Raw genomic sequence first — 42,833 nt, forward strand, 5'->3', positions numbered from 1 at the left:
GAGGAAAACTCCTGCGCCATTCGCTTTGACTGGTCGAAAACCCATCTGGATGCGGCGCACGTCGCGGCGTTCGAGGAGCTGGCCCGGTTGACGGATTTCGTCGGGCGCCGAAAGGCTCTTTTCGCCGGTGACATCGTCAATCCCACCGAAGGCCGCGCTGCCGAGCACACCGCTCAGCGCGGCGTCGGCAAGGATGAGAGCGTAAGGCAGGCGGCCGAATATCATCATCGCATGGCGGCCATAGTCGAGGCCATTCACCGGGGTGCGATGGGAGAGGTGAAGCACCTCATTCACATCGGCATAGGCGGTTCGGCGCTGGGCCCCGCTCTCGCCGTCAGCGCCTTGGCGCGGGATGGCGCCATGGTGCACGTTCATGTCATTTCGAACATCGATGGTTGCGCTTTGGAGCAGGCATTCGCGGCCTGCGACCCGACCAAGACGATGCTGGCGATCGCCTCCAAGACATTCACGACCATAGAGACCATGACGAACGCCGAAAGCGCGATCGCTTGGCTGCGCGAAAATGGCGTGGAGGATGCTTATGGTCGCGTCGTGGCCCTGACGGCGGCGCCCGAAAAGGCGATAGCCTGGGGTGTGGACGAGACGCGCATCCTGCCTTTTTCAGAAAGTGTGGGGGGACGTTACTCGCTTTGGTCATCAATCGGCTTTCCGGTCGCGATGGCGCTGGGTTGGCCGGATTTCGCCGAATTGCTGGAAGGCGCCGCGGCGATGGACCGGCATTTTCGCGACACTGACGGTGTGGCTAACCTGCCGTTGCGCGCGGCCTTTGCCGACCAGTATTACACGCGCCTGCGCGGTTGCCAGACGCGCGCTGTCTTTGCATATGACGAACGCTTGGCATTGCTGCCGGATTATCTTCAGCAACTGGAGATGGAATCGAACGGAAAGCGGGTAAAGGTAGACGGTTCACCGGTTGGTGGGCCGACCGCGCCGATCACCTGGGGCGGGGTGGGCACTGACGCTCAGCACGCGGTGTTTCAACTGCTCCATCAAGGGACCCACCTGGTTCCAGTGGATTTCATCGCCTCTATCGCTCCCGGCCACGATTTGGCACCGGCGCATCATCACATTCTGCTTTCCAACTGTTTCGCGCAAGGGGCTGCGCTGATGGCGGGCAAGGCGAGCGAGGATCCGGCGCGCGCTTATCCCGGCGATCGTCCTTCCACGACGATCCTGCTGGACGAAGTCAGTCCGGCCACGTTCGGCGCGTTGATCGCCTTTCACGAACATCGCACTTTCGCCAATGCAGTGCTTATGGGCATCAACCCTTTTGACCAGTTCGGCGTCGAACTAGGCAAGGAGATCGCCAAGCAGATCGAGAGCGGAGGCGCCTGTTTCGATCCGTCAACGGAGGCGCTTCTCAAGTTGGCGGGAATAAGCTGACCGGCGACCGCGCTGGCCGGCCGGCTTAGTGACTTCGAAGGGATTGTGCGGCAAATATTGCGAGACCATTTGGTTTTGCACATGAGCGTGAGGCTCAGCTTCCGGGGGACGATTGATGGTGCGGGGGCGCAATGCAGCGATTGCCGGTGCGCTGGCGATGATGCTGGCGGGATGCGGCGGCGGAGGTGGAAGCATCAATTCGACGCCCGCTCCCGCACCTGCTCCGACCCCCACCCCCACGCCAACCTCAACCCCGCCGCCCGGTTACGTTATCACACCGGAAAATCAACAGCCGGTCCGTTCCAGTCAGGACGATACCGAATATCGCCAAAATTACGTCTCGTTCGAATACGTTAACGAGCTGTATGCGCTGGATCATGGCTGGACGGGGCAAGGTGTCAACGTCGCGGTCCTTGACGACGGGGTCAAGGAAGTCTCCGAACTTCACGGCAAGATTTCCAGTCTGAGCCGGGACTTCGGAACAGTCACTCAGAACGGGGTGACCACCCAGCGCAATGTCATTGGCGATAATTATTCGGACCATGGAACGATGGTTGCGGGTGTCATCGCTGCCGCTAATAACGGAGTCGGCGTTCAAGGCATGGCGCCGGGGGCGCAGATCGTCGCCTTGCGGATCAGCGCCACGAACCTTGACGCCACTAATCCGAGTGACCAGGAGACGCTGGGTGTCGGCTTTACCCAGGCGGTTGACTATGCGGGCAGCCTTGGCATCAAGGTCATCAACGCCTCCGTCGCCAAGCTCGATGCGCAAACGCCCAGCCCCGGATGGTCGCAGGCCGTTGCCAATTACCAGAAAACCGGTGGTCTGTTCGTGAACGCCGCGGGCAATGAGAGCGCCGCCAATGCGGTTGGCTACCTCGATCTCAATTCCGGCAATGCGCAAAGCTGGCTCTTCGTCGTTGCCCTGGAAGGCACGCAGACGAGCTATCAATTGGCCAGTTATTCCAACCAGTGCGGCAGCGCCGCGATGAACAACTGCGTGGCGGCCATGGGCACCAACGCGACCCAGGCCGTCGACGGTTCCTACGTCTGGTTCAGCGGCACCAGTTCCGCCACGCCGCAGGTCAGCGGGCTTGCGGCGCTGATCCTAAGCAAATGGCCGCAGCTCACCGGGATCCAAGCGGGGCAAATCATTGTCAACACCGCTCGCGATATCGGAGCGCCTGGGGTCGATCCGGTTTTCGGGCATGGCCTGATCGACGTGCAGGCGGCGCTGTCGCCGGTAAATCCCACGCTCTCGAACGGGGTTGCGCAGACTTCGGCCGGATCCTCCGTCATGGTCGTGCCGGGGCCGATAGGCGTTGCCGGAATCAGGAATACGGCGTTGAAGCAGATCACGGTGTTGGATGCCTATGGCCGCGATTTCCGTGGTGATCTGTCAGGGCGGGTGGTTCAGCCCGGCAGTGATCGGGTCTGGCTCGATCGGCGCATGCAAGTGCAGGCAAACGCCGGCAGCGCCTCGATCGACACACCGACGCTGCAGGCCCAGGCCGGCTACACACGGCTGCGCGCGGGTCCTGGCGCGGATGAGGTGGGCACGGTGCTTACCAACGCCAGCGTGGCGGCTCGCAGCGGCAAGGCATGGTTCATCGCATCGCTCAACTCCAGCGATTCGGTCGCTGATGAGTTCGTGGGCCTTGCGCCCAGCTCGGACGCGGTCTTCGCCTATTCGGCAGTCGCCAACCTCGCCATTGGGGCACGCTATCCTCTTGCCGGCGGCCTGCTGGGCCTTGAGGCTGTGGGCGGCAGGGCAAGTTACGGATCGGCCAACGGCGCGGTGGCGTCCTGGCGGGGCAAGGGCACCGTGCTCAAGGCGGGGGTATTGGACGAACAAGGCACGGTCTTCGGCACGCCCACTGGCAGCGGTGCGTTGCGCTTCGGCGACGGCGCGCGAACGTTGTTTCTCGAAGCCGCGCAGGATGTGGTTCTCGGCCGATGGAGATTGGGCAGCTATGCGAGCATCGGTGCAACGCGGCTCAAAATAGCGGAGGACATGCTGTTGACGCATGCCGACGTGATGCTGACCAATCGGTTCGGGATGACCGCAAGCCGTGCTGGGATGGGCGGCCGGATAAGCCTCGGCCTTGTGCAACCGCTGACTGTTATCGCCGGCAAGGGCACTTATACGGTTGGGTCGAGCTATGACCTTGCCAGCCGTTCATTGCTATTCGATAATCGGCGGGTCAATTTCTCCGGACATGTCAACCCGCTCCTGACCTTCGGTTACGAACGCGGCGGGCCTCGTTCGCAGTTGCGCCTGGGACTGGCCGGCACCCTGGGCGCCGGCAACGTCCGCGCGCTGGGAAGTTGGCGGCTTTTCCTGCCTTGATTGCTGTTTAGGCGCACAGTTTGGTTCAGGGACGACCTTCAAGGCCATCCGGCGTTTCGCTGCGATGACGCATGCCATCTCTTGTCGCAGCCGCAACGGGACGCCCCAGCAGATCCGCGAGCAAGTGCTTCCCGTCATCCCAGCTGCCAAGACCGGAATCGGCGTTGATATGCCCGGCATTGCCGGCGTCCACGAAGCGGCTGCCCCAGCGGCGCGCCAGCAGTTTCGCGGTGTCAAAGCCGATCCAGGGGTCGTTGCGGCTGGCGACAAGGATTGTCGGAAACGGCAGCGGGCCGTCTGGCGTCGGAGAGAAGCCGGTAAGCCGGTCGTCGCGGGGAAAGAAATCCACTTCCGGAGGCGCGACAAGAAGGGCGCCTTTGACTTGCGCAGACAAGCTGGGCTGCTCGAACTTGGCCCACCAGGCGGTGAGCAGACAGCCGAGGCTGTGCGCGACCAGGACTACCGGGCGACCTGCCCGATGAACCGCGAGGTTCAGGCGATTGATCCAGGTATTTCTGTGAGGAGTCGCCCACTGGCCCAGATCGACGAGGCGGCAATCGTCCATCTCCTCGGCCCAGCGTCGTTGCCAATGGCCGGGGCCGCTGCCGTCGAGCCCCGGAACAAGCAGAACGAGAGGATTTTGCGCCTCGGCTAAATGGGGATTCGATCGAGCCATCCTGTTTCTCCGGCCTGCTTCCGCTGTCCGATGGCAGCGACTTGCTCCATCTATTCTCAATTATAAAGATAGACAATGCAAAATGCGATGATGAGACCGCTTCGCGCGGCGATCCGCGTTCGGGATGCTGCTGGAAGCCGGTTGGCAATCCGTTCGTCCATGCCCCATATGCGCGCGGACCGCTGAAGCGCGTAACAGGAGCATTCGCATGGCCGACTACGATTACGATCTCTTCACCATCGGCGCTGGGTCCGGCGGCGTGCGTGCCAGCCGCGTGGCGGCGGCGCATGGCGCCAAAGTTGCGGTGGCGGAAGAGTACCGGGTCGGCGGCACATGCGTGATCCGCGGCTGCGTGCCCAAGAAGATGCTCGTCTATGGCGCCCATTTCGCTGAAGATCTGGAAGATGCGAAACATTTCGGCTGGGATATTCCAGAGTGCCGGTTTGACTGGATCAAGCTGCGCGACAATGTGCTGGGCGATGTGGACCGCCTGAACGGCCTTTACACGCAGACGCTGGAGAATCACGGCGTCGAGATCATTCATGAACGAGCCACGATCACCGGGCCGCACGAAATCACTCTGTCGAGCGGCGAAAAGAAAACGGCGCGTTATATCCTGATCGCCACCGGGGCGCGGCCCCATGTGCCGTCATGCCCCGGACACGAATTGGGAATCACATCAAACGAGGCGTTCCACCTCGATTCCATCCCCAAGCGCATCCTGATTGCCGGCGCGGGTTATATCGCCAACGAGTTCGCCGGGATATTCAACGAGTTCGGAGCGAAAGTGACGCTCATCAATCGATCGGATCAACTGCTGCGCGGCTATGACGAAAGTCTGCGCGATCGGCTGCTGCAAATATCGATCACCAAGGGCATCGATTTCCGATTCAACGCCGAATTTCGCAGGATCGAGAAGAACGCGGACGGCTCGTTGGTGGTTCACATGACCAATCACGAACCGCTCGAAGTCGATTGCGTGATGTTCGCTACGGGGCGCTTGCCTAATATCGACGGGCTGGGCCTGGAAGACGTCGGCGTCGAAACGGATCACAAGGGCGCCATCAAGGTCGACGAGTATTCAAAGACCAGCGTGGATCATATCTATGCTCTGGGCGACGTCACGGATCGGGTGCAACTCACGCCAGTCGCCATTCGAGAGGGTCAGGCTTTTGCCGACACCGTTTTCGGCGATACACCAACGACGATTGATTATTCATGCATTCCATCGGCGGTGTTCAGTCATCCGCCGATCGCGGGCGTCGGCATGACCGAAGCGCAGGCGCGCGATCGTCTTGGGGCCATCAAGGTCTACACCAGCGACTTCAGGCCGATGAAGAATGTCGTCGCGCATCGCAACGAGCGGGCGCTTTACAAGATGGTCTGCGAGGCATCGACTGGCCGTGTCGTCGGGATTCACATGATCGGACCGGACGCGCCGGAGATCATGCAGGCAGCGGCGGTGGCGGTGAAAGCCGGGCTGACCAAAGCCGATTTCGACGCGACCGTTGCTATTCATCCGACCATGGCAGAAGAGCTTGTGCTATTGAAGTAAGTGGCCGCCTTGCTGCTTTTCACAGCCCCAGGGAAAGTACGTTTTCCGCCTTGTGACACGGCGGAGACACCTTGATAGTTTAATCGCGCGCTTAAAATTGTTGACCGAAGGCTCCATCCTGCCTTAGCGGACGCAGCATTCGATGCTGGAACCACTGCGGACGAGGGAAGCCGGATGTCAGCAAACATCGCCGAGATGGAAAAGCGCCGCTCTGCCGCCAAGATGGGTGGCGGCACGAAGCGCATCGATGCGCAGCATGCGAAGGGCAAGCTAACCGCGCGTGAGCGGCTTGAGGTTCTGCTCGACGAGGGCAGCTTTGAGGAGATGGACCTCTACGTCGAGCATGACTGCATCGATTTCGGCATGCAGGAACAGAGGATCCCCGGAGACGGAGTGGTCACCGGATCGGGCACGATCAACGGCCGCCTCGTTTATGTCTTCAGCCAGGACTTCACGGTGTTTGGCGGCTCCCTTTCGGCCCGCCATGCGCAGAAGATCTGCAAGGTTATGGATGCAGCGCTGAAGGTGGGCGCGCCGGTTATCGGCCTGAACGACTCCGGCGGAGCGCGGATTCAGGAAGGCGTCGCCTCGCTCGGAGGATATGCCGATGTGTTCCAGCGCAATGTGCTGGCATCAGGCGTCGTTCCTCAGCTTTCGCTCATCATGGGCCCATGTGCCGGCGGCGCTGTCTATTCGCCGGCGATGACGGACTTCATCTTCATGGTGAAGGACAGCTCCTATATGTTCGTCACTGGCCCCGATGTGGTCAAGACTGTCACGAACGAGATCGTGACTCAAGAGGAACTGGGCGGCGCGGTCACGCATTCAAGCAAGACCTCCGTCTCCGACCTCGCGCTTGAGAACGATATCGAAGCGCTGTTGGCGGCGCGCGATTTCATCGATTTCCTGCCGAGTTCGAACCGTGAGGCGGTGCCTGAACGACCTTGCGCCGACCCGTGGGATCGCATGGAGCAGAGCCTCGACTCGATCGTTCCACCCTCCGCCAACCAGCCTTACGACATGCATGAAGTGATCCGTAAGACTCTGGACGAGGGCGAGTTTTTCGAGGTTCAGCCGATGCACGCCGGCAATATCCTTTGCGGCTTCGGCCGTATCGAGGGGAGGACGGTGGGCGTGGTGGCGAATCAGCCGATGGTGCTGGCTGGCGTGCTGGACATCAATGCCTCGAAAAAAGCCGCGCGCTTCGTGCGTTTCTGCGATGCCTTCAATATTCCCATCCTGACTTTCGTTGACGTGCCCGGCTTCCTTCCCGGCACGGACCAGGAACATAACGGCATCATCAAGCATGGAGCCAAGCTCCTGTTCGCTTATGCCGAGGCGACTGTGCCGAAGATCACCGTCATTACCCGCAAAGCTTATGGCGGCGCTTACGATGTCATGAGTTCCAAGCATTTGCGCGGGGACCTCAATTATGCCTGGCCGACCGCTGAAATCGCCGTGATGGGCGCCAAGGGTGCGGTGGAGATCATCTTCCGCGGCCTGGATGCGGCGGGCATTGCCGCGAAGACCAAGGAATACGAGGACCGCTTCGCCAACCCCTTCGTGGCCGCCAGCCGAGGCTACATCGACGAAGTTATCTATCCGCACTCCACCCGGCGCCGCATCGCCCTGGGGCTTCGCAAGCTGCGCAACAAACAGCTCGAAAACCCCTGGAAGAAGCACGACAACATCCCACTCTGAGCGAGTTGATCCAAGAGGAACGTTATGGAAGACATTTACATTGTCAGCGGTGCGCGCACTGCAATCGGTTCGTTCGGCGGCTCGCTGGCTTCGTTTCGACCGGCTGATTTGGGCGCGATCGTCATGAAAGAGGCGATCGCGCGCGCCGGAATAGCAGCGTCTGACGTGCAGAACGTGGTGGTCGGCAACGTCATCTCGACTCAACCCAAGGACGCGTACATTTCCCGTGTGGCGTCCGTGAATGCGGGTGTGCCCATCGAATCCCAGGCGATGAACGTCAACCGTCTTTGCGGATCGGGTTTGCAGGCCATCATCTCGGCCGCGCAGGCCATTGCTTTGGGTGAGCACGATGTTGCCATCGGCGCCGGCGCCGAATCCATGTCCAACGCGCCGCACATGGCCAGCAGCACACGTAACGGCGTGCGTATGGGCAATGTGGTGTTCGAAGATGCCATGCTGGGTGCTTTGCATGATCCCTTCGAGGGCTTCCACATGGGCGTAACTGCGGAGAACGTGGCGCGGCAATACCAGATCACCCGCGAAGAGCAGGATGCGCTCGCAGTTGAAAGCCACCGGCGAGCGGCTCGCGCCATTGCCAACGGTTATTTCAAGGAACAGATCGTCCCGGTTGAAGTGAAATCCCGCAAGGGCACAGTTGTCGTTGATACCGACGAACATGCACGCGCCGATGTCTCCATGGAGAGCATGGCAAGCCTGAAACCCGTGTTCGAGAAGGACGGCACGGTCACGGCCGGTAATGCTTCGGGTCTTAATGACGGCGCCGGTGCAGTGATACTCGCCAGCGGCAAGGCGGTCGCTGAAAAGGGCCTCAAACCGATGGCAAAGATCCTGGCGTGGGGTCATGCCGGCGTGGAGCCGAGCGTAATGGGCCTTGGGCCGGTCAAGGCGGTGCCCGTGGCGCTTAAGCGCGCAGGGTTGACGCTGGACCAGATCGACGTGATCGAAAGCAACGAGGCTTTCGCCGCTCAGGCTTGCGGCGTTGCCAAAGAACTGGGCTTTGATCCGGTCAAGACCAATCCCAACGGTTCGGGTGTTTCTCTGGGGCATCCGATCGGTGCGACCGGCGTGATCCTTACCGTCAAGACGGCTTATGAGTTGAAGCGCATCGGAGGCAGATATGGCCTGATTACCATGTGCATCGGGGGCGGCCAGGGCATCGCCATGGTCATCGAGAACTGCGGGTGAAGGGCGGCTGCTCCTGAAGGAAGAGATATCCATGAAGCTAGGCCGGATGAACCATATCGGCGTCGCCACACCGGACCTTGATGTCGCGATCGCATTTTATCGCGATGTGATGGGCGCTACCGACATAACCGAGCCTTTCGTGCTCGAAAGCCAGCAGGTACGCGTCTGTTTCGTCAATACGCCGGGAGAGAACGGCACGGTCGGCACCCAGGTGGAACTGCTCCAGCCGACGTCGCCGGACTCGGCGGTCGGTAAGTGGCTGGAAAAGAACCCGCTCGGGGGGCAGCACCACATCTGCTATGAAGTGCCCGATATCCATCTGGCAAAAGAGTGGTTTGAAAGTCTAGGCAAGCGAGTGCTTGGCGAGCCGCGCATCGGTGCTCACGGAACGCTGATTTTCTTTGTCCATCCAAAAGACATGGGTGGCCAGCTTACTGAGATCATGGAAACGCCCAAGGGCGCGCATTGATTCACGCGCCGTTCGTGTCGAGCGAAGTCGAGACACGTCCGGCCTCACAAATCGTCTCTCGACTTCGCTCGAGACGAACGGAGATGGCAAGGTGACTGACAAGCCGACGATCGAAACGTGGAAGGCAGCGGCGGACAAGGAGGTCAAGGGCAAGGACCTGACCTGGCACACGCCTGAGGGTATCGCGGTCAAGCCGCTTTACACCGCGCAAGACGTGAAGACCGATCCGGGCCTGCCGGGCTTCGCCCCCTTCACGCGCGGCGTGCGCGCTTCGATGTATGCGGGCCGCCCCTGGACGATCCGCCAGTACGCCGGCTTTTCCACCGCGGAGGAATCGAACGCCTTTTACCGCCGCAATCTGGCGGCAGGGCAGAAGGGGCTGTCTGTGGCCTTCGACCTCGCCACGCACCGCGGCTATGACTCGGATCATCCTCGCGTCGTCGGCGATGTCGGTAAAGCCGGCGTGGCGATTGACAGCGTGGAGGACATGAAGATCCTGTTCGACGGGATTCCGCTAGATCAGATGTCAGTCTCGATGACGATGAACGGCGCGGTGATTCCGATCCTTGCCTTCTTCATCGTTGCCGGTCAGGAGCAGGGCGTCGCCACCGAACAGCTCGACGGGACCATTCAGAACGACATCCTCAAGGAGTTCATGGTCCGCAACACTTACATTTATCCGCCCGAGCCCTCGATGCGGATCATCTCGGACATCTTCGCATATACTTCGGCCAACATGCCGAAATTCAACAGCATCTCGATCTCCGGCTATCATATGCAGGAAGCCGGGGCGACGCAGGTGCAGGAACTGGCCTTCACCATCGCTGACGGCATGGAATATGTGAAGTACGGCGTCGCCAGCGGGCTTGACATCGACAAATTTGCCGGGCGCCTCTCGTTCTTCTTCGCGATCGGCATGAACTTCTTCATGGAAGTGGCCAAGCTGCGCGCCGCGCGCGTGCTGTGGCACCGGGTGATGACCAAGCTGGGCGCCAAGTCGGAACGCTCCAAGATGCTGCGTACTCACTGCCAGACCTCGGGCGTGTCGCTTCAGGAGCAGGATCCCTACAACAATGTGATCCGCACCACGATCGAGGCTATGGCGGCGATGTTGGGCGGCACTCAATCGCTCCATACCAACGCGCTGGACGAAGCGATCGCGCTCCCGACCGACTTCTCGGCCCGCATCGCGCGCAACACTCAGATCGTCATTCAGGAGGAGACCGGCATGTGCAATGTCGTCGATCCCCTGGGCGGCTCCTACTACATCGAGGCGCTGACGCAGGAACTGGTCGATCGGGCCTGGGAGATCATAGAGCGTGTCGAGACCGAAGGCGGCATGGCGAAGGCCGTGGCGGCGGGCTGGCCCAAGGCGATGATCGAGGAAGCGGCCGCAGCCCGCCAGGCGCGAGTGGACAAGGGCGATGACGTGATCGTCGGCGTCAACAAATACCGGCTCGCCGAGGAAGACCATCTGGAAACACTGGAGGTCGACAATCACGTGGTGCGCGAAGCGCAGATCGCCCGAATCAACAAAGTGCGGGCGAGCCGTGACGAGTCCAAGTGTCGGGCGGCGCTCCGGGCGCTTACCGAAGGCGCGCGTGGCAACGCCAACCTCCTCGAGCTGGCCGTCGAGGCTGCACGCCATCGCGCCACGCTGGGCGAGATTTCGGACGCCATGGAAGCCGTGTTCGGTCGTCATGGTACGCTTCCCACTCCTGTGAAAGGCGTTTACGGCTCCGCTTATGCGGGCGACAGCCGCTATCAACAGGTGCTTGACGGGGTCGAGGCAGTTACTCGGCGTCTCGATCGCAAACCCCGCGTCCTTATCGCCAAAATGGGCCAGGACGGCCATGATCGCGGAGCTAATGTCATCGCCTCCGCCTTTTCGGACATGGGTTTCGACGTGACCAGCGGCCCCTTGTTCCAGACACCCGAGGAAGCTTGCCAATTGGCGGTGGAAAAGGGCGTGGACGCTGTGGGCGCCAGTTCGCTCGCAGCGGGCCATAAGACGCTGATTCCCGAGCTGATAGGCCATTTGCGCGATGCGGGGCGGCCGGATGTCAAAGTCGTCGCCGGCGGCGTGATCCCGCCGCAGGACTATGAGTTCCTGCGCGCGGCCGGCGTGCAAGGTATTTATGGCCCCGGTTCGAACGTGGTGGAATGTGCGGCTGACATGCTGCGCCTGCTTGGCCACAACATGCCGCCGGTCGACGGGTTGGCCGCGGCGGAGTAGGGGAGCGGGCAGGATGCTGGATCGACGGCGCGGTTCGGCCTATGGCCGAGCGTTGGCCGCGAAGTGCGTTCCGGCTGCCTGAGGAATGATTATGACCTACACGCCCGCCACAACTCCCCGCAATGACTGGACTCGCGAGGAGATTGCCGCGCTCTTCGACCTGCCGTTCACCGAACTGGTGTTCCGGGCAGCGGAGGTCCACCGGGCTCATCATCCGCACAACGAAGTGCAGCTTTCCACGCTGCTTTCGATCAAGACGGGTGGTTGCCAGGAGGACTGCGGCTATTGTTCGCAGTCGGTCTCAGCAAACAGCGGGGTCAAGGCGACCAAGCTGATGGAAGTGCAGCAGGTCCTCCAGCGCGCGGCGCAGGCACGGGACAACGGTTCGACGCGCTTTTGCATGGGCGCCGCCTGGCGCAACCCCAAGGATCGCGACATGCCCGCCATTATCGAGATGGTGAAGGGCGTGCGCTCCATGGGGCTTGAAACCTGCATGACGCTGGGCATGCTCACACCAGAGCAGGCGGACATGCTCTCCGAGGCGGGCCTCGACTACTACAACCACAACATCGACACTTCGCCTGAGCGCTATGGCGAAGTCATCACCACGCGCACGATGGACGACCGCCTCGACACGTTGTCGAACGTGCGCATGGCGGGGATCAATGTCTGCTCGGGGGGCATCGTTGGCATGGGTGAGACGCGGGGGGATCGCGTGGGCTTCATTCACACGCTGGCGACATTGCCCGATCACCCGCAGTCCGTGCCCGTCAACGCTCTGGTCCCGGTCAAGGGCACGGTGCTGGGCGACATGCTGGCCGACACGCCGATGGCCAAGATCGACGATGTGGAATTTGTGCGCACGGTGGCCGTTGCACGCATCACCATGCCGCTTTCGATGGTGCGGCTGTCTGCGGGCCGAGAGTCGATGTCCGAGATGACGCAGGCAATGTGCTTCCTGGCCGGCGCGAACTCGATCTTCACCGGCGACAAACTGCTGACTGCGCCCAACGCGGGTGATGACAGCGACGCGGCGATGTTCGCGCGGCTGGGGTTGAAGGCGATGGCCATCGAGCAGACGCAAGCCGAGGTGGACGCTCAGCGGATGCCGAAGGGGTGCGCAAGGCTGGAGGCGGCCGGGTGAAGATGGCTCTCAAAATCCTCCCCGCTATGGAAACGGGAACCGTCCCCTTAGCGGGTGGTCGAGGGGCCGGACGGTCCGGTCACGCCGTTCGCATCGGAGATACCCCGAGCGCTCTGTCAACGCAGCGTGACAGCCTTTGAGCAAGTGCAGTATGACGATGGAGGGAACGGCGGCCGACACCTGTGAGCGACCGCGATCGTCGCTACCTGGCTTTGCTGTTTTTGATGTTTAACGCCGGCATTTTCATACACGGCGATTGAGGCGGGAGGTACTACGAGGTGTTCAAAAAGATCCTCATCGCAAACAGGGGCGAGATCGCTTGCCGCGTCATCAAGACTGCGCATCGCATGGGTATCCAGACTGTGGCCGTCTATTCCGACGCTGATGCGCGCGCGCCATTTGTGCGGATGGCTGATGAAGCGGTGCATATCGGTCCGGCCCCCGCTGCCCAGTCGTACCTCATCGCTGACAAGATCATCGCCGCTTGCAAGCAGACCGGGGCTGAAGCTGTCCACCCCGGATACGGCTTCCTGTCCGAACGCACTTCCTTTGCCGAGGCGCTGGCGGCGGAAGGCATCGCGTTCATCGGGCCCCCGGTGGGCGCGATCGCGGCGATGGGGGACAAGATCGAGTCCAAGAAACTCGCCAAGCAGGCCGGCGTCAACGTCGTGCCCGGTTATGTCGGCGAGATCGAGGATACGGAGCACGCCGTGCGCATCTCGAACGAGATCGGTTACCCGGTAATGATGAAGGCTTCGGCCGGCGGTGGCGGCAAGGGCATGCGCTTGGCTTATACCGAGCAGGATGTGCGCGAGGGCTTCGAGAGCGTGAAGCGCGAGGGCCTGAACTCCTTCGGCGATGATCGCGTCTTCATCGAGAAGTTCATCCTCAATCCACGCCACATCGAGATCCAGATCCTTGGCGACAAGCACGGCAACATTCTTTACCTGAACGAGCGTGAATGCTCGATCCAGCGTCGCCACCAGAAGGTGGTCGAGGAAGCGCCGTCGCCGTTCGTCACTGAGAAGATGCGCAAGGCCATGGGCGAGCAATGCGTCGCGCTGGCTCGCGCGGTGGGCTACTATTCGGCCGGCACTGTCGAACTGATCGTTTCAGGCGCGGACCCGACAGGTGAGAGCTTCTACTTCCTTGAAATGAACACGCGCCTGCAGGTGGAACACCCCGTCACTGAGTGCATCACCTGCATCGACCTTGTCGAGCAAATGATCCGCGTCGCCGCCGGCGAGAAGCTGGCGATGACGCAGGCGGACGTGAAGATCGACGGCTGGGCGATCGAGAACCGCGTCTATGCCGAAGACCCTTATCGCGGCTTCCTGCCCTCCACCGGGCGCTTGGTGCGATATCGGCCTCCCGTCGATGGCTGGACTGATGACGGCGCGGCGAATGGCCGCAGGGGCGTGGATGGGGTGCGCGTGGACGATGGCGTCTACGAAGGCGGCGAAGTTTCGATGTTCTATGATCCGATGATCGCCAAGCTCATTACCTGGGCTCAGACCCGCGGCGAGGCGGCGGATCGGCAGATTGCCGCGCTCGATGCCTTCGAGATCGAGGGATTGGGTCATAATATAGATTTCGTCTCCGCCATCATGCAGCATCCCCGCTTCCGCTCCGGGGACCTGACCACCGGCTTTATCGCCGAAGAGTATCCCGAAGGTTTCCAGGGCGCGCCCGCTTCGGAGGAACTCAAGGTGAAGCTCGCCGCTGTGGCAGCTTTTGTGGCTACCGCCCGCGCGGACCGCGCGCGGCGGGTCGATGGCCAGCTTGCTCACCCTCTCGATCCGCCTTCGCATTGGACGGTAACCATCGAGAAAACGCCTTACGAGGTTCAGATTGATGAGGATGCGGTCACCGTCAATGGTGTCGAGGTGGAACTGACGCTGGAATATACTCCAGGTGACCGCTTCATCGCTGCCGAGATCGGTGGGGAGGACATCGGCATCAAGCTTGACGTTACGCGCACCGGTTTCAGGATCAGCACCCGCGGCGCGGTGCACAAGGTGGATTGCCTCCCCACACGCATCGCCGACCTTTCCAGGCATATGATCGAAAAGATCCCGCCGGACCTTTCGCGCTACCTGATCTGTCCGATGCCGGGGCTGCTCGTCGCGCTGCATGTGAACGAGGGTGATAGGGTTGAGGTGGGCCAGCCGCTTGCAGTGGTGGAGGCGATGAAGATGGAGAACATCCTGCGTGCAGAAAAGGCGGGGGTGGTCAAATCCGTCAACGCCCAGCCTGGAGAGAGCTTGGCCGTGGACGCGATCATTCTCGAAATGGAATGATTTGCGTTCGCTCGCGAGCGACGCCCTCTTCCCCTCTTCCGGCGGAGAGGGTGAAATCAGGTTGGCAGCGGATCGGCCTCGCTCATCAGCCGATTCGCCAGGAATAGCTTGAAGGCGCTGAACGCGATCAGCCCGACCGCCGCGCTGGCGGCGTGGAGCAGCCAGAACTGCGGCGTTGACATGGTCGAATACCAGCCCCCGATTACGCCCACCGTGTAGTTCGCGATAAAGAACGCGAGATAATAAATTCCCACGATCGAAGCATTCAGCGCACGCGGGGCGAGGCGGGTGAAGAGCGCCAGACTGACCGGCAGGACATGGGCGAAGCCGATCGAGTTGACTAGGTGGAACATCACTGGCCAGAACAGCCCTATCTTGCCGGCGCCTTGCGTCGCCGCTGCGAACCATAAGCAAAGGCCGCCGCCGATGGTGAAGAAGCTGCCGATAATCATTTTCCCCAGTTCATCCGGTTCGCGTCCGGTCTTGCGGCCGATCCAGTTCCAGAACGCCGCGACCGCGACGAGCATGGAAAAGCTGAGGGTGGCGTCGATGGTAATCATCCAGCTAGTCGGCAGTGTCTTGCCGAAAAAGGTCAGCTGGAAATGCTGATCGGCCCAGACGAGATAGGCATTGAAGATCTCCTGGTTGGTCAGCAGGGCAATCGCCATGACCGGCACCAGCAACAGCACCGCGATCAGGCGAGGGCCATCGCCACGCGCGAACTTTGCGCGCGGTTGTTCAGTCCGGCTGTTCCCCTGCGTTTCGGCGGGAAGGTAAGGGCGGGCGGCTAGATAGAGAAGCAGGCCAAGCACCATCACGACGCCGGCACAGCCAAAGCCCCAATGCCAACCCACATCCTCTCCCAACGAACCGGAGATCAGCGGCGCCGCGATTACGGACACGTTGATGAAGATGTAGAAGATCTGGAAGGCCATGGCGCGGCGGCTGTCGTTGGGCCCGTAAAGTTCGCCCACTTGGCTGGCGATGTTGCCCTTGAACAGGCCGACGCCGATTACCAGCGTAACCAGGGCGAAAAGGAACGCGCTTTCGAAAGCCATCAGGAAATGGCCAAGCGACATGACTATACCGCCCGCGATCAGCGCTGCCCGCCTCCCCAGAAAAAGATCGGCAAGGATACCCCCCAGGATCGGCGTGAGGTAGACGGCGGCCGTATAAGCGCCGAAAATGCGGGAGGCGAGGGGCTGGCCTTCCAGGCCGGACCAGATATGCGCCTTGACCCAGTCAAGCCCGAGCACCGCTTCCTGATGATCGGGGTGCAGCAGGTAATTGACCATGTACAGTGTCAGCAGTGTCTGCATGGAGTAATAGGAGAACCGCTCGCATCCCTCCACCAGGCCAAGATAGCCAAGCCCTTTGGGATGGCCGAGAAAAGCCCGGTCATCATATCCGGTCGGATCAGCTAGATCGAGTTCCGGAGTCGCTTCGGCTACGGTCATGGCAATCGCTTTCCGTAATTATCTTATCCGCCCGCGTAACAGGGGTGCGTGTTGACGCAATGTCACGTCGCCGGGAGAAGGTCAAATGCGAGGTGAAGGACCAAAGAAAAAGGCGGCAGGCCCGATCCGCCTGCCGCCTCCGCTGTGCCCGGCTTAACCGTCGGCACACCGGCCCCCCGCTTCCGCAATGGACGACGAGGAACGCAAACGGGAAACATCCGCCGGAAAGTTTTGTTCCAGCCTCTGCAGCGGCCCGGCGTGGCCAGGAAACGGGATATCGAGGTTGGTGTCTGATTGGTGCGAGACAGACCGGTTATGTTTACCCGCCGCGCGCCAGTTCCGCGTCAAGAAAGGTCCCTACGTCGTCCAGCGATACGTCCTTGGCCAGGTAAGTCTGGCCGATGCCCTTCATCAGCAGGAACGGCAGGGTGCCGGCGTCCATCTTCTTGTCGTGCAACATGTGACGAACAAGATCAGCGCCGCTGCAATCCAGATCGAGCGCGGCCAGGGCCGCAGGCAAGCCGATTTGGCCGATATGTTGCGCCACATGTTCGGCACTGGCTCGCGGCATCAGGCCCAGATGGGCGGAATATCGCGCGGCCAGCACCATGCCCAGAGCTACCGCTTCTCCGTGAAGCAGCCGTGCGGAGAAGCCGGTCTCCGCTTCCAGCGCATGGCCGAAAGTATGGCCCAGGTTCAGCAGCGCACGTTGGCCGGTGGTCTCGAACTCATCTTCGGCCACGATCCGCGCCTTCGCGGCGACCGCATGGGCCACCGCATATTCGCGCAGCGCGCTGTCGCCCGCGATCATCGCGGCGCCGTTGGCATCGCACCAGGCGAAGAAGTCGGCATCATCGATGAGGCCATATTTTACTACTTCAGCATACCCTGCCAGCATCTCGCGCTGTGGGAGTGTTTCCAGCGCTGAAAGGTCGGCGAGAACGAGCGATGGTTGGTGAAAAGCGCCGACGAGGTTTTTGCCGGCCGGCGTGTTGATCGCTGTCTTGCCGCCAACGCTTGAATCGACTTGCGCCAGCAGCGTGGTGGGCAACTGGATGAACTTGCAGCCGCGCTTGAGGATAGCCGCGCAGAAGCCGGTCAGATCGCCGATCACGCCGCCGCCGAGCGCGACGATGTGATCGCCCCGCTCAACCTCAAGTTCCAGCAGCCAGTTTACGGTGGCGGAGAGTTCATCCCACGATTTTGTCTGCTCGCCCGGCGCAAGGATGCGCCAGTGCGGCTCATGGCCGTGGTCGCGCAGGCTGGCTTCCACTATTCCGCCCCAGGCCGCGTAGACATCGGCGTCTGTGATGATGGGCACCCCGCGCTTGCGCAGCCGCCCGCGGCAGTAAGGCACGAGTTCCGCCAGAAGTCCGGCGCCCACGCGGACTTCGTAGGGCCGGCCGGCGATATTCACTGGGATCACAGCCATTGCGAAATTTCCTCAAGCACCTTGTTGATGGTCTGCACATGCGGACCGTTGCCGCTGAGCACGTGAATCGGCGCTTGCGAATAATACGGTTCACGCTCCGCGCGCAGACGCGTGAGAATTTCGCGCGGATCCCCTTGTTTCAGCAGCGGGCGATTGTCTTTCCGGGCGGTGCGATCGATCAGCGTATCGACATCGCTGTCAAGCCAGACGGCTATGGCCTTGTCGAGGATCAGCGCGCGAGTCTCTGCATTGCAGAACGCGCCGCCGCCTGTGGCGATGACAGTGCGGCAACCCGGCTGCTCCGCGCTTTCCTGCATCAGCCGCGCGATCACCCGTCGCTCACCGTCGCGAAAATAAGCCTCTCCAAATGTTTCGAAGATTTCCGGGATAGTCATGTGGGCAGAACGCTCGATTTCCTCGTCGGCGTCAACGAACGGGCAATCCAGCAAGACAGCCAGCTTTTTGCCCAGGCTGGACTTGCCGACCCCCATCATGCCCACTAGCACGATCGGGCGGTCTATGCGCCGCGCCAGGGCCGCGATCTCCTGTGCGGAAAAGCGGGTTTGTTGAACGTCCATTGCCCCACCGCCTATAGTTGCGCTAGGTCGCAGCGCAAGCATCGGTGAAGGAAGGCGAGTGACGATCGAAATGCGCGGGCGATGGCTGCAAAGAGTGATCGTCCTGGCCGTTCCGCTTGGCATCATTGCGCTTTGCGCGTTTGCTTGGGTTGACGCAGGCCGCCGGCCGGTCCGGGATGTAGTGGTGGCGGTGCCGGTGCCGGAGCTGCCGCGGTGAGGGCGGTGTATCTGGCCGCTGTTGCCGCCCTGGCGCTCACTTCGGCGTGGGCGGTCGCCCAAGACGCGCCCGAATCCCTGTTGCCGAAAATGTTCGAGGATTCCACGCCCGCGGCCCCCAAGCCTTCCACTGCCAAACCGGCGGTGCCGCCTGGTTCGGCGAATCGGGAAGGGACTCGATCCGTCTCCACCCCGGTCGTTCAACCTCTGTCCGGGCCGGGAAATATTGCTTCCGGCAATGTAAACGCGCAGGAGGGGAGCGACAATGTTCTCAGCCGCGTTCCCAGCCTTGAAGAGCTGGCGAAAATGACGCCGGACGATTTCGAAGCCCTTTTGGGAACCGACGTTGTTTTCGACACGCCGCCGCAAGCCCGCCGCTCCATGGATACGGCAGGGCTTCTTGATGAAAGCGAAGGCGGTTTGCGACCGGATTCGCTCTCCGTACAGAACGGCAGGCTGATCGAACTTCTGCTTTCCGCGAATAAGGGCTCTCTCGTCTCGCGCTGGGGGCACATCCTGGTGCGGCGTGCATTGGTGTCTCGGTTGCGGGCGCCTCAGGGTATGAGCCCGCAGGACTTTCTGGCGCTTCGCGTCGGTTTGCTCCTACGCATGGGTGAAACCGATGCGGCGCGGGCCTTGCTGCAAGATATCGACATCGCCGATTATACGCCCGCCGTGGGCAACGTGGCGCTTGACGTCTACCAAGGGACGGCGGATTTCACTGGTTTGTGTCCGATCATCGCCACTCAGGGGGACTTGCGGGACGATCCGACATGGAATGTCGCCAAGACGATGTGTCAGGCGTTTCGCGGCAACAGCGCCGCCGCGATCGCGGAACTGGACCGTGACATGTCGCGCGGAACGATGCCGAAGATCGACATGCTGCTGGCGCAGAAATATACGGGCGCAGCAGGCAAGTCGCGCAAGGCGGTGACGATCGAATGGGACCAGGTGAAGGATATGACGCCGTGGCGCTATGGCCTTGCCCTTGGCGTGGGCCTTGAGCCACCGGCAAAGCTGATGGCGGCGGCCGGGCCGCAATACAATTATGTCGCCGCTCTGGCCCCGATGGTCGGATTGGAGCGGCGCGCCGCTGCCGCCGATTGGGCGGGCGCTTCCGGCGTGCTGTCCAACGCCGCGATGGTGGATCTTTATTCGCAGATCTATGTTGATTCCAGCGTGACGGGTGATTGGCAGGACCGCGCCGAAAGTCTGCGCGATGCTTATACGCAACAGGACGCGGCGGCGCGGTTGTCGGCGATGCAGGCCCTCTGGAATGGCGCTGCGGACAGTTCGGCCCGCTACGCGCGTCAAGTGCTGACCGCCGCGGCTGCGGCGCGTATGCCGGCAAGCCAGGAGATGGCCGATCAGGCCGCGCTGTTGATCGCTTCCATGCTCTCCGCCGGTTACGACGCCAACGCCGTGCGCTGGGCCTCTGTCGTCCCCGCCGGCAGCGAAAGCTGGGCCTTGCTCGCGCTGGCCGCGCCAGGGCGCACCACCCCGGTCGATACGGGTACGCTGGACAAGTTCATCAAAGGTGACGGCAGCGCCGGCAAGCGCAAGGCTGCGTTTCTGATCGCGGGCCTTGCGGCGCTGGACAGGCTCGGGTCGAGCCAGGCCGGGCGCTATTCGAATGACATGGCACTACGTCTCAACATCGCCACGCGCTGGACCGAAGCGATTGACAGCGCGGCTCGGCGTGGAGATCAAGCAAGCGTGATCCTGCTGGCGGGGTTCGGCATGCAGGGTGCAGACTGGCACCGGATGACGCCGCGCTATCTGTTTCACATCATTTCGGCTCTGCGCCAGGTCGGGCTGGAGGCGGACGCACGCATGATCGCGGCGGAAGCGGTGGCCAGGGTCTGATAGGGAGATGGCGGGAGAAGACCTCGCCGAACGTTTTCTTGCAACACTTGCGGTGGAACGCGGCGCGGCTGCGAACACGCTTGCGGCCTATCGACGCGATCTTGAAGCGGCCCGCGAAGTCCTGGGCGATCTGGCTGCAGTTGATGCGCGCGCGCTTGCTTCGCTGAGTGAAGCGTGGAGCGGGCTTGCGGCGTCCAGTCTCGCCCGCAGATGCTCGGCGCTGAGACAATTCTATGGTTTTCTCGCGGATGAAGGTCTGCGGGACGACGATCCTTCCGGAGCGCTACCCAGGCCGCGCACGCGGCGGCCATTGCCGCGATTGCTCGGCCGTACGGAAGTCGAGGAGTTCCTCCTGCTTGCCGAGGAAGAGGCTGGCGGAGAGCGGCCTGATGCCGTTCGCCTGCTGACCTTGCTGGAGCTGCTCTATGGCTCCGGGCTGCGTGCGAGTGAGTTGGTCTCGTTGCCTGTTGCGGCGGTTCCCCGTGATGCTCCGTTTCTTCATGTCACCGGCAAGGGCGGGCAACAGCGCATGATTCCGGTAAGTACCCGCGCGCGCGCTGTCCTGTCGCGTTGGATGGCTTTACGAACCGGCAGCTCGAAATTCCTGTTCCCCTCGCGCGGCGCGGATGGCCATCTTACGCGCGTTCGGCTGTTTCAGCTCTTGCGCGAGCTTGCGGTTCGGGCCGGACTGGACCCGGCGCGGGTATCGCCGCACGTGCTGCGCCATGCGTTTGCCACGCATTTGCTGGAGGGTGGGGCTGATCTACGCGTGCTGCAGATGTTGCTGGGCCACGCCGATATATCCACGACCCAGATCTATACGCACGTTGACGGCGCGCGGCTGGTGGCCCTCGTCAATGCTCGCCATCCGCTAGCCCGAAAGCAAAAGGTGGAAGAGCCGAAGTTGTGAAAGGGCTGTCCGCCGCAAGTGTAAAGCGGATCGACTCCTGAACAGCCAGGCATTGATGCAAGAGAACCTCCAAAACGAAAAGGGCGGCGGGTTTCCCCGCCGCCCCAATCGGTTGAAATCGACCAGGCAGCTGTTACGAGCTGGGGACGACCATGGCCGAAGAAGTCGTGTTGAAAGTCGTCTTGAGCTGCGAGCCCAGACCCTGCATGGCGGCAATCGCCGCGACGGCGATGAGAGCGGCGATCAAGCCGTATTCGATGGCGGTCGCGCCTTCCTCATTGCGGCGCAGCTTGGCGAGAAACTTCATCATCTGTCTCCTGAAAAAGCAGTCTTCTGTACCCGGTCCTCTCGCAACAGCCGTTCCGCGATGCTTTGGACTTCCCGTGGACTAAAGGATATTCCTTGAGAAAGGTTTAAATGCAGAGGTATTCACGAGCCGCTGATCGCGTTGGCAGAGGTTGTGGAAATGTTTTGCCAATAAGAAATTGTTTGGTTAGCGACCCCTTGCATCGCGATGAGCATCACCAGGACAATCATCGCCAGGATCAGGCCATACTCCACGGAAGATGCGCCCTTCTGGTCACGAAGGACTTTCCTGACGGTAATGAGCTTTGTCATGGCGGCCTTGCAGTTCGCTCGAGTTGATGTCTGGAATCTCATCCCGGTGTTAATTTGTCTTTAAGATGGCGGCTGAAACTGGAAAAAATCCTGACACCTGTCGTTGTTGTCGCCGTGGCCCTGATCGACGCCGACGGATTTATCCTTATGCAACAACGGCATTTATCCGCCGCGCATGGCGGATTATGGGAATTTCCCGGAGGTAAGATCGAACCGGGCGAAACGCCTGAGTTTGCGGCTGCGCGCGAGCTGGACGAGGAACTCGGCATCGGTCTGAAGGCAGGGGTTCTGAAGCCGATCGGGATCGCCGAGGGACTTACCGCCGCAGCCGATGAAGGCGGGATGGAGCCGCAAAGACCACTTGTCATTCATCTTTACGCCGCCCGCGAATGGAGCGGTGTTCCTCATGTCCGTGATGCAGAGGCCATCGCGTGGTGCAGGCCCGATGCGATCCGGCATTTGTCGATGCCCCCGCTCGATTATCCGCTGGCGGACGCTTTATGCCGTTATCTGGGCGTACATTCTTCCTGAGGGACCATATAGGCGTTGACCCAGGCCGAATCCCTTTCTATTGGCGCACCTCCAACGCGCCCGTAGCTCAGCTGGATAGAGCATCAGACTACGAATCTGAGGGTCGGACGTTCGAATCGTTCCGGGCGCGCCAATTTCTCTCGGCTTGCTGCAAGCTTGAGAGGAGTGAGGATGGCCTCCTGCGCCCGTAGCTCAGCTGGATAGAGCATCAGACTACGAATCTGAGGGTCGGACGTTCGAATCGTTCCGGGCGCGCCATCGCCGTTCCAAGCCACGCGTTTCGAGACATGGAGCCGGAACAGCGTGACCGCTCCGGCTCCACTTCGTTTGCCGCGATCGTCAGTCGCTTACTGGCCGGGTTCCTGAGCTTGGCCGGCGCCTTGCGTGGCGGCCGTCTGGCCCGAAGCCGGAGCGGCCGCGTCATTGCCGGCTTGCGCCGTGGCGCTTGCCTGAGCCTGTTTGCTGAAAGCATCGGCGGTCATGCCAAGCGTTAAGGCATTGTTGACGAGACCCAGATACGACTTCTTGAGCACGACTGACGAACCGTTGCTCAGCTGCACCGTCACGTCATCGCCTTCGATCTTGGAAATCGTGCCAAGCACGACGCCATCGCTGCTTTTTACTTGAGCGTTGACGGCCAGGGCCGCATCCTTCGCCGCGCTGGTCTGCGCAGCGGCGCCGGTGACGGCGGCTTCGATCTGAGCCTTGTTCATGCCGATGGTGAGGCCCTTTTCACGCGAAGCGAAGGCACTGGTCGGAAGGCCCGCGCGCGCGGTGCCGGTGTTGACGGTGACGACGCCGTCTTGCACGGACTCCACTGTGCCGACCTCGCCTCCTTGCGGGTCATAGACCTTCGCTCCCACCGTCGGGGCGGGCGCCGCGGAAGCTGCGCCGGCCTGTGCCAGTGCGGCCACAGGGGCAAGGCTCGCTGCAGCGATCGCGGCGGCGATGAGGGTTCTTTTCATGTTGCACTCCTTTGCTGTGGGGCCGAAGGATGCCCCGGAAAGCCTCCGATCCGACAAGGCCGGAAAGAGGTCCGGCACGACGCCGGATAGTCGTCCTGACCCAATAGATCAGAACAAGCTCACCGATATCAAATGCACTAAGGCAAGCGGAACGAGCGTCGCCATCATAAACCGAATGGCCGCTGAACGGCTGCTTGCGCTCCCGGTGAAGCGACGGTTTTTAGCGTTGGATGGGCTGGCGCAGGTCTTTCCGAGGCTGGTCGCAAAAAGCGCAGGCCGGAACAAGCTACGGGTTCAGGGCTTGATCCGAAGAAGCGTCTGATCCAGCAATGCAGATGATGAAAGAAGAGCCCGGCAAGGGAGCCGCGGTTGGCGGGCAAACACCGGCATCCGTTTGGCGGTACGCTCACGCGCGCCGGGCGCACCTGGCGATCGATGCGGCCGATTACTTCGCGGTGATCCGCGAGACGATGGACCGGGCTCGCCAGCGGATTTTCCTGATCGGCTGGGATTTCGATTCGCGCATTCTTCTGCCGTCCGGGCGGCGCTGGTGGCAAGGGCATCGCAAGGCGCGATTTCCCGCCAGGCTGGGTTCTTATATCCTGTGGTTGGTGAAGCGGAATCCCCGGCTGGAAGTCCTGCTGCTCAAGTGGAATTTCGCCATGGTGAAGTACCTCTTCCGAGGCACCATGCTGTTCGACTTGGTACGCTGGGCGCTGCGACGGCAGATCGACTTCAAGTTCGATTCCGCTCATCCGGTGGGCTGCAGCCACCATCAGAAGATCGTCGTGATCGATGACATATTTGCCGCCTGCGGCGGGATCGACATGACTTCCGACCGCTGGGACACACCCGAACACCGACCCCGCGATCCTCGACGCAGGCGTCCGACAGGCCGTCTCTATGGGCCCTGGCACGACGTCACCATGGTGATGGAGGGCGAAGTGGCGGTGGCGCTGGGCGAGTTGGGGCGGGCCCGCTGGCGGGCAGCGGGAGGCAAGGAACTTTTACCCTGTCGGGTCCAGGACGCCAGCCCCTGGCCCAAGAACCTTGAAGCAGAGTTCGAGAACGTAGAAATCGGCATAGCGCGAACGGCGGCCAAATACGGCGATTCGCCCCAGATCAGCGAGATCGAGCATCTGTTCATCGAGCAGATCCGGCGGGCTCGGCGCTTTGTTTATGCAGAGACGCAGTATTTCGCGTCGCGAGCGATCGCCGAAGTCATCTGCCAGCGCCTCCTGGAACCCGATCCGCCGGAATTTCTCGTTATCAGTTCGCTCACTGCCCATGGCTGGCTGGAACAAGTAGCGATGGACACGGCGCGGGTGGAGTTGTTGCAAGCGCTGCAGCAGGCAGACCATGCCGGGCGCTTTCGGATTTATCATCCTGTCGCTTCCGATGGCACGCCGATCTATGTTCACGCCAAGCTGACGATCGTTGATGACGAGATCCTGCGGGTCGGCTCGGCCAATATGAACAACCGCTCTATGGGGCTGGACAGCGAGTGCGATGTCTTCATTGACACGGCACGGCCGGCAAATGCACACGTCGGCCCGACCATCAGGGCGCTGCGCCTGCGGCTGCTTGCCGAACATTGCGGGCTGGCCGAAGAAGCGGTGGCGGGCGGCCTCGAATATTATGGCAACATGGCAGCGATGATCGAGGCGCTGTCTATTTCTGACAAGCATCTTGAACCCTTGCCCTTGAAACATCTCTCGGAAACTGAAAGAGCGCTCGGCGCCAGCGGCATACTTGATCCGGAACGCCCTGGCGAAATGTTCGAGCCGATCGAAAGGCGCGGATTGTTCAGGCGCAAGGGGCAACTCATGCGCATGCGCCTGATGAAACGGTTGAGAAGGAGTATCGAGCGATGAGTAGCTTGGTTGGGCCCGATGAAGACAACCCGCTCGGCAAGCCGCCTGTACCCGATGATGTGCAAGACGCGATACGGACATTGATCCGCTGGGCCGGCGATGATCCTACCCGCGAAGGTTTGCTGGACACACCCCAGCGCGTCGCTCGCGCCTGGCAGGAATACTGTCAGGGCTATCAGGAAGATCCGGCGATCCACCTTTCGCGGATATTTCAGGAAGTGGGCGGCTATGATGAAGTGGTGCTCCTGAAAGAGATCCCGTTTCAGTCGCACTGCGAACATCACATGGCGCCGATCATCGGCAAGGCGGCGATCGCTTATTTGCCGCGTGACCATGTCGTGGGCATTTCCAAGCTTGCACGCGTGCTTCAGGGTTATGCGCGCCGGCTGCAGATACAGGAACGGCTCACCGCGGAGGTTGCCCAGTGCATATGGGACAATTTAAAGCCGCACGGCGTCGCCGTGGTGATAGAGGCCAGCCATGCCTGCATGAATGCGCGCGGCGTGCGTACGCCGGGGGTCGGAATGATAACCAGCCGGATGATGGGTACATTCCTTGAAGATGAGCGCAGTCGCAAGGAAGTGTTGAGCCTGATGGGTTATTGATAGAGCCTAACTGCAATTCCAAGCGCGAGGGGCTTGATCGAACCGATGTCCCCAGCGACAAAGCCCTGGATTGTGCGGTGGTGCAATGGACGGGCAGGAACAGTACAGAACCGGCATAGTGACGGTGCGTAGCAGCTGGCGGCGGCAATATCTGCTTGCGCTGACACCGGCCGTCCTTCTTCTTATCCTGTTGTCCCGGCGAATATGGGACGTCGACATCTTTTGGCAGCTCAAGCTTGGCGAGCTGATTCTGGCGCATCACGGCCCCATACGCGCAGAGCCGTTCTCCGCGCTGCATGTGGGTGAGCCGCTCCCCGGCTTCGCGTGGCTGGGGCAGGCCGCCATGGCGGCCGTGCGTCACATGGGCGGATGGAGCGCGCTGCGGGTATTCGACGCGCTGTGCTGGCTCGGGGGGTTCTGGGCGCCGGCTGCCGCATGTCGCGCGCGCGGGGCGCCGCTGCGCGCGGTCATGCTGGGACTGGGCCTTGCTTTCGTAGCGGCATTGCCCACAGCCAGCATCAGGCCGCAAAGCTTTGCCGCGCTCTGCTTTGGCTTTCTGCTTGCGCTGCTGCGGCTGAGGTTGACGCCGTGGACAACGCTGGCGATCGGTGCGCCGTTGCTGCTGCTGTGGCAGAATCTTCATCCTTCCGTCACGGTCGGCGTCGCCGCCTTGGCGGTATATTCCGCCCCCGGCTGGTATCAGTGGCTGCGCTACCGCGCCGCCGCGCCGCCCCTGGCTGCAACCGCGCTTGCCCTCATCGGCTGCGCGGCGGTGTTCACAACGCCTGACGGTCTCTCCATACTTGCCGAAGCGACGCGCAATGCGCGCTCCAGCATGATGATCGGGGCGAGTGAATGGCTGCCGCTATGGATTCCCGCCAATCATCTCAATGCGGCGCCGATCCTCACGGTGGCGCTGTTTGGCTGCTGGCTCCTATGGCGGCGCGGCGCGCGCGCGGATGCGGCTGAACTGGCGGTGGCGCTTCTCCTGCTGGCATTGACTGTCACCGCATACCGCTTCGTTCTGTTCTGGGCGGTGGCCATGGTTCCGGTCCTCGTTCGCGCAGCGGCGTCTGATGCGTCGGACCGGGGCGAGCGATTGCCGCGGGGCGCGATTGCGGTTCCGGTCTTGCTGGTGGCCGCGCTCGGCCCATTCCTGCTGCCGACCCGGTTTGAACCGAGCATACCGCTCGCCGCGATAGAGCGCCTGAAGCGTGAGCATGTGCGGGGCACGATCTACGGCGATTTTCCCTTCGGTGGGGCCATCATTGACGGCGGCTACCCGGACTGGCGGGTCGCTTACGACGGACGCTATTACCGCTATTCCAGCGATGAGTGGAAATACAACGGGGGCATCGAGAACGGCTTTGTCCCGCTGGTCGATGTCCTGAGCAAATGGCGGCCAGCCGCCTTTGTGCTCAACGCAGAGCATAATGCGCCGTTAGCTGGCCAACTGGCGAGCAGTCGGCAGTGGCGTTGCATTTATGCGCGTGAAGGGATCGTCGTTTACGTGCCGAAGCGGTCCTAGCCTCCGCGCATCACTGGAATCAGCGCGCCGCTTATGGAGCGGGCTTCGCCCGATGCCAAAAAGGCGATCACATCGGCGATTGCGGCGGGTTGGACCCATTGCGAAAAATCGGCGTCAGGCATGTCCGCCCGGTTGGCGGGCGTATCGATGATGCTGGGCAGGATCGCGTTCACTGTCACTGAGGTTCCGGTTAGTTCCTCGGCCAGCGCCTCCGTCAGGCGGTGCACGCCGGATTTCGAGGCGGCATAGGCGCCCATGCCCATGCCGGCCTTGATTGCCGCGCCGGCGCCAATGTTGACGATACGGCCAACTGCGGATTTCTTGAGTTCCGGCAGGGCGAGCTGCGTTATCGTGGCGGCGGTTATCAGATTCATGGATTGCATCCTGCTCCATGATGCGATGGCGCCGCCTTCCAGGGTTTCCCATGTGAAGCCGCCGGCGACGTTGACCAACACGTCAATGCCGCCGGCCCTCGCCAGGACCTTATCCAGCGCCGTCTTAGTCGCGGCAGCGTCGGTCAGGTCCACGCCGCCGATGTCGAACGCGCCGGAAGGCGCCGTTCGGCCCGCAGGCGCAAAGTCGATGCGTGCCACCTGGTCCCCCAAGGCAGCGAACCTTTCCGCCACCGCCTGGCCAAGAATGCCGAAGCCACCCGTGACGATAACCGAACGTGCCATATGAACTCCCTCGTTTCGCACAGAGCTGTCTTAGGCCAAGGAAAGGCGGCAGGCGTGCGGGCCCCAATCATACCGCAGAACGCAGCAGGGCGGCCCCTCCTTTGGAAAGGGCCGCCCCCGTCAGCGAATCGCACTGTCGCGCGTTCAGATCCGATTGAGCAGGTATTCAGCCGAGCTGACCTCGAACGTGCCGGGAGCCTCGACGTTAAGCTGTTCCACCACGCCGTCGTTCACGACCATCGAATAACGCTGGCCGCGGCTGCCCATGCCAAAGCCCGAGCCATCCATCACCAGGCCCACCGCTTTGGCGAAATCGCCATTGCCGTCCGCCAGCATCGTGATCTCCGCAGAGCCGGCTGCCTTGCCCCAAGCGCCCATGACGAAGGCGTCGTTCACGGCTGTGCAGGCGATCTCGTCGATGCCTTTGCTTTTGAGGTCTTCGGCCTTCTCAACGAAGCCGGGCAGATGTTTGGCGGAGCAAGTGGGGGTGAATGCTCCGGGGACCGAGAACAGCGCCACTTTCTTTCCCGCGAAATAATCGGCGCTCTGGACAGGCTCCGGCCCATTCTCACCCGCCTTCATCAGCTTGACGTCCGGCAGCTTCTCTCCAACGGCGATGGTCATGGCATTAGTCCTTTCTGAAAGTGAACCGCAGTCGGCGCAGATATAGGGTGCCGTCGCATCAGGGCAACGATCCAACATGGTGAATTTCCGTTTACAGCGCCCCTTTAAGCTGCCGTAAACTCTCTGGCGGATTCTCGCTCCATCGCGCGTTCTGGCGCGAAGGGGACGGGAAATGCACATCACGAGATATTTTGCACGGGGCGCTCGGCCGTTGCGGAGCGTAAAGGGCGGCGCGCGTCGTCTGGCGGCAGGCTGGATTGCCGGCGCGGTGTTTGCGCTCACACTGGTTCCGGCACAACCGGCGTTGGCAGAGCCGGGCGGCGAGGCAGTCGGCAGCGAGGCGGAAAAGCTGCGCAAGCTTGACATCATGCTGATGGTCACTGGCCTGCGTTGCCGCACCACGGCCGACAATTTCACGGAAGATTACGGCCGATTTACCTCCAATCATCTGAGCGATCTCAATCAGGCCGCCAGGGACTTGCAGGCCCAGCTATCGGCTCGTTATGGCACTGCCGGCGCAGCCAAGGAACTTGACCGTCTGAGCGTGATGATGGCGAACGAATATGGCGGCGGCCATCCGTGGCTGAGTTGCGCGGAACTGCACCAGATCGCCAAGAGCCTGGCCGTGGTTCAGGGAAGGGCGACGTTGGCCGAAGCCGCTGACCAGTTGCTTGACCGGCAACCTCATCCGCTGCTGGCGCTGGCGGTGCATTAAGCGGGCGGAGATACTGGTTCCATCATATCGCGATGGGTGCGATCTACGATATAAAGATAGCTTTATATTTGCTTCCAGACGGCTGAACGGCTAGGGACGGCGCATTGCGGGTGCCGTGCGATCCCGATTGGGCGCGCGGCACCGTTTTTGTCACTGTCCAGGAGTTCCCCCGTGGCCACAGCCCAGATCGCCGCTCACGATTATGCGATTGCCGATATCTCGCTGGCCGAATACGGCCGCGCCGAGATCGCCATTGCCGAAACGGAAATGCCCGGCCTGATGGCCCTGCGTCAGGAGTTCGGGGAGGCAAAGCCGCTGAAAGGCGCGCGCATCACCGGATCGCTGCACATGACGATCCAAACCGCGGTGCTGATCGAAACATTGGTTGCTCTGGGCGCAGAAGTGCGCTGGGCCACCTGCAATATCTTCTCGACTCAGGACCACGCCGCAGCTGCGATCGCCGCCAAGGGTATTCCGGTCTACGCGATCAAGGGTGAAAGCCTCACCGATTACTGGGACTATGTCGGCCGTATCTTTGAATGGGGTGACGGGCAGACCGCCAACATGATCCTGGACGATGGCGGCGACGCTACGATGTTCGCGTTGTGGGGCGCGCGGATCGAAGCCGGCGATGCCCTGTTCGAGCCGACGAATGCCGAAGAGATCGAGTTCTGTCGCGCGCTCAAGGCGTTCGTGAAGGCGCGTCCCGGCTATCTTTCGCGCTCGGTCCTGGCGATCAAGGGTGTTTCGGAAGAGACCACCACTGGCGTTCACCGCCTGTACCAGATCGCTAAGGACGGCAAGCTGCCGTTCCCCGCCATCAATGTGAACGATTCGGTCACCAAGTCGAAGTTCGACAACCTCTACGGCTGCCGGGAATCGTTGGTGGATGCGATCCGCCGCGCGACAGACGTGATGCTGGCCGGCAAGGTTGCCTGCGTGGCCGGCTTCGGCGATGTCGGCAAGGGATCGGCCGCATCTCTGCGCCAGGGCGGCGCGCGCGTGATGGTCACGGAAATCGACCCGATCTGCGCGCTGCAGGCCGCCATGGAAGGCTATGAAGTCGTCACCATGGAAGAAGCGGTGAAGCGCTGCGACATCTTCGTGACTGCGACCGGCAACGTTGACGTCATCACCGGCGAGCACATGGCGGCGATGAAGGACAAGGCGATCGTTTGCAACATCGGCCACTTCGACAGCGAGATTCAGGTTTCCGCGCTCAGCAATTATGACTGGTTCGAAGTGAAGTCGGGAACTGATCTGGTGACTTTCCCCGATGGCAAGCAAATCATCATTCTGGCCAAGGGACGCCTGGTGAACCTGGGTTGCGCGACCGGCCACCCCAGCTTCGTGATGAGTTCCAGCTTCACGAACCAGGTGCTGGCGCAGATAGAGCTGTTCACCAAGTCTGACCAGTATGAGAATCGCGTTTATGTGTTGCCCAAGCATCTCGATGAAAAGGTGGCGGCGCTGCATCTCGAGAAGTTGGGCGTGAAGCTCACCAGGCTTTCGGAAAAGCAGGCGAGCTACATCGGTGTGCCGGAAGCGGGCCCGTTCAAGCCCGAACATTATCGCTATTGACGACAGTTTGGGGGATTGCACCGTTGACGGTGCCTTCCCCCCATTGTCATGGCACGCAGTCGGCACCATAGCCGGTTGTCATGATTGTTGCGCGTTTCCTGCCGCTGTTGATCGGCTTGCTGCTGGCTGCCTGGACGGTCGCGGCGGCGTGGGCCGTACTGTCGGCGCGCGCGCGGGAAAGGCGCACGGAAAACCAGCTTCGCTCCGCCCGACGCCTCGGCCGCATGGTGGAGGAATCGCCGGCGCTGCCCTTGCTGGTGCGCTCTGACGGACGAATCGAGGCAAGCCTCCGGCTGGCGCAATGGCTTGGCCTGGACGCGGTCCCCCAATACCTTTCCGAACTGGATGGCAAGGGTCGCGGTCTGCCGAAGGAAAAGCTGGAGGAACTGACCGAAGCGGTGCGTCGTTGCCAGAAGACGGCGGCGCCGTTCCGCATGGTGGCCACGCCTCACGGATCGACGCGCAGCCTGGCTCTGCGCGGACATCTTGCCGACCCGCAGGTTTCGCCCGGTGGCGCGGCCTTGGTATGGGTTTTCGATTTCAGCGACAGCGAAAGCGAACTCAACCGCCTGCGTGAGGAAGCGGCGCGGGCGAGGGGGGATTTCCATGCCCTGGTCTCACTGATCGAAGCCGCGCCGATGCCGATGTGGTTCCGCCGCGCCGACGGCGAACTGCAACTGGTCAACTCCGCTTATGTGACCGCTGTGGGCGCAGCCAGCGCCGAAGCGGTGGTGGCTGGCCGGGTGGAACTGATCGAAACGGTCGAGGGGCTTACCCCCGCGCAAGTCGCCCGGCAGGCATCAGCCAAGAACGCGCCGATCGAACGCGTCGTCCACACGACGATTGGTGGCCAGCGCCGCGCGCTGCGTGTCAGCGATCTGCCGCTCGGCGAAGACGGGATCGCCGGTTACGCGGTCGATATCGAGGATATGGAGGAGATGTCCCGCTCCTTCCGCGCGTTCCGCGATGCTCAGCGGGCGTTGCTGGATCAACTTTCCGCAGGGGTGGCGCAGTTCGATGCGAAGCGGCGACTGACTTTCGCCAACCAGCCGTTCCAGCGCTTGTTCCGCCTTTCCGCGCGCAACATGCAGGATCAGCCGGCGCTGGAGCGTTTGCTTGACGCAGCGCGGGACGCCGGCCGCGTGCCTGAAGTACGCGACTTTCCGGTGTGGCGAAGGGAGAAGGCGGCGTGGTTCTCTTCGGAAGATACGCAGGAAGAGGCATGGTCGCTGCCGAACGGCACACATTTGCGTATCGTTGCGCAGCCCGTCCCGGACGGGGGTTTGTTGCTTATCGTCGAAGACCGGACCGAGCAGCTTCGCCTGTCGGCCATTCGCGATACCTTGCTGCGCACGCGCACGGCGACTTTCGACAGCCTGTTCGAATCGATTGCGGTCTTTGCGCCGGATGGCAGAATGCAGCTCTGGAACCGGCGGTTCGCCGCTGACTGGGGGCTGGAGAGCGAGTTCCTCGACACGCATCCCCACATCGAAAATCTGCTCGGCAAGATCGCTCCCCGTCTCAAAAAGCCGGACGAGGCGGAACTGGTGGGCAATGTGGTGAAAGCGGCAACGCTGGATCGTACGGAGCGCGGCGGGCGCATTGCTCTTGCCGATGGACGGATGCTGGAATTTGCAGGCGTGCCTTTGCCGGACGGCAATGGTCTTCTGGCGGTGCTGGATATAACCGATTCTCAGAAGGTTGAGGACGCGCTACGCGAGAGCAATGCCGCGTTGATCGAAGCCGACGCCATCAAGACCCGTTTTCTGGCCAACATGAGTTACGAGCTTCGCAATCCGCTCAATTCGATCGGCGGCTTCGCGGAAATGCTGCAGGCGGGCCTTGGCGGCGACTTTAATGACGCGGGCAGGGACTATATCAGCTCGATCCTCGAAGCCTCCGGAGAACTGGGCGAGCACATCGACAGCCTGTTGGATCTTTCGCAGAGCGAGGCCGGTCTGCTTCCGCTCAAGAAGGAAGAGATCGATGTCATGCCGTTTGTGCGCGGCGTGGTGGAGGAACGCGCCGCGCGGCTTGAAAAGGCCGGCTTGACGCTGGACCTGCGGGCCGACGGACTGCTTCGCCCGCTGCAGGCGGACCGGCGCCGCCTCGCGCGGGCCATCGGGCACCTAGTCGATAACGCCATTGCCGCGAGTCCGCGCGGCGGGCGCATTCTCGTGCGCATGGCCCGGCGCAAAGCCGGAGACGGCGATCTGGTCGAGATTCTCGTCCAGGATAATGGAGCGGGTATGAACAGCCGCAGCCTGGCGCTGGCGCTGGACGGGATGAAGGTCAGCGCGGACGGCAAGAGCGTGGAGCGCCGTCAGGGCCTTGGCCTGCCGCTCGCGCGCCAGTTGATCGAGGCGCACGGCGGCTCGCTCAGGCTCGAATCAGAGCCTGGCAAGGGCACCAGCGCATTCGTTGAGCTGCCGTGAGGATTGCTCTGAGCGACCTTGCCGCGATGGAGCGCTTCGGCGCCTCTATCGCCGGGGCCTTGCGACTGGGGGATGTCGTGGCCTTGTCCGGCGGACTCGGTGCGGGCAAGACCACGCTGGCCCGCGCGATCATTGCGGCCCTGGGATTTTCCGGAGAAGTTCCATCGCCCAGTTTCTCGATCGTCGAACCTTATGCGCCGCCCGCTGTACGACTGCCGCTGGCTCACGCGGATTTCTATCGGCTTGCGCGTCCGGAAGAGGCGGAGGAGATCGGGCTTGACGATTATCGGCAAGGGGCCGTGCTGATCGCCGAATGGCCCGATCACGCGGGCGGTTTCGCGCATGAGCCGGGCTGCCTCTCGATAACGTTGGAAATTGCGGACGACGGCAGGATCGCCATTGTCGAAGGCGGGGCCGATTGGCTAGGGCGGATGCCACGATGACGCCGACTCCGCATGATCTTCCCGCCGATCTGGACGTATTCCTCGCCGCTGCCGGCTGGGCGGGCGCCACGGTCGAGCCGCTGCAGGGCGACGCCTCGTTCCGCCGCTACTTTCGCGTTCGCAAGCCGGGCGACAAAACCGCCATGCTGATGGACGCGCCGCCTCCGAATGAGGACCCCGGCCCGTTCCTGCGCGCCGCGCGCTGGCTGGATGCCAACGGCATGCGCGCGCCGCACATTCTGGCCGACGATGCCGCGCGCGGCCTGGTGCTTCTGGAAGACTTCGGAACGGCGCGCATGCGCGACTACCTTGACCAGTGGCCTGACGATGAAACGGCGATCTACACTGCCGCCGTGGATGCGCTGGTGCGCCTGCACGATCTGCCGCCGGGGCCTTTCCTCAATTATTCGATGAGCGAGTATCAGCGCGAGGCGCGGCTGTTCACCGATTGGTACTGTACCGCACGTGACCTCTATGTGGATGCCGGCGGCTTCAGCGCGGCGTGGGAAGCGGTACTGGGCGACCTGCTGCCCCGTCAGCGTCCGGGCGTGACCGTGCTGCGCGATTATCACGCGGAAAACATCATGCTGCTGGGCGCGCTCGAGAAGCAGGGCCTCCTTGATTTTCAGGACGCGCTGGTGGGGCATCCCGCCTACGACATGGTTTCCTTGCTTCAGGACGCCCGCCGCGACGTTCCGCCGGAACTGGAAGCGAGGATGATCGATCATTACGTGCGCGCCGCCGGAGTGGACAAGGATACTTTCCTTGCTGACTACGCCCGGCTTGGCGCGCAACGTAATGCCAAGATCGTCGGTATTTTCGTGCGCCTCTGGCGTCGCGACGGCAAGCCGCGTTACCTGGAGCTGATCCCGCGCGTCTGGGCGCTTTTAGAACGCGACCTCGCTCATCCGGCGCTGGCGCCCGTGGCGGCCTGGTTCGACGCCAATGTCCCGACCGCCCTGCGCGAGAGCCTGGGGGGACGTTTCGAGGCATGACTGGGAAACCGCTCGCTAGCGATACCGCGATGATCCTGGCCGCGGGCCTGGGCAAGCGGATGCGCCCGCTCACCGCCACGCAGCCAAAGCCGCTTGTGCGTGTCGCGGGCAAATCGCTGATCGACCATGCGCTGGACAAGCTGGAGAGCGCAGGCGTCGATCACGCCGTGGTGAACGTCCACTATCTGGCCGATGCGTTAGAAGGGCATCTGAAAGTGCGCGGCCGGGCGCCACGGATCAGCGTATCGGATGAGCGTGACCAGTTGCTTGAGACGGGTGGCGGCATGCTCAAGGCGGCGGCGCTGCTGCCTGACCCGTTCTTCTGCCTCAACAGCGACAATATTTGGCTGGACGGCCCGAACGACGTTTTCAGCGAACTTTCGCAGGTATGGGATCCGCAGCGGATGGATGCGCTGCTCTTGGTCGTGCCGCATACGCGCGCGCTGAATTACCGGGGCGAGGGCGATTTCCATCTCGATCCGGAAGGACGGGTGACGCGGCGCAGGCGCGGGCATGTGGCCCCGTTCATTTACACCGGCATCCAGCTCGTTTCGCATCGCCTGCTGAGAGACGCGCCACAAGAGCCGTTCTCCACCAATCTCTTGTGGAGCCGGGCGATCGAGGAAGGCCGGCTTTACGGCATCTCGCATATGGGCCTGTGGTTCGAAGTGGGAGAGCCGGCGGCGATCAGGCCGACGGAGGAATGGATGACCCGTGCCTGAAAGGGCCGGTCCGAAAGTTTTCTCGATCGCCGCTCACCGCGGTTTCGCGGATGCCCTGGTGGCGGGCCTGGCGCCGCGTTATGCGCAGGCGGACCTCGGCCTAGCCAGGCTGACCTTGCTGTTGCCGAGCCGCCGCGTCGAGCGGACAGTCATCGAGGCATTCGTCAGGTATTCGGGGGCCAATTCCACGCCGGGCCTCTTGCTGCCGCGCATGGTGGTGGTGGGCGACCTCGATCTGGACGAGACGCTGGGGCCATTGCTCGATCCTCTGGGCGTCGCGGGTATTCCGCCCGCCGCTGACCCGACCCGGCGCTGGCTGCGCCTTGCCCACTACTTGCGCGAAGCGGAAGGAGGCAAGGCCGGCAAGGACGCTGCCCTGTTGCGCCGCGCGTGGGAAATCGGGCGCACCATGGATCGGCTCCTCGTGGAAGGCATCGCCCCGATCGACCTGATCTCGGAAAAGGTGATCGGCATCGTGGGCGAGCTTGCCGGTCACTGGACGGACAATACCCGCACTTTCCTGACAGTGCAGCAACACTGGCTCGCCGAACTTGCGCGTCAAGGGGAAGTGGACGCACCGGAACGGCGCAACCGGCTGTTCGAACATGCCGCTCGCCGCTGGCGCGATGCCCCGCCGCCTCATCCTATCGTCGCGGCCGGCGTGACCAGCGCCTCGCCCGCGCTCGCCGGTTTGCTCCGCGTGGTGAGCGAACTGGAACGCGGAAGCGTGATCCTGCCGGACCTTGACCTCTCGCTTTCGCAAGAGGTCTGGGAGGAGCTTGGCACCGCCGGCGCACCGGCTGATAAGGACGATCCGCCGTTCGGCCGAAACGACGCGGTGACTCATCCGCAATACCATCTCAAGCTTCTGCTTCACCGCATGGGCGTCGCGCGCCAGGAAGTGCAGTCGTGGCATCGTTCAGGCATGTCGGCCGCGCCGCCAGAGCGCAGCAGAGCGATCTCCAATCTGTTCCTGCCGCCGCGCGCCTCGGCCGCGTGGGCGGAGCTGAAGCCTGAGCATCGGCGCCTGAGCGGCGTGCGGTTGCTGGAATGCGCGCATCCGGGGGAGGAGGCGCAAGCTGTCGCCATACTGATCCGGCAGGCGTTGGAAGTGCCTGAACGGCGCGTCGCGCTGGTGACGCCGGACCGGGGCCTGGCCGCGCGCGTCGTTTCGCATTTGCGGCGCTGGGGCATCGAGGCTGATGACACGGCGGGGCGCCCTTTGCCGCAGACGGCCGCCGGCCGCTTGCTGCTGCTCCTGACTGAGGTGATCGCAGAGCAGGCCGCGCCGGTGCCCGTGATCGCCTTGCTGGTCCATCCGCTGGCTGGAGGCGGGGAAGCGCGCGCGCGTTGGCTGGATCATGCACGCAAGCTGGACCTCGCGCTGCGCGGGCCGCGTCCGGGGCCCGGCCTCGCGCCGTTGGCTACCATTGCCGGTGAGCAAGGGCTTGGCGAATGGTGGGCTGGTGTCGAAGCCACGCTGGCCCCGCTCATGGCCTGGGACGGAGCGCAGCCGTTTAGCGCGATGCTCGCAGCGACGGTCAATGCCGCGGAAGCACTTTGCGGCGAGGCCGTCTGGAACGGACCGGATGGCCGAGCGCTTGGTGCTTTCATTGAGGATTTGCGCCGGTCGGCGGAAGATGCAGCGACACTGCTCGATCCGCGCGAGCTTCATGCCGTGCTGCGCGATGCCATGGACCGCAGCGCCGTGCGTCCACCCTGGGGCGGGCACCCGCGCGTTTCCATCTATGGCTTGCTCGAAGCGCGCATGAGCCGGGCGGACTTGGTCATTTGCGGCGGGCTTGTCGAGGGCGTCTGGCCTGCGGGCGCGGCGCAGGATTCGCTTCTGCCCCCCGCCGTCCTGCGCGCGCTTAGAGTGCCGGGCGCGGATTTCCGCATCGGCCTTGCCGCGCACGATCTCGCCGCTGCGCTGGGCGCGCCGGAAGTGGTGCTGAGCTGGGCGCAGCGGGATGAAGGCGGCCCGGTGATCCCCTCGCGTTTCGTGCTGCGCGTGCGTGCTATGCTCGGCGATCAGGCAGAGCGGCATGTGGAGACAGAGGTGCTGCGGCTTGCGCGGCTGCTGGACGATGCTGCGCCAGTGCCGCCGCATCCCCGGCCGCAACCGATGCCTTCGGCGGAGCAGCGCAAGGTGGCCGTCTCCGTGACCGGTCTCGACCGCTTGCGGGGGGATCCTTACCAGTTCTACGCCAACGCCATTCTGCGTCTGCGAAAGCTTGACACTCTCGATGCCGAACCGACGCCGGCCTGGCAGGGCACGGCTGTTCACGCCATTCTGGAACGCTGGCACAAGGCGGGCGGCCCGCCTGGCGGTCTTCACGCCATTGCTGAGCAAGTGCTGGACGAGATGAGCGCTCATCCGCTGATGCGCGCGCTCTGGCGGCCGCGCCTGCTTAAGGCGCTTGATTGGATCGACACCGAAATTGCTGCGCAAAAAGAGCAGGGACGCCGCGTCATCGCGGTCGAGCAATCTGGCGATATGCTTTATCGCGACGTGCGCATTCACGGACGCGCTGACCGCATAGACCGGATGCCGGACGGCACCCTCGGCGTGGTCGATTACAAGACCGGCAAGCCGCCGTCAGGTCGGCGCGTCGAGGAAGGCTTTGCCTTGCAACTCGGCCTGATCGGATTGATCGCGCAAGCCGGTGGTTTCAAGAGCGCGGCCGGCAAGGCGACGGCCTTCGAATACTGGTCGCTCGGCAAGAAGAAGGACGATCTCGGTTATATCGAGACGCCGTTGAAAGTGGATCGCAAGCGCACCGGCATCGAGCCCGACACCTTCCTTCCCTTGACCGAATTTTTCCTTAGCGATGCGCTTGACCGATGGATTTTGGGCCATGAACCTTTCACCGCTCGCCTCAACCCGGAACTTGGCAGTTACGCCGATTACGATCAGTTGATGCGGTTGGATGAATGGGTCACGTCTTTGGGAGACCAAGGAGGGGATGCGACATGAGCGGCGGGGCCGCCGTTCATCCGCTGCACGGCAATCAGCGGCAAGCCGTTGATCCGCGCGAGACGGTGTGGCTTTCCGCCTCTGCCGGCACCGGCAAGACGCAGGTTCTCTCCTCCCGCGTGCTGCGGCTTTTGCTGCAGCCGGACGTAGAGCCCTCGCAGATCCTGTGCCTGACTTTTACCAAGGCGGGCGCGACGGAGATGGCCGCGCGGATCAACGGCACGCTCGCGCAATGGGTGCGGCTGAGCGAACCCGAGCTGTTCGCACGGCTCGACGCCATCGGTGCGCCGAGCGATCCGGCAACGCTTGCTCGTGCGCGCACCCTGTTCGCGGCAGTGCTCGATTGCCCCGGCGGAGGCTTGCGGATCGACACCATTCACGCCTTCTCGCAGTGGTTGCTGGCGACTTTTCCGCAGGAAGCCGATCTGATCCCCGGCAGTCGCCCGATGGAGGATCGCGAACGTGTGCTGCTGGCGCGACAGGTGCTTGCCGATCTATTGGTTCATGCCGAGCGCGACGCGCTGGGCGATCCGCAATTGCTGCAGGCCGTGGAGGAACTTTCGCTGCGCCATGGCGCTGACGCGGTGGTCGCATTCCTGCTGCGTTGCGCTTCGGCGCGGGACGCTTGGATCGGGCGAGGGGGATGGCAGGCCGGCGACATGCGCGCCAACGTGCTGCGCCTGCTCGGCTTGCCGGACGGTGCCGAGGCCGGCTGGCTGGCCGAGATGTGCAGCGATATACAGTTCGATGTCCGTTCGCTGCGGCGGTGCATGGAGATCCATCACGAGTGGGGCAGCAGGACCGGCCTTGCCGCCGTCGACGCGATCAGCCAGTGGCTGCTGGGCGACGGGGCGCAACGTCTGGCGGATATAGAAACCGTGGCCGGCGTCTTCCTGACTCAAAAGGGAGAGCCGCGTTCCAGCACTTCGCTGGAAAAGATCGATCCGGCCTATGCCGATCATTGTGCGCGCGTCATCGAATGCCTGGCCGGGGTGCGCGCGGCGACGGCATTGTTGGCGCTGGCCGGGCGCCTCGTTCCGGCCCTGCAACTGGGCAGGGCCTTTGCGCTCGCCTGGGACGAGGCGAAGCAGCGCGAAGGACTGATCGACTTCGACGACCAGATCCGCCGCGCTGCCGATCTCCTTGGCAATAAGGCGCAGGCGGACTGGATTCGCTACAAGCTGGACCGGCGCTTCGATCACATCCTGGTGGACGAGGCGCAGGACACCAACGCGGCGCAGTGGGACATCATCTTCGCCATGGCCGAAGAGTTCTGGGCCGGGCTGGGCCAGCGGGGCGAAACCATGCGCACGCTGTTTGTCGTGGGCGATTACAAGCAGGCGATCTTTCGGTTCCAGGGCACCAGCCCTGAAAACTTCCGCCGCGCGGCAGACCGCGTGCGGCGCGAAATGTTGCAGGCGGCGGAAAATGCCGAAATGCTGCGCAGCAATTCGCGGACGCAGAGGTTGATCGAACTGGGGCTGGACCGCAGCTTCCGCACTGCGCAGCAAGTGCTCGATTTCGTGGACCGGGCGATTGCCGGCATCGGTCCGGAAAGCTTCGGGCTCGATCGTGCGCCTGAACCGCATGAGGGCCAGGACCGGCCGGGTTACGTGGCGTTGTGGCGACCGGCCAGTGAATTGCCGGAAGAGGGCGAGGAAGATGAGGAGCAGGACGAAGGCGCCGCGCAGACCTGGCTTTCGCGTCCGGACCGCAAAATGGCGGATAATATTGCGCGTCAGATCAAAATCTGGCTTGATCCGCACGGTCCCGGTTTCACTCTGGTCAAGGGCAAGCCGCGCCGGGCGGGCGCAGGCGATATCATGGTGCTGGTGCGCCAGCGCAAGGAACTTGCCGGTCTGATCGTCGCGCGCCTGCATGCCTCAGGGGTGCCGGTGGCGGGTGTCGATCGCCTGCGCCTGGGTGCGCCATTGGCGGTGAAGGATCTTGTCGCGGCGCTGCGCTTCGCGGTGCAGCCATTGGATGATCTCAATCTTGCCGGCCTTCTGGTTTCGCCGCTGGTGGGCTGGAGCCAGGAGCAATTGCTGCGCCATGGCTGGCGGGAGGGTCGCACTCATCTGTGGGAGCACTTACGTCGCTCCCGGGAACCGGAGGTCGCCGCCGTGCTGCAGCAATTGGGCGATCTGCTGGCCTTGGCGGATTATGAGCCGCCGCAGGATCTGTTGCACTGGCTTCTGGTTGGGCCGTGGCAGGGCCGTCGCCGTCTGGTCGCCCGGCTCGGCATGGAGGCGAATGATCCGATCGATGAACTCATAAACGCCGCAAGAGCTTACGTCGCCACCGGTACGGCGAGCCTGGCGGGCTTCCTCGCCTGGTTCGACGCGGGGGACGGAGAGTTGAAGCGAGAGGCCGATCATGCGACGGGTCTTGTGCGCGTGATGACAGTCCATGGCTCAAAGGGCCTGCAGGCGCCGATCGTGATCCTGGCCGATGCCGCCGGCAATCCCGAAGGCGCGCGCGACCGCGGACTGGATCTGCCCGATCCCGCGAACGAGACGCGCCTGATTCCGCTGCCGCCGCTCTCGAAAGAGGAGAAGCAGGGCCGCATCGCTGAACGGATCGAGATCAATCGCCGGGCCGATGAGGAGGAGCACTGGCGCCTGCTCTATGTCGCCATGACGCGCGCCGAGGAGGCGCTCTTCGTCGGTGGCGCGCTGGGCCGCCGGGATCGGGAGGGGCCGCCGCCTAAGAGCTGGTATGCTCGGCTTCGCGAACTGTTCCCAGACAGCGCGGAAGTGGAGGACCCGATCTGGGGCACGCGCTGCGAGCATGGAACCTTGTCCGACCCCTTGCCGCCCGAGAATGCCGCGCCGCCATTGCCGCTGCGCGATCCGCTGCCTTCGTGGCTGGAGCGGGCGCCGCCTGCGGAGCCGCGTCCGCCGCGTCCGCTTGCTCCCTCTTCTCTGGGCGAGGAGGACGCGGCCGATCCGCCGTCTCCGCCCGGCGCTGGACGGGATGCCGCTTTGCGGGGTACGCTGATGCACAAGCTGCTTGAACGATTGCCGGAGGTTGCCGCCGATGTGCGGGGCGAAGCGGGTCGCGCCTGGCTTGCCCGTCACGGGGCGGGCCTTTCGGACAATGAACGGGAGGCTGTCTTGAGAAGCGCTCTGTCCGTGCTTTCCCAATCCGACTGGGCAGACCTTTTCGCGCCCGGCAGTCTTGCCGAGGTGCCCATCGCCGCGGTGGTTGGCGGGCAGGTCATCGCCGGCACGATCGATCGCCTGATCGTGGGCCCGGAGCGCGTGCGCCTGATCGATTACAAGACCGCGCGACGTCCGCCGGGATCGATGGACACCGTGCCGCCCGGTGTGCTGCGGCAAATGGGCGCTTATGCCGCCGCGCTCGAAGCGACTTTCCCCGGCCGTATAGTGGAAGCGGCGCTGCTTTACACCACCGCTCCCCGCTTGATCGTGCTTTCCGCTGAAGTCCTGGCCGCTTACAAGCCGGACTTGGCCTGCAGCGAGTAATGCTTTCGGCGCGCGCCGTTGCGCCGCGCGCTTTCGTCTCTAGATTGCGGGCAAACACAGATCCGAGGAGTCGTCCATGTCCACTATTGCCGTCACCGATGCCAGCTTCGAGGCTGACGTTCTCAAGTCCGACAAGCCCGTGCTGGTTGATTTCTGGGCTGACTGGTGCGGCCCGTGCAAGATGATCGCCCCGGCCCTTGAGGAAATCGCCGAAGAGCTGGCGGACAAGGTGACCATCGCCAAGATGGACATCATGGCCAATACTGACGTCCCCGGCCAGGTCGGCGTCAAGTCGATCCCGCTCATGGTGCTGTTCAAGGACGGCAAGCCGGTGGCGCAAAAACTGGGCGCGGCGCCGAAGAACGCTCTCAAGGGCTGGCTCGAAGGCGAGCTTTGATCGGCCTGACAGAGCTTTCCCCCTCCTCCACACACAAGATCGCGGAGGGGGAAGGACACAGTTAATCGCCCGCTGGCGAGTGCGGGGGTCGTGCCGGGAGGGTGGCAGGCAGGCAGCAGTGCGGCCGGCGTGTGGGGGCCTGAACCGGACAGGCTTGG

The 42,833-nt window shown here is 62.8% G+C and carries 34 protein-coding genes and 2 tRNA genes; 27 read left to right on the plus strand and 9 right to left on the minus strand.

Going from position 1 to position 42,833, the window contains the following annotated elements; all coding sequences use genetic code 11:
- Both pgi and V7D69_RS02185 read left to right on the plus strand, forming a co-directional pair.
- Window positions 1-1,404 (plus strand): glucose-6-phosphate isomerase (gene pgi, locus V7D69_RS02180; protein ID WP_333604964.1); only part of this gene is annotated, 1,404 nt, incomplete at its 5' end.
- A gap of 115 nt (window positions 1,405-1,519) precedes the next feature.
- Complete coding sequence (locus tag V7D69_RS02185) at window positions 1,520-3,754, plus strand: S8 family peptidase (RefSeq protein ID WP_333604965.1); 2,235 nt, start codon at window positions 1,520-1,522, stop codon at window positions 3,752-3,754.
- A 25-nt stretch (window positions 3,755-3,779) separates the two neighbouring features.
- Here V7D69_RS02185 and V7D69_RS02190 read toward each other — a convergent pair whose 3' ends face one another.
- Window positions 3,780-4,430, minus strand: a complete 651-nt coding sequence (locus V7D69_RS02190) for an RBBP9/YdeN family alpha/beta hydrolase (protein WP_333604966.1) — start codon at window positions 4,428-4,430, stop codon at window positions 3,780-3,782.
- A gap of 208 nt (window positions 4,431-4,638) precedes the next feature.
- Here V7D69_RS02190 and gor point away from each other — a divergent pair, with 208 nt between their 5' ends.
- From gor to V7D69_RS02225, 7 genes are all read left to right on the plus strand, one after another.
- Window positions 4,639-5,985, plus strand: coding sequence for a glutathione-disulfide reductase (gene gor / locus V7D69_RS02195; RefSeq protein WP_333604967.1), 1,347 nt, complete (start codon window positions 4,639-4,641; stop codon window positions 5,983-5,985).
- A gap of 174 nt (window positions 5,986-6,159) precedes the next feature.
- Window positions 6,160-7,686, plus strand: a complete 1,527-nt coding sequence (locus V7D69_RS02200; protein WP_324063168.1) for an acyl-CoA carboxylase subunit beta — start codon at window positions 6,160-6,162, stop codon at window positions 7,684-7,686.
- 24 nt (window positions 7,687-7,710) lie between these two features.
- On the plus strand, window positions 7,711-8,892 hold the full coding sequence (gene bktB / locus V7D69_RS02205) for a beta-ketothiolase BktB (protein WP_324063170.1): 1,182 nt from the start codon (window positions 7,711-7,713) through the stop codon (window positions 8,890-8,892).
- Window positions 8,893-8,923: 31 nt separating this feature from the next.
- Window positions 8,924-9,361, plus strand: coding sequence for a methylmalonyl-CoA epimerase (gene mce / locus V7D69_RS02210; RefSeq protein WP_324063171.1), 438 nt, complete (start codon window positions 8,924-8,926; stop codon window positions 9,359-9,361).
- Window positions 9,362-9,452: 91 nt separating this feature from the next.
- Window positions 9,453-11,597 (plus strand): methylmalonyl-CoA mutase, encoded by a 2,145-nt coding sequence (gene scpA / locus V7D69_RS02215; RefSeq protein ID WP_324063172.1) that lies wholly within the window; start codon window positions 9,453-9,455, stop codon window positions 11,595-11,597.
- 91 nt (window positions 11,598-11,688) lie between these two features.
- Complete coding sequence (gene bioB, locus V7D69_RS02220; protein ID WP_333604968.1) at window positions 11,689-12,741, plus strand: biotin synthase BioB; 1,053 nt, start codon at window positions 11,689-11,691, stop codon at window positions 12,739-12,741.
- Between the two features lie 278 nt (window positions 12,742-13,019).
- On the plus strand, window positions 13,020-15,041 hold the full coding sequence (locus V7D69_RS02225) for an acetyl/propionyl/methylcrotonyl-CoA carboxylase subunit alpha (RefSeq protein WP_333604969.1): 2,022 nt from the start codon (window positions 13,020-13,022) through the stop codon (window positions 15,039-15,041).
- 56 nt (window positions 15,042-15,097) lie between these two features.
- On the opposite strand, the gene V7D69_RS02230 is transcribed toward V7D69_RS02225, so the two are convergent.
- From V7D69_RS02230 to V7D69_RS02240, 3 genes are all read right to left on the minus strand, one after another.
- Window positions 15,098-16,498, minus strand: a complete 1,401-nt coding sequence (locus tag V7D69_RS02230) for a peptide MFS transporter (protein ID WP_333604970.1) — start codon at window positions 16,496-16,498, stop codon at window positions 15,098-15,100.
- Window positions 16,499-16,817: 319 nt separating this feature from the next.
- Entirely contained in the window at window positions 16,818-17,930 is a 1,113-nt protein-coding gene (gene aroB, locus V7D69_RS02235; protein WP_324063180.1) for a 3-dehydroquinate synthase, read from the minus strand.
- Window positions 17,921-18,508, minus strand: coding sequence for a shikimate kinase (locus V7D69_RS02240; protein ID WP_324063182.1), 588 nt, complete (start codon window positions 18,506-18,508; stop codon window positions 17,921-17,923). Before V7D69_RS02240 ends, aroB begins: the two co-directional genes overlap by 10 nt.
- A 58-nt stretch (window positions 18,509-18,566) precedes the next feature.
- Between V7D69_RS02240 and V7D69_RS02245 the strand changes: the two genes are divergently transcribed.
- The 3 genes from V7D69_RS02245 to V7D69_RS02255 are packed head-to-tail and all read left to right on the plus strand — an operon-like array spanning window position 18,567 to window position 21,500.
- Entirely contained in the window at window positions 18,567-18,725 is a 159-nt protein-coding gene (locus V7D69_RS02245) for a hypothetical protein (protein ID WP_324063183.1), read from the plus strand.
- Complete coding sequence (locus tag V7D69_RS02250; RefSeq protein ID WP_333604971.1) at window positions 18,722-20,590, plus strand: hypothetical protein; 1,869 nt, start codon at window positions 18,722-18,724, stop codon at window positions 20,588-20,590. The genes V7D69_RS02245 and V7D69_RS02250 overlap by 4 nt, the downstream gene beginning before the upstream one ends.
- A gap of 7 nt (window positions 20,591-20,597) precedes the next feature.
- Window positions 20,598-21,500 (plus strand): tyrosine recombinase, encoded by a 903-nt coding sequence (locus V7D69_RS02255; protein ID WP_324063187.1) that lies wholly within the window; start codon window positions 20,598-20,600, stop codon window positions 21,498-21,500.
- A 133-nt stretch (window positions 21,501-21,633) separates the two neighbouring features.
- Here V7D69_RS02255 and V7D69_RS02260 read toward each other — a convergent pair whose 3' ends face one another.
- Window positions 21,634-21,807: a Flp family type IVb pilin gene (locus tag V7D69_RS02260; protein ID WP_324063195.1), complete on the minus strand. Its 174-nt coding sequence runs from the start codon at window positions 21,805-21,807 to the stop codon at window positions 21,634-21,636.
- A gap of 122 nt (window positions 21,808-21,929) precedes the next feature.
- Window positions 21,930-22,118, minus strand: a complete 189-nt coding sequence (locus V7D69_RS02265) for a Flp family type IVb pilin (protein ID WP_324063189.1) — start codon at window positions 22,116-22,118, stop codon at window positions 21,930-21,932.
- Window positions 22,119-22,265: 147 nt separating this feature from the next.
- Between V7D69_RS02265 and V7D69_RS02270 the strand changes: the two genes are divergently transcribed.
- The 3 genes from V7D69_RS02270 to V7D69_RS02280 all read left to right on the plus strand — a co-directional run bounded on the left by V7D69_RS02270 (window position 22,266) and on the right by V7D69_RS02280 (window position 22,907).
- On the plus strand, window positions 22,266-22,649 hold the full coding sequence (locus V7D69_RS02270) for an NUDIX domain-containing protein (protein ID WP_414690984.1): 384 nt from the start codon (window positions 22,266-22,268) through the stop codon (window positions 22,647-22,649).
- Window positions 22,650-22,705: 56 nt separating this feature from the next.
- Window positions 22,706-22,782: transfer RNA gene (locus V7D69_RS02275), tRNA-Arg, on the plus strand.
- 48 nt (window positions 22,783-22,830) lie between these two features.
- Window positions 22,831-22,907, plus strand: a tRNA-Arg gene (locus tag V7D69_RS02280).
- An 89-nt stretch (window positions 22,908-22,996) separates the two neighbouring features.
- Here V7D69_RS02280 and V7D69_RS02285 read toward each other — a convergent pair.
- Window positions 22,997-23,614, minus strand: a complete 618-nt coding sequence (locus V7D69_RS02285; RefSeq protein ID WP_324063191.1) for a hypothetical protein — start codon at window positions 23,612-23,614, stop codon at window positions 22,997-22,999.
- Between the two features lie 335 nt (window positions 23,615-23,949).
- On the opposite strand from V7D69_RS02285, the gene V7D69_RS02290 reads away from it, so the two are divergent.
- The 3 genes from V7D69_RS02290 to V7D69_RS02300 all read left to right on the plus strand — a co-directional run bounded on the left by V7D69_RS02290 (window position 23,950) and on the right by V7D69_RS02300 (window position 27,621).
- Window positions 23,950-25,488 (plus strand): phospholipase D-like domain-containing protein, encoded by a 1,539-nt coding sequence (locus V7D69_RS02290; RefSeq protein ID WP_442947034.1) that lies wholly within the window; start codon window positions 23,950-23,952, stop codon window positions 25,486-25,488.
- Window positions 25,485-26,093: a GTP cyclohydrolase I FolE gene (gene folE, locus V7D69_RS02295; RefSeq protein WP_324063193.1), complete on the plus strand. Its 609-nt coding sequence runs from the start codon at window positions 25,485-25,487 to the stop codon at window positions 26,091-26,093. The genes V7D69_RS02290 and folE overlap by 4 nt, the downstream gene beginning before the upstream one ends.
- Window positions 26,094-26,178: 85 nt before the next feature.
- Window positions 26,179-27,621: a hypothetical protein gene (locus tag V7D69_RS02300; RefSeq protein WP_333604972.1), complete on the plus strand. Its 1,443-nt coding sequence runs from the start codon at window positions 26,179-26,181 to the stop codon at window positions 27,619-27,621.
- Here the strand turns inward: V7D69_RS02300 and V7D69_RS02305 are convergent.
- Window positions 27,618-28,298, minus strand: a complete 681-nt coding sequence (locus V7D69_RS02305) for an SDR family NAD(P)-dependent oxidoreductase (RefSeq protein WP_333604973.1) — start codon at window positions 28,296-28,298, stop codon at window positions 27,618-27,620. The two genes, V7D69_RS02300 and V7D69_RS02305, sit on opposite strands and share 4 nt — an antisense overlap.
- Before the next feature lie 144 nt (window positions 28,299-28,442).
- Window positions 28,443-28,922, minus strand: a complete 480-nt coding sequence (locus tag V7D69_RS02310; RefSeq protein ID WP_324060814.1) for a peroxiredoxin — start codon at window positions 28,920-28,922, stop codon at window positions 28,443-28,445.
- Between the two features lie 172 nt (window positions 28,923-29,094).
- On the opposite strand from V7D69_RS02310, the gene V7D69_RS02315 reads away from it, so the two are divergent.
- From V7D69_RS02315 to trxA, 9 genes are all read left to right on the plus strand, one after another.
- Entirely contained in the window at window positions 29,095-29,637 is a 543-nt protein-coding gene (locus V7D69_RS02315; protein WP_333604974.1) for an S-adenosyl-L-homocysteine hydrolase, read from the plus strand.
- A 171-nt stretch (window positions 29,638-29,808) separates the two neighbouring features.
- Complete coding sequence (gene ahcY / locus V7D69_RS02320; RefSeq protein WP_333604975.1) at window positions 29,809-31,218, plus strand: adenosylhomocysteinase; 1,410 nt, start codon at window positions 29,809-29,811, stop codon at window positions 31,216-31,218.
- An 80-nt stretch (window positions 31,219-31,298) separates the two neighbouring features.
- The gene (locus V7D69_RS02325) at window positions 31,299-33,653 is read left to right on the plus strand and encodes a PAS domain-containing sensor histidine kinase (RefSeq protein ID WP_333604976.1); all 2,355 of its coding nucleotides are present in this window, start codon (window positions 31,299-31,301) and stop codon (window positions 33,651-33,653) included.
- A complete protein-coding gene (gene tsaE, locus V7D69_RS02330) occupies window positions 33,650-34,096 on the plus strand; it encodes a tRNA (adenosine(37)-N6)-threonylcarbamoyltransferase complex ATPase subunit type 1 TsaE (protein WP_333604977.1) in 447 nt (148 codons plus the stop codon). Before V7D69_RS02325 ends, tsaE begins: the two co-directional genes overlap by 4 nt.
- Window positions 34,093-35,091 carry an aminoglycoside phosphotransferase family protein gene (locus V7D69_RS02335; RefSeq protein ID WP_324063977.1) on the plus strand — a complete coding sequence of 333 codons (999 nt, stop codon included), beginning with the start codon at window positions 34,093-34,095 and terminating at the stop codon, window positions 35,089-35,091. Before tsaE ends, V7D69_RS02335 begins: the two co-directional genes overlap by 4 nt.
- Window positions 35,088-35,813: a nucleotidyltransferase family protein gene (locus tag V7D69_RS02340; RefSeq protein WP_324063978.1), complete on the plus strand. Its 726-nt coding sequence runs from the start codon at window positions 35,088-35,090 to the stop codon at window positions 35,811-35,813. The genes V7D69_RS02335 and V7D69_RS02340 overlap by 4 nt, the downstream gene beginning before the upstream one ends.
- The gene (gene addB / locus V7D69_RS02345) at window positions 35,806-38,790 is read left to right on the plus strand and encodes a double-strand break repair protein AddB (protein ID WP_333604978.1); all 2,985 of its coding nucleotides are present in this window, start codon (window positions 35,806-35,808) and stop codon (window positions 38,788-38,790) included. The genes V7D69_RS02340 and addB overlap by 8 nt, the downstream gene beginning before the upstream one ends.
- Window positions 38,787-42,278, plus strand: a complete 3,492-nt coding sequence (gene addA, locus V7D69_RS02350; protein ID WP_333604979.1) for a double-strand break repair helicase AddA — start codon at window positions 38,787-38,789, stop codon at window positions 42,276-42,278. Before addB ends, addA begins: the two co-directional genes overlap by 4 nt.
- Window positions 42,279-42,354: 76 nt before the next feature.
- Entirely contained in the window at window positions 42,355-42,675 is a 321-nt protein-coding gene (trxA, locus tag V7D69_RS02355) for a thioredoxin (RefSeq protein WP_333604980.1), read from the plus strand.
- The last annotated feature ends 158 nt before the right edge of the window (window positions 42,676-42,833 follow it).

The organism is Novosphingobium sp. (genome assembly GCF_036733805.1).
In the GTDB taxonomy this organism is placed as follows: domain Bacteria; phylum Pseudomonadota; class Alphaproteobacteria; order Sphingomonadales; family Sphingomonadaceae; genus Novosphingobium.

Excerpts from the sequence above, each read along its gene's own strand:
- V7D69_RS02340 (WP_324063978.1), top strand. The coding sequence starts at position 35,088 with ATGACTGGGAAACCGCTCGCTAGCGATACCGCGATGATCCTGGCCGCG.
- folE (WP_324063193.1), top strand. The coding sequence starts at position 25,485 with ATGAGTAGCTTGGTTGGGCCCGATGAAGACAACCCGCTCGGCAAGCCG.
- V7D69_RS02230 (WP_333604970.1), bottom strand. The coding sequence starts at position 16,498 with ATGACCGTAGCCGAAGCGACTCCGGAACTCGATCTAGCTGATCCGACC.
- V7D69_RS02200 (WP_324063168.1), top strand. The coding sequence starts at position 6,160 with ATGTCAGCAAACATCGCCGAGATGGAAAAGCGCCGCTCTGCCGCCAAG.
- V7D69_RS02305 (WP_333604973.1), bottom strand. The coding sequence starts at position 28,298 with ATGGCACGTTCGGTTATCGTCACGGGTGGCTTCGGCATTCTTGGCCAG.
- V7D69_RS02310 (WP_324060814.1), bottom strand. The coding sequence starts at position 28,922 with ATGACCATCGCCGTTGGAGAGAAGCTGCCGGACGTCAAGCTGATGAAG.
- V7D69_RS02270 (WP_414690984.1), top strand. The coding sequence starts at position 22,266 with ATGCAACAACGGCATTTATCCGCCGCGCATGGCGGATTATGGGAATTT.
- V7D69_RS02300 (WP_333604972.1), top strand. The coding sequence starts at position 26,179 with ATGGACGGGCAGGAACAGTACAGAACCGGCATAGTGACGGTGCGTAGC.
- bktB (WP_324063170.1), top strand. The coding sequence starts at position 7,711 with ATGGAAGACATTTACATTGTCAGCGGTGCGCGCACTGCAATCGGTTCG.
- V7D69_RS02260 (WP_324063195.1), bottom strand. The coding sequence starts at position 21,807 with ATGAAGTTTCTCGCCAAGCTGCGCCGCAATGAGGAAGGCGCGACCGCC.
- V7D69_RS02335 (WP_324063977.1), top strand. The coding sequence starts at position 34,093 with ATGACGCCGACTCCGCATGATCTTCCCGCCGATCTGGACGTATTCCTC.
- V7D69_RS02255 (WP_324063187.1), top strand. The coding sequence starts at position 20,598 with ATGGCGGGAGAAGACCTCGCCGAACGTTTTCTTGCAACACTTGCGGTG.
- addA (WP_333604979.1), top strand. The coding sequence starts at position 38,787 with ATGAGCGGCGGGGCCGCCGTTCATCCGCTGCACGGCAATCAGCGGCAA.
- V7D69_RS02290 (WP_442947034.1), top strand. The coding sequence starts at position 23,950 with ATGATGAAAGAAGAGCCCGGCAAGGGAGCCGCGGTTGGCGGGCAAACA.
- trxA (WP_333604980.1), top strand. The coding sequence starts at position 42,355 with ATGTCCACTATTGCCGTCACCGATGCCAGCTTCGAGGCTGACGTTCTC.
- V7D69_RS02265 (WP_324063189.1), bottom strand. The coding sequence starts at position 22,118 with ATGACAAAGCTCATTACCGTCAGGAAAGTCCTTCGTGACCAGAAGGGC.
- mce (WP_324063171.1), top strand. The coding sequence starts at position 8,924 with ATGAAGCTAGGCCGGATGAACCATATCGGCGTCGCCACACCGGACCTT.
- V7D69_RS02240 (WP_324063182.1), bottom strand. The coding sequence starts at position 18,508 with ATGGACGTTCAACAAACCCGCTTTTCCGCACAGGAGATCGCGGCCCTG.
- aroB (WP_324063180.1), bottom strand. The coding sequence starts at position 17,930 with ATGGCTGTGATCCCAGTGAATATCGCCGGCCGGCCCTACGAAGTCCGC.
- V7D69_RS02285 (WP_324063191.1), bottom strand. The coding sequence starts at position 23,614 with ATGAAAAGAACCCTCATCGCCGCCGCGATCGCTGCAGCGAGCCTTGCC.
- V7D69_RS02185 (WP_333604965.1), top strand. The coding sequence starts at position 1,520 with ATGGTGCGGGGGCGCAATGCAGCGATTGCCGGTGCGCTGGCGATGATG.
- gor (WP_333604967.1), top strand. The coding sequence starts at position 4,639 with ATGGCCGACTACGATTACGATCTCTTCACCATCGGCGCTGGGTCCGGC.
- V7D69_RS02325 (WP_333604976.1), top strand. The coding sequence starts at position 31,299 with ATGATTGTTGCGCGTTTCCTGCCGCTGTTGATCGGCTTGCTGCTGGCT.
- V7D69_RS02190 (WP_333604966.1), bottom strand. The coding sequence starts at position 4,430 with ATGGCTCGATCGAATCCCCATTTAGCCGAGGCGCAAAATCCTCTCGTT.
- bioB (WP_333604968.1), top strand. The coding sequence starts at position 11,689 with ATGACCTACACGCCCGCCACAACTCCCCGCAATGACTGGACTCGCGAG.
- V7D69_RS02315 (WP_333604974.1), top strand. The coding sequence starts at position 29,095 with ATGCACATCACGAGATATTTTGCACGGGGCGCTCGGCCGTTGCGGAGC.